Source organism: Blautia wexlerae DSM 19850, assembly GCF_025148125.1.
Classification (GTDB): Bacteria; Bacillota; Clostridia; order Lachnospirales; family Lachnospiraceae; genus Blautia_A; species Blautia_A wexlerae.
This window is the reverse complement of the sequence record NZ_CP102267.1, coordinates 302,843-360,513: the sequence shown is the minus strand read 5'-3', so window position 1 is coordinate 360,513 and position 57,671 is coordinate 302,843. Positions and strand designations below refer to the sequence as shown.

At 42.1% G+C, this 57,671-nt stretch carries 56 protein-coding genes and 1 riboswitch (2 of these 57 running past the window's edge); of the genes, 16 read left to right on the top strand and 40 right to left on the bottom strand.

Annotated elements, in window-relative coordinates; genetic code table 11:
• From NQ550_RS01600 to NQ550_RS01585, 4 genes are all read right to left on the bottom strand, one after another.
• Positions 1–350, bottom strand: partial view of a PcsB-like coiled-coil domain-containing protein gene (locus tag NQ550_RS01600; protein ID WP_008706937.1) — the 5' end (the start) only. The gene continues 973 nt to the left of window position 1, outside the view; 350 of the gene's 1,323 nt are visible here — the first part of the coding sequence; it begins with the start codon at positions 348–350; its stop codon lies off the left edge, out of view.
• Between the two features lie 192 nt (positions 351–542).
• Positions 543–830, bottom strand: a complete 288-nt coding sequence (gene spoVG / locus NQ550_RS01595) for a septation regulator SpoVG (protein WP_008706939.1) — start codon at positions 828–830, stop codon at positions 543–545.
• Between the two features lie 49 nt (positions 831–879).
• Positions 880–1,998, bottom strand: a complete 1,119-nt coding sequence (gene glgD, locus NQ550_RS01590) for a glucose-1-phosphate adenylyltransferase subunit GlgD (protein ID WP_008706942.1) — start codon at positions 1,996–1,998, stop codon at positions 880–882.
• Positions 1,998–3,272, bottom strand: a complete 1,275-nt coding sequence (locus tag NQ550_RS01585) for a glucose-1-phosphate adenylyltransferase (RefSeq protein ID WP_008706943.1) — start codon at positions 3,270–3,272, stop codon at positions 1,998–2,000. The genes glgD and NQ550_RS01585 overlap by 1 nt, the downstream gene beginning before the upstream one ends.
• A gap of 393 nt (positions 3,273–3,665) precedes the next feature.
• Between NQ550_RS01585 and murC the strand changes: the two genes are divergently transcribed.
• The 4 genes from murC to NQ550_RS01565 all read left to right on the top strand — a co-directional run bounded on the left by murC (position 3,666) and on the right by NQ550_RS01565 (position 9,012).
• The gene (gene murC, locus NQ550_RS01580) at positions 3,666–5,045 is read left to right on the top strand and encodes a UDP-N-acetylmuramate--L-alanine ligase (RefSeq protein ID WP_025578588.1); all 1,380 of its coding nucleotides are present in this window, start codon (positions 3,666–3,668) and stop codon (positions 5,043–5,045) included.
• A gap of 641 nt (positions 5,046–5,686) precedes the next feature.
• Positions 5,687–6,769, top strand: coding sequence for a DnaD domain protein (locus tag NQ550_RS01575; RefSeq protein WP_025578587.1), 1,083 nt, complete (start codon positions 5,687–5,689; stop codon positions 6,767–6,769).
• A 68-nt stretch (positions 6,770–6,837) separates the two neighbouring features.
• Positions 6,838–7,821, top strand: a complete 984-nt coding sequence (locus NQ550_RS01570) for an ATP-binding protein (RefSeq protein ID WP_025578586.1) — start codon at positions 6,838–6,840, stop codon at positions 7,819–7,821.
• Positions 7,822–7,824: 3 nt separating this feature from the next.
• Complete coding sequence (locus tag NQ550_RS01565; RefSeq protein ID WP_025578585.1) at positions 7,825–9,012, top strand: ribose-phosphate pyrophosphokinase; 1,188 nt, start codon at positions 7,825–7,827, stop codon at positions 9,010–9,012.
• 163 nt (positions 9,013–9,175) lie between these two features.
• Here NQ550_RS01565 and NQ550_RS01560 read toward each other — a convergent pair whose 3' ends face one another.
• The 9 genes from NQ550_RS01560 to NQ550_RS01520 all read right to left on the bottom strand — a co-directional run bounded on the left by NQ550_RS01560 (position 9,176) and on the right by NQ550_RS01520 (position 22,406).
• On the bottom strand, positions 9,176–10,546 hold the full coding sequence (locus NQ550_RS01560; protein WP_025578582.1) for an AAA family ATPase: 1,371 nt from the start codon (positions 10,544–10,546) through the stop codon (positions 9,176–9,178).
• Positions 10,512–11,564: a metallophosphoesterase family protein gene (locus NQ550_RS01555; protein WP_022380048.1), complete on the bottom strand. Its 1,053-nt coding sequence runs from the start codon at positions 11,562–11,564 to the stop codon at positions 10,512–10,514. Before NQ550_RS01555 ends, NQ550_RS01560 begins: the two co-directional genes overlap by 35 nt.
• A gap of 84 nt (positions 11,565–11,648) precedes the next feature.
• Entirely contained in the window at positions 11,649–13,040 is a 1,392-nt protein-coding gene (gene asnS, locus NQ550_RS01550) for an asparagine--tRNA ligase (protein WP_008706954.1), read from the bottom strand.
• Between the two features lie 185 nt (positions 13,041–13,225).
• On the bottom strand, positions 13,226–15,631 hold the full coding sequence (locus NQ550_RS01545) for an InlB B-repeat-containing protein (RefSeq protein WP_025578579.1): 2,406 nt from the start codon (positions 15,629–15,631) through the stop codon (positions 13,226–13,228).
• 193 nt (positions 15,632–15,824) lie between these two features.
• Entirely contained in the window at positions 15,825–17,315 is a 1,491-nt protein-coding gene (gene galT / locus NQ550_RS01540; protein WP_008706957.1) for a UDP-glucose--hexose-1-phosphate uridylyltransferase, read from the bottom strand.
• A 213-nt stretch (positions 17,316–17,528) separates the two neighbouring features.
• Entirely contained in the window at positions 17,529–19,982 is a 2,454-nt protein-coding gene (locus NQ550_RS01535) for a hypothetical protein (RefSeq protein WP_025578576.1), read from the bottom strand.
• Positions 19,979–21,142 (bottom strand): class I SAM-dependent methyltransferase, encoded by a 1,164-nt coding sequence (locus tag NQ550_RS01530; protein ID WP_025578574.1) that lies wholly within the window; start codon positions 21,140–21,142, stop codon positions 19,979–19,981. Before NQ550_RS01530 ends, NQ550_RS01535 begins: the two co-directional genes overlap by 4 nt.
• Before the next feature lie 87 nt (positions 21,143–21,229).
• Positions 21,230–21,613 carry a hypothetical protein gene (locus NQ550_RS01525; RefSeq protein ID WP_326929075.1) on the bottom strand — a complete coding sequence of 128 codons (384 nt, stop codon included), beginning with the start codon at positions 21,611–21,613 and terminating at the stop codon, positions 21,230–21,232.
• A 94-nt stretch (positions 21,614–21,707) separates the two neighbouring features.
• Complete coding sequence (locus NQ550_RS01520; protein WP_008706966.1) at positions 21,708–22,406, bottom strand: 5'-methylthioadenosine/adenosylhomocysteine nucleosidase; 699 nt, start codon at positions 22,404–22,406, stop codon at positions 21,708–21,710.
• A gap of 368 nt (positions 22,407–22,774) precedes the next feature.
• Here NQ550_RS01520 and NQ550_RS01515 point away from each other — a divergent pair, with 368 nt between their 5' ends.
• Positions 22,775–23,020: a TIGR03905 family TSCPD domain-containing protein gene (locus tag NQ550_RS01515; protein ID WP_008706968.1), complete on the top strand. Its 246-nt coding sequence runs from the start codon at positions 22,775–22,777 to the stop codon at positions 23,018–23,020.
• 149 nt (positions 23,021–23,169) lie between these two features.
• Here the strand turns inward: NQ550_RS01515 and NQ550_RS01510 are convergent, their stop codons facing one another.
• Together NQ550_RS01510 and NQ550_RS01505 are read right to left on the bottom strand one after the other, a co-directional pair.
• Entirely contained in the window at positions 23,170–24,786 is a 1,617-nt protein-coding gene (locus NQ550_RS01510; protein ID WP_025578573.1) for an MBL fold metallo-hydrolase RNA specificity domain-containing protein, read from the bottom strand.
• 425 nt (positions 24,787–25,211) lie between these two features.
• On the bottom strand, positions 25,212–25,652 hold the full coding sequence (locus tag NQ550_RS01505) for a hypothetical protein (protein WP_025578572.1): 441 nt from the start codon (positions 25,650–25,652) through the stop codon (positions 25,212–25,214).
• 176 nt (positions 25,653–25,828) lie between these two features.
• Between NQ550_RS01505 and NQ550_RS01500 the strand changes: the two genes are divergently transcribed.
• Complete coding sequence (locus NQ550_RS01500; protein ID WP_008706972.1) at positions 25,829–26,899, top strand: undecaprenyldiphospho-muramoylpentapeptide beta-N-acetylglucosaminyltransferase; 1,071 nt, start codon at positions 25,829–25,831, stop codon at positions 26,897–26,899.
• Here the strand turns inward: NQ550_RS01500 and NQ550_RS01495 are convergent, their stop codons facing one another.
• Both NQ550_RS01495 and NQ550_RS01490 read right to left on the bottom strand, forming a co-directional pair.
• Positions 26,900–27,433 (bottom strand): RNA polymerase sigma factor, encoded by a 534-nt coding sequence (locus NQ550_RS01495; protein WP_008706973.1) that lies wholly within the window; start codon positions 27,431–27,433, stop codon positions 26,900–26,902. It abuts the gene before it with no gap.
• A 26-nt stretch (positions 27,434–27,459) separates the two neighbouring features.
• Positions 27,460–27,873, bottom strand: a complete 414-nt coding sequence (locus NQ550_RS01490; RefSeq protein ID WP_025578568.1) for an HIT family protein — start codon at positions 27,871–27,873, stop codon at positions 27,460–27,462.
• Between the two features lie 139 nt (positions 27,874–28,012).
• On the opposite strand from NQ550_RS01490, the gene NQ550_RS01485 reads away from it, so the two are divergent.
• Complete coding sequence (locus tag NQ550_RS01485; protein ID WP_008706975.1) at positions 28,013–28,696, top strand: sensor histidine kinase; 684 nt, start codon at positions 28,013–28,015, stop codon at positions 28,694–28,696.
• Between the two features lie 7 nt (positions 28,697–28,703).
• On the opposite strand, the gene NQ550_RS01480 is transcribed toward NQ550_RS01485, so the two are convergent.
• From NQ550_RS01480 to NQ550_RS01425, 12 genes are all read right to left on the bottom strand, one after another.
• Entirely contained in the window at positions 28,704–29,294 is a 591-nt protein-coding gene (locus NQ550_RS01480) for a rhomboid family intramembrane serine protease (RefSeq protein ID WP_020993258.1), read from the bottom strand.
• A gap of 84 nt (positions 29,295–29,378) precedes the next feature.
• Positions 29,379–30,848, bottom strand: a complete 1,470-nt coding sequence (locus NQ550_RS01475; protein ID WP_172679291.1) for a DUF6382 domain-containing protein — start codon at positions 30,846–30,848, stop codon at positions 29,379–29,381.
• Between the two features lie 30 nt (positions 30,849–30,878).
• On the bottom strand, positions 30,879–31,340 hold the full coding sequence (locus NQ550_RS01470; RefSeq protein ID WP_025578565.1) for a TadE family protein: 462 nt from the start codon (positions 31,338–31,340) through the stop codon (positions 30,879–30,881).
• Positions 31,337–31,762, bottom strand: a complete 426-nt coding sequence (locus tag NQ550_RS01465) for a prepilin peptidase (protein ID WP_242833577.1) — start codon at positions 31,760–31,762, stop codon at positions 31,337–31,339. Before NQ550_RS01465 ends, NQ550_RS01470 begins: the two co-directional genes overlap by 4 nt.
• A 20-nt stretch (positions 31,763–31,782) precedes the next feature.
• The gene (locus tag NQ550_RS01460; protein ID WP_025578561.1) at positions 31,783–32,622 is read right to left on the bottom strand and encodes a TadE family protein; all 840 of its coding nucleotides are present in this window, start codon (positions 32,620–32,622) and stop codon (positions 31,783–31,785) included.
• 24 nt (positions 32,623–32,646) lie between these two features.
• On the bottom strand, positions 32,647–34,128 hold the full coding sequence (locus tag NQ550_RS01455; protein ID WP_022380465.1) for a DUF5702 domain-containing protein: 1,482 nt from the start codon (positions 34,126–34,128) through the stop codon (positions 32,647–32,649).
• A gap of 30 nt (positions 34,129–34,158) precedes the next feature.
• The gene (locus NQ550_RS01450; RefSeq protein ID WP_020993262.1) at positions 34,159–34,359 is read right to left on the bottom strand and encodes a Flp1 family type IVb pilin; all 201 of its coding nucleotides are present in this window, start codon (positions 34,357–34,359) and stop codon (positions 34,159–34,161) included.
• Between the two features lie 60 nt (positions 34,360–34,419).
• Entirely contained in the window at positions 34,420–35,454 is a 1,035-nt protein-coding gene (locus NQ550_RS01445; RefSeq protein ID WP_025578558.1) for a type II secretion system F family protein, read from the bottom strand.
• An 8-nt stretch (positions 35,455–35,462) separates the two neighbouring features.
• Positions 35,463–36,236: a type II secretion system F family protein gene (locus tag NQ550_RS01440; RefSeq protein ID WP_025578556.1), complete on the bottom strand. Its 774-nt coding sequence runs from the start codon at positions 36,234–36,236 to the stop codon at positions 35,463–35,465.
• Positions 36,233–37,423, bottom strand: a complete 1,191-nt coding sequence (locus tag NQ550_RS01435) for a CpaF family protein (RefSeq protein ID WP_008706987.1) — start codon at positions 37,421–37,423, stop codon at positions 36,233–36,235. Before NQ550_RS01435 ends, NQ550_RS01440 begins: the two co-directional genes overlap by 4 nt.
• Before the next feature lie 35 nt (positions 37,424–37,458).
• The gene (locus NQ550_RS01430; protein WP_025578554.1) at positions 37,459–38,484 is read right to left on the bottom strand and encodes a P-loop NTPase family protein; all 1,026 of its coding nucleotides are present in this window, start codon (positions 38,482–38,484) and stop codon (positions 37,459–37,461) included.
• Positions 38,481–39,041 (bottom strand): prepilin peptidase, encoded by a 561-nt coding sequence (locus NQ550_RS01425; RefSeq protein ID WP_025578553.1) that lies wholly within the window; start codon positions 39,039–39,041, stop codon positions 38,481–38,483. Before NQ550_RS01425 ends, NQ550_RS01430 begins: the two co-directional genes overlap by 4 nt.
• A gap of 350 nt (positions 39,042–39,391) precedes the next feature.
• Here NQ550_RS01425 and bsh point away from each other — a divergent pair, with 350 nt between their 5' ends.
• The gene (gene bsh / locus NQ550_RS01420; RefSeq protein ID WP_025578551.1) at positions 39,392–40,369 is read left to right on the top strand and encodes a choloylglycine hydrolase; all 978 of its coding nucleotides are present in this window, start codon (positions 39,392–39,394) and stop codon (positions 40,367–40,369) included.
• 122 nt (positions 40,370–40,491) lie between these two features.
• Positions 40,492–42,003 (top strand): ATP-binding protein, encoded by a 1,512-nt coding sequence (locus tag NQ550_RS01415; RefSeq protein ID WP_008706995.1) that lies wholly within the window; start codon positions 40,492–40,494, stop codon positions 42,001–42,003.
• A 111-nt stretch (positions 42,004–42,114) separates the two neighbouring features.
• Here the strand turns inward: NQ550_RS01415 and atpC are convergent, their stop codons facing one another.
• From atpC to NQ550_RS01375, 8 genes are all read right to left on the bottom strand, one after another.
• On the bottom strand, positions 42,115–42,528 hold the full coding sequence (gene atpC, locus NQ550_RS01410; protein ID WP_008706997.1) for an ATP synthase F1 subunit epsilon: 414 nt from the start codon (positions 42,526–42,528) through the stop codon (positions 42,115–42,117).
• 12 nt (positions 42,529–42,540) lie between these two features.
• A complete protein-coding gene (gene atpD, locus NQ550_RS01405; RefSeq protein WP_008706999.1) occupies positions 42,541–43,938 on the bottom strand; it encodes a F0F1 ATP synthase subunit beta in 1,398 nt (465 codons plus the stop codon).
• Positions 43,939–43,943: 5 nt separating this feature from the next.
• Positions 43,944–44,834: an ATP synthase F1 subunit gamma gene (gene atpG, locus NQ550_RS01400; RefSeq protein WP_025581050.1), complete on the bottom strand. Its 891-nt coding sequence runs from the start codon at positions 44,832–44,834 to the stop codon at positions 43,944–43,946.
• A gap of 8 nt (positions 44,835–44,842) precedes the next feature.
• Positions 44,843–46,342: a F0F1 ATP synthase subunit alpha gene (atpA, locus tag NQ550_RS01395; protein ID WP_044996912.1), complete on the bottom strand. Its 1,500-nt coding sequence runs from the start codon at positions 46,340–46,342 to the stop codon at positions 44,843–44,845.
• 16 nt (positions 46,343–46,358) lie between these two features.
• Positions 46,359–46,862, bottom strand: a complete 504-nt coding sequence (gene atpH, locus NQ550_RS01390) for an ATP synthase F1 subunit delta (RefSeq protein ID WP_022380458.1) — start codon at positions 46,860–46,862, stop codon at positions 46,359–46,361.
• Entirely contained in the window at positions 46,843–47,343 is a 501-nt protein-coding gene (gene atpF / locus NQ550_RS01385; RefSeq protein ID WP_025581051.1) for a F0F1 ATP synthase subunit B, read from the bottom strand. Before atpF ends, atpH begins: the two co-directional genes overlap by 20 nt.
• Before the next feature lie 40 nt (positions 47,344–47,383).
• Complete coding sequence (gene atpE / locus NQ550_RS01380) at positions 47,384–47,602, bottom strand: ATP synthase F0 subunit C (protein ID WP_008707007.1); 219 nt, start codon at positions 47,600–47,602, stop codon at positions 47,384–47,386.
• A 261-nt stretch (positions 47,603–47,863) separates the two neighbouring features.
• Positions 47,864–48,526 (bottom strand): F0F1 ATP synthase subunit A, encoded by a 663-nt coding sequence (locus NQ550_RS01375; protein WP_008707008.1) that lies wholly within the window; start codon positions 48,524–48,526, stop codon positions 47,864–47,866.
• 431 nt (positions 48,527–48,957) lie between these two features.
• On the opposite strand from NQ550_RS01375, the gene NQ550_RS01370 reads away from it, so the two are divergent.
• Both NQ550_RS01370 and NQ550_RS01365 read left to right on the top strand, forming a co-directional pair.
• Complete coding sequence (locus NQ550_RS01370) at positions 48,958–49,656, top strand: SGNH/GDSL hydrolase family protein (protein WP_025581052.1); 699 nt, start codon at positions 48,958–48,960, stop codon at positions 49,654–49,656.
• A gap of 100 nt (positions 49,657–49,756) precedes the next feature.
• Positions 49,757–50,533, top strand: coding sequence for a GNAT family N-acetyltransferase (locus NQ550_RS01365; protein ID WP_025581053.1), 777 nt, complete (start codon positions 49,757–49,759; stop codon positions 50,531–50,533).
• A 335-nt stretch (positions 50,534–50,868) separates the two neighbouring features.
• Here NQ550_RS01365 and NQ550_RS01360 read toward each other — a convergent pair whose 3' ends face one another.
• On the bottom strand, positions 50,869–51,429 hold the full coding sequence (locus tag NQ550_RS01360) for a folate family ECF transporter S component (RefSeq protein ID WP_008707011.1): 561 nt from the start codon (positions 51,427–51,429) through the stop codon (positions 50,869–50,871).
• A gap of 86 nt (positions 51,430–51,515) precedes the next feature.
• A riboswitch (THF riboswitch) is annotated at positions 51,516–51,621 on the bottom strand.
• A gap of 278 nt (positions 51,622–51,899) precedes the next feature.
• Here NQ550_RS01360 and NQ550_RS01355 point away from each other — a divergent pair.
• Together NQ550_RS01355 and NQ550_RS01350 are read left to right on the top strand one after the other, a co-directional pair.
• Positions 51,900–52,097 (top strand): hypothetical protein, encoded by a 198-nt coding sequence (locus NQ550_RS01355; protein ID WP_025579893.1) that lies wholly within the window; start codon positions 51,900–51,902, stop codon positions 52,095–52,097.
• A gap of 61 nt (positions 52,098–52,158) precedes the next feature.
• Positions 52,159–53,337, top strand: coding sequence for a hypothetical protein (locus NQ550_RS01350; RefSeq protein ID WP_008707014.1), 1,179 nt, complete (start codon positions 52,159–52,161; stop codon positions 53,335–53,337).
• Here NQ550_RS01350 and NQ550_RS01345 read toward each other — a convergent pair.
• Together NQ550_RS01345 and NQ550_RS01340 are read right to left on the bottom strand one after the other, a co-directional pair.
• Positions 53,318–54,193, bottom strand: a complete 876-nt coding sequence (locus tag NQ550_RS01345; RefSeq protein WP_025579890.1) for an amidohydrolase family protein — start codon at positions 54,191–54,193, stop codon at positions 53,318–53,320. The two genes, NQ550_RS01350 and NQ550_RS01345, sit on opposite strands and share 20 nt — an antisense overlap.
• A 153-nt stretch (positions 54,194–54,346) precedes the next feature.
• Complete coding sequence (locus NQ550_RS01340; RefSeq protein WP_025579889.1) at positions 54,347–55,498, bottom strand: alanyl-tRNA editing protein; 1,152 nt, start codon at positions 55,496–55,498, stop codon at positions 54,347–54,349.
• A 476-nt stretch (positions 55,499–55,974) separates the two neighbouring features.
• Here NQ550_RS01340 and NQ550_RS01335 point away from each other — a divergent pair, with 476 nt between their 5' ends.
• The 3 genes in view from NQ550_RS01335 to NQ550_RS01325 are tightly spaced (at most 4 nt apart) and all read left to right on the top strand, a layout consistent with a single transcriptional unit that may run on beyond the window.
• On the top strand, positions 55,975–56,481 hold the full coding sequence (locus tag NQ550_RS01335) for an RNA polymerase sigma factor (protein WP_029677080.1): 507 nt from the start codon (positions 55,975–55,977) through the stop codon (positions 56,479–56,481).
• A complete protein-coding gene (locus tag NQ550_RS01330) occupies positions 56,482–56,976 on the top strand; it encodes a hypothetical protein (protein ID WP_025579886.1) in 495 nt (164 codons plus the stop codon).
• Between the two features lie 4 nt (positions 56,977–56,980).
• On the top strand, positions 56,981–57,671 hold the 5' portion of the coding sequence (locus NQ550_RS01325; RefSeq protein WP_025579884.1) for a hypothetical protein. 74 nt of this gene lie beyond the right edge of the window; the window shows 691 of its 765 coding nt (coding positions 1–691); it begins with the start codon at positions 56,981–56,983; the stop codon falls past the right edge of the window.

The window sequence follows — 57,671 nt, the reverse complement described above, 5'->3', positions numbered from 1 at the left end:
ATGCGGAGCTTCATATCATCATATTGTTTATTTAATGCCTTCTTGGCTTTCTTTAATTCTGTGTGAAGCTGTTTCAGCTCATTCTCTTTCTCTCCGGCCTGTATGCTGAGTTCAGAAATTGCATTAGTCAGGTCTTCATACTGTGTATTCAAATCAGACAGATAGTTCTCCAGCTCCTGCTTCTTGCTCTGAAGGCTGTCAATATTCGCCTGTGTCTGGGCAAGTCCGGCTTCTGCCTGCTGTTTCTGAGCCTGCATATCAGCAATCGCATCTTCTGTTGCATATGCAGTTGTTCCCATGGAAAAAGTAAGCATTCCGGCCAGCAGTAATGAAAAAACTTTTTTCTTCATAAATTAATCACCTTTCTCGTTAATCTGAAACCCAGTATATCATATTTCGTAAAAAAATCAACACTTTTTATTAATTTATGTAATAATTATGTAACATTTTATCTTCACTAATGTTCAGCAAAAACAGGCACTGCCCCTTTTTCAGAGACAGTGCCTGTGCTTCTTATCTGTTTACAGTTCTTTATTCACCGGTTATTCCGCAGCTGCAGCTTCTTCCGGTTCCGCATCCATAACTTCCTGGAACTTGTCCAGAATGATCGTCTGGATCCTGTCACGTGTTGCAGAATTGATCGGATGTGCAATATCACGATATTCTCCGTCTGTTGCCTTACGGCTTGGCATAGCGATAAATAACCCTTTTTCTCCTTCAATCACCTTGATATCATGTACTACAAATTCATCATCGATCGTTATGGAAACAACCGCTTTCATCTTTCCTTCTTTTGCTACCTTCCTCACACGCACGTCAGTAATATTCATGATACAAATTTACTCCTTTCGATTTACCGAATCTATCCGGCTGTTTTATTTACAGTATATATCTGTCATTTTTCTCCACGACGATCTTCACTTCACCGTCGCCGCAGTAATACGAATTTGCACGAATAGTATCCCGGCTTTCAACAATGCAGTTCTCAATATGAGTATTATCTCCCAGATATACATTGTTTAAAATCACAGAGTTCTTGATCACGCAGTTATTTCCTACAAATACGTCTTTAAAAAGAACGGAATTCTCCACCGTACCATTGATAATACATCCGCTGGCAACCAGGCTGTTCTTCACCTGTGCTCCCGGATTGTATTTTGCAGGAGGCAGATCATCAATCTTTGTCTTAATTGTCGGTTCCTGTTTGAAGAAATAGTTTCTGATCTCCGGTTTCAGGAAATCCATATTTGTCTTATAATATGCTTCTGCTGTGGAGATATTGCTCCAGTATGTGTCAATCTTATATCCATAGATTCTCTTAAGATTCTTGTAGCGGATCAGAATATCCTTTACAAAATCATGTCTGCCTTCCAGCGCAGCTCTCTCGATCAGCTCGATCAGCTGTCTTCTTCGGATAACATAGATACCTGTTGAAATTGTATTATAAGAAGAAACCATTGGCTTCTCTTCAAATTCCTCAATCCTGCAGTCCTCATTCATACGGAGAACACCAAATCTCTCAATCTCACTGGGATTATCGCAGGTAGTGCATACTACCGTAACATCTGCACGTTTCGCAATATGATATTCAAGAACCTTGTTGTAATCCATCTTATAAACGCAGTCGCCGGATGCGATCACTACATATGGTTCATGACTGCTTTTAAGGAATTCCAGATTCTGATAAATAGCATCTGCTGTTCCCTGATACCACAGACTGTTCTCTTTTGTGATCGTAGGTGTAAATACAAAGAGACCACCCTGTTTTCTTCCGAAATCCCACCATTTGGAAGAGCTTAAATGTTCATTCAGAGAACGGGCATTGTACTGTGTCAGAACAGCAACTCTCTGAATATGAGAACTCGCCATGTTGCTCAGTGCGAAGTCGATACTTCTGTAGCTTCCGGCAATCGGCATTGCTGCGATTGCCCTCTTATTTGATAATTCTCTCATGCGGTTATTATTACCGCCAGCCAAAATAATACCTATCGCTCTCATTATTCGTCACCGTCCTTTGCTGTAATTACCTGTCCGCCGGCCAGCTCACCATCAGGATAATCCTCAGGAACAGTTATACCTGAGATTGCTGTATTCTTTCCGATCCTTACATTATCCGGGATCACGCTGCGTTCACCAACCGTAGCAATTCCAAATGCATAAACTGCAGGTTTCAGCACATTCGGTGCTTCCTCACCACATCCCAGTACAACATTGTTTCCAATAGTAACATCCTCGGCAATAATAGCCTTATCCATCTGTACGCCCTCACCAATGGTAGAATTGCGCATGATAATGGAATCACGGATCACGCTGCCTTTTCCGATCACAACATTTGGTCCGATCACAGAATTATGTATTTCCCCGTAAATTTCTGCACCCTCACCGATCAGACATCTGTCTGTAACCGCATCTGCCGAAATATACTGAGGCGGGATAATATCTCCCTTTGTGTAAATCTTCCAGAATTCTTCATAGAGATTAAATTCCGGAATAATATCGATCAGTTCCATATTGGCCTCCCAATAAGAACCCAGTGTTCCTACATCCTTCCAGTATCCATTGTATTCGTAGGCGAAAAGTCTTTCACCTTTCTCCTTGCAGTATGGAAGAACATGTTTGCCAAAATCACAGCTGTTCTGATCCTTCAGAGACATCAGTGCTTCCTTTAAAGCAGGCCAGCTGAAAATATAAATTCCCATGGACGCCAGATTGCTGCTTGGATGCTCCGGTTTCTCCTCAAACTCCGTAATGCGTCCTATGTCATCTGTTACCATGATACCAAAACGGCTTGCTTCCTCAATAGGTACCGGCATACAGGCAATCGTCACATCCGCTTTATTCGCTTTATGGAAATCAAGCATTACTTCATAATCCATCTTATAGATATGGTCACCGGATAAGATCAGGACATAATCCGGATTATACTGTTCCATGTAATCCATATTCTGGAAGATTGCATTGGCTGTTCCTGTGTACCACTCACTGCTGGTACTCTTCTCGTAAGGCGGCAGTACTGTTACACCACCTTCGTTTCTGTCAAGATCCCATGGAATACCAATTCCGATATGTGTATTAAGTCGCAATGGCTGATACTGTGTCAATACACCTACTGTATCAATGCCTGAATTAATACAGTTACTTAAAGGAAAATCTATGATACGATATTTCCCGCCAAAAGCAACTGCAGGTTTCGCTACTTTTTCTGTCAGTACACCCAGTCTGCTGCCCTGACCGCCGGCCAGAAGCATAGCTATCATTTCTTTCTTAATCATGCAATCACCTCTTGTTGTAGTTATGGTAACTATTCGTCAGTCTGCTGTTTCGCGAGGCACTGAACAGTTACAGGTTATGATTATTTAATTATAACACACTTTTATCTGTTAGTGAACATTATTTACAATTTTTGTTTCTCATTTTTTGTTTTTTTATGATTTTTGCACACGTTTTTTATTGAGTCTGTATTTCCACCGATATATTATTAGGCATTTTTCATATATCCAATGTCGTTTTTTGTAATTTTTTATCAACCAAAAGAAGTCCTTTTCATTTTAAGGCACAGGGAGTATAATAAACAGACAGATAAAACAGTTCCAGTAACTATGCGAATATGTTACAGTTACCGGATTTATAAAGATTTGTAAATAATTAATCAAGGAGAACATACTATGTATCAGATAGATTTTCACAAACCACTTCATATACATTTTATCGGTATCGGCGGCATCAGCATGAGCGGACTGGCCGAGATTCTTCTCGGCGAGGATTTTGTCATTTCCGGTTCCGATTCCAAATCCAGTCCTCTTACGCAGGCACTGGAGAAAAAGGGAGCCACCATCTATTACGGACAGCGTGCCACAAACATTACCGATGACGTAGATGTTGTGGTATATACCGCAGCTATCCATCCTGACAACCCGGAATTTGCCTGTGCAAAGGAAAAAGGACTTCCAATGCTCACACGTGCAGAGCTTCTCGGACAGATTATGAGGAATTATGACACTCCTGTTGCCATTTCCGGAACTCATGGAAAAACAACCACAACATCTATGGTATCTCACATTCTTCTTGCAGGAGACTGTGACCCGACCATCAGTGTGGGAGGTATTCTTCCTGCTATCGGCGGAAACATCCGCGTAGGCAATTCTGAGACTTTTGTCACAGAAGCCTGCGAATACACAAACAGCTTTCTGAGCTTTTTCCCGAAGATCAGTATTATCCTGAATATGGATGCAGACCATCTGGATTTCTTTAAGGATATTGACGATATCCGTCATTCCTTCCGCCGCTTTGCAGAGCTTCTTCCTGCTGACGGTACACTGATCATCAATGCAGATACTCCGAAATATGAAGATATCATCCGGGATCTTCCATGTAATGTGATCACTTATGGTCTGGAACATGATGCAGATTATCAGGCAGCAGATATCACTTATGACAAATATGGACATGCTTCCTTCTCTGTTCTGCGCAATGGCGTTAAGGTTGGCAGCTATTATCTGAAAGTGCCGGGCATCCACAATGTTTCCAATGCACTGGCAGCAATTGCCCTCGGTCATCTTCTTGGTCTTTCCGAAGAAGTGATCATCAAGGGACTTGGAAGCTTCACAGGTACAGACCGCCGTTTCCAGTATAAAGGAGAGGTTGCAGGGGTTACGATCGTAGACGATTATGCACATCATCCTACAGAGATTGAAGCAACTCTTCATGCCGCACACAATTATCCCCATAAGAAATTATGGTGTGTATTCCAGCCACATACATATACCCGTACCAAAGCTCTGCTTCCGGAGTTTGCCAAAGCACTCAGCCTGGCAGATCATGTGGTAGTTGCGGATATTTATGCAGCAAGAGAAACCGATACTCTGGGAATTTCTTCTGAAGATCTGCAGAAGCGTATTCAGGAACTGGGAACTCCCTGCGAGTATTTCCCTACCTTTGATGAGATTGAGAGTTATCTGCTCTCCAACTGCCAGGAGGGTGATCTGCTCATCACCATGGGAGCCGGAGATGTTGTAAATATCGGGGAGCATCTGCTGGGTAAATAATGTTTCTGCCTGACATAAATATCAGCAATTTACACAGGACAATTCGGAAAATAATTTTTCAGAATTGTCCTGTTTTTTACAACCGCCCAACTTATAGCACTTATAGCAATAGAAGATACTGAACACTTGTGTCTCTGTCGACAATTTCCATTAAAAAGTTATAAACATTTTATCCCCCTCAGTTCTTCCTTTATTTATAACAGTTCAGATCACTTATCCACATTTTCCACATCGTTATACACATTTTCATCTGCCTGCATATGTGGATGTATATGTGCATAAATCACTTAACATAATTCGACATTATTCGTCCCCGTAATACTCCGTTTTTCCCTGAAATTCAACATTTTTCAGGTTTCCAATAATATATACCATATTTCACCTTTCCACATTATCCACATTATCCACATTCAAATGTGGATGAAATCTTCGACAAAAATCCCCTATTCTCTTTTAAAAAATGTTGTGCTATAATTCATAGATATCAAGTCAGAGGAAAAATATCTTTTTTTACTCTGACATCTTATTATTATGAGAATTGTGGGAGCTGCTTTGCAGCGGAGCAATTCGTGGATATCAGGTTAGGGGCAAAATACCTTTTGACCCTAACATCTTATTATTATGAAAGAGAGTGGAAATTCATGGCTATGATCACTTTACAGAATTCCCGCAATGCGGAAGTAACTGTATTAACCAACAATTTCATAGACAACTATATGCCTGGGGCCAATGGAGAATTTGTGAAAGTATATATCTATCTTCTGAGGCTTCTTTCTGACACCTCTGTACCCTTCAGTCTGGAGCAGATGGCTGATCATTTCTTCTGTACAGAACGTGACATTATCCGCGCTCTGAAATACTGGGAGAAAGAAAAACTCCTTACTTTAACCTACAGAAATAACGAAGATATAGCAGATATCATATTGAATGTACCACCTGTAAAATCTGCTGCTTCCGACACAACTGTTTCGGCAGCCCCTGTTACAAAAACAGAACCCCAGACTTCTTCTGCGCCGGCACAGCCTGTGAAGCAGACCACCAGATCAGCCACTGCACTGTCTCCTGACCGTGTAAAAGAATTAAAGCAAAATGATGAGATCGTACAGCTCCTCTATATCGCAGAACAGTATCTCGGCAAAACGCTCACTCCTACCGAGATGAAAAAGATCCTGTTTTTCTATGATGAGCTGAAATTCTCGCCTGATCTGATCGAGTACCTGATCGAATACAGTGTCAGCCGCGGGCATAAGAGTATGCGTTACATAGAAACCGTTGCTCTTGCCTGGGCAGATGAGGGAATCACCACTGTCACCATGGCAAAAGAGGCAAATTCCCGTTATGCCAAAGAATACTTTACTATTTTTAAATCAATGGGAATCAGCGGACGAAATCCGGTAGATACAGAGATTTCTCTTATGAACACCTGGCTGAATGATTATGGTTTTACCATGGATATCATCCAGGAAGCCTGCAGCCGTACAGTTCTCTCTACCGGACAGCCAAGTTTCCAGTATGCAGATAAAATCCTTTCCGGATGGAAAGATAAAAATGTCCGTACACTTGCAGATGTCCGGCTCCTCGATGCTCAGCATCAGCGCCAGAAGCTGGAAAAGAATACCCAGCGAAAAGCAGCTTCCAAACCGGCTACATCAAACCGGTTTAACAATTTCCATCAGCGACAGTACGACTTTAACGAATATGAAAAGAAATTACTGAATCAGTAACGGCAGTGACATAATCGTCTGAAAGTCACTGAACAGCTACAAAAAAACAAACGAAAGGGTGTGAAGTCATGCCTTTACAGAATTATCAGTATGATACGATCATGCGGGAATACAGCAAGACCCAGTCTCAGAACAGACGTATTCTGGAGGAGCGTACTCAGGAGATTTATAAAAAAATCCCGCGCATCCACGAAATAGATGAAGAGGTTGCCACCTTAAGCGCCAAAAAAGCAAGAGCACTCTTAAGCGGAGAATCATCAGGTCTTGAGGACCTTAAAGCTGCAATCTCTCTTCTGTCCCAGGAGCGCAATGCCCTGCTGGTATGTAACTCATATCCGGAGAATTATCTGGAACTTCCATATAAGTGTCCGGTCTGTCAGGATACCGGTTACGTCGGAAGCCAAAAATGTACCTGTTTTAAGAAAGCAGAGATAGAACTGCTCTATACGCAGTCCAATTTAAAAGAAATTCTCAAAAAAGAAAACTTTGACCACTTTTCTTTTGATTATTATTCTGATACAATGAAGAACGAAGCTACCGGACTGACAGAAAGAGAGACGGCCCGGAGAGCTTATGATATTGCCAGAGGTTTTGTGAGAAATTTTGACAGTTCCTTTGAGAATCTGTTTCTTTACGGTGATACCGGTGTGGGTAAGACTTTTCTTTCTCACTGTATTGCTCATGATCTTCTGGAATCAGCACATTGCGTTATGTACTTTTCCGCATTTGATCTGTTTGAACTGCTGGCAGACTCCAAATTCTCCAGAGATAAAACAGAAGGACAGGAATTTGTATTTGACAGCGATCTGCTGATCATCGACGACCTGGGAACTGAACTTACAAACAGCTTTGTCTCTTCCCAGTTGTTTTTGTGCATAAATGAACGCATCATGCGCAGGAAGTCTACGATCATATCAACAAATCTGAAACTGGAAAATTTCTCGGATACTTATTCCGAACGAACCTTTTCGAGAATCGCCAGCAACTACCGTATGGTGAAGCTGGAAGGAAAGGATATCCGTATACAGAAAATTTTTTTAGGAGGAAAATAAAACATGGCACAGGCAACAACTAAAGATTTAACTACACTTCCGGTGGGCAGACTTGGTCTGATCCCTCTGATCAGCTGTAAGGATCTGGGTGAAAAAGTAAATGAATGGCTGATACAGTGGCGTAAAGAGCGCAGCCACGAAGAGCTTGATTCTTTTGCATTTGAGGGTTATCAGAGAGAGTCCTATCTGATACCGGTCCAGACAGCACGTTTCGGTTCCGGTGAGGCGAAATGTACGATCATGGAATCTGTACGTGGTGACGATATCTATCTGATGGTTGATGTATGTAACTACAGTCTTACCTACAGCATCGGACCATACGAGAATCTTATGTCTCCTGATGACCATTTTCAGGATCTGAAACGTGTGATCGGCGCAATCGGCGGCAAAGCCCGCAGAGTAAACGTGATCATGCCTTATCTGTACGAAAGCCGCCAGAATATCCGCAGCGGCAGAGAATCCCTGGACTGTGCAACAGCACTTCAGGAGCTTGTAAGTATGGGTGTGGAAAACATCATCACTTTTGACGCACATGACGCGCGCGTGCAGAATGCAACACCTCTGCATGGATTTGAGACTGTACAGCCATCCTATCAGTTTATCAAAGCTCTTCTCAACCATGAGAAAGGACTTCACATCGACAACGATCATTTCATGATCATCAGCCCTGATGAGGGAAGCATGAACCGCGCAATCTATCTTGCCAATATCCTTGGTGTTGATATGGGTATGTATTACAAACGTCTGGATTACTCCAAGAGAATCAACGGACGTCACCCGATCGCAGCTTACGAATTCCTCGGTCCAAACCTTAAGGGCAAAGATATGATCCTGATCGATGATATGATTTCTTCCGGTGATACAGTTCTTAAGATTTCTTCTCTCCTCAAGGAAAGAGGAGCAGGCAGAATTTATATCTGCTCTACTTTCGGACTGTTTACAAACGGACTCGAGAAATTTGATGAGGCTCATAAGGCAGGAGTGTTTGACAAACTGCTCACTACAAACCTGATCTATCAGTCTCCTGAGCTTCTTGCAAAAGATTACTACATCTCCTGTGATATGAGTAAATATATCGCCCTGATCATTGATACTCTTAATCATGATCAGTCCGTAAGCTATCTGCTCAACCCGGTTGACAGGATCAACCGCTGCGTAAGCAATTATATGGCTCAGTATGATGAGAAATAAATAACTTCTGTAAAATTTATAAAAAGAGATTTCATGTTCTGTTCCGGCTGTTTCATCCGAAATTCCTGCAGTACATGAAATCTCTCTTTTTGTTATATATAATGCAATCTACTCTTCTATACGGCCCTACACTGAATAACTGCTTCGCAGTCTGGTTAAAAATTCAGGAAATAATTTGCTTCCCATAAGGGATTCCCTCTCTGTCCAGAAGTTCCATCTCGCGTTTACTGCAGGTACTGATGATAACCTGCTTTTTCTCCTTATACATCCATCCAAGAACTGCCTCAAGATCTTCTTCCTCATACATCCCAAAGATATCATCCAGTATCACCGGCAGACTTTCTTCCTGACACAGAAGCTCTCCTGCAGCCATGCGCATGGCAAAATAAATCAGCTCCAGAGTGCCGCGGCTGAGACATTCCAGTGCTTCCACTCCGTTCCCGGTAGTTACTGTCATGTGGGATGCCGCATCCATCTGTACGTCCTGATATTCACCATCTGTAATCTCACTCAAAATCTGAGAAGTACGTATCTGCAGCTTTCGTCCCACCTGAAGATGAATATTTCCTGACATTCTCTCTATGGTTTCCATCGCCATATTCAGAGCCTGTACCTCCCGCTCTTCCGATGTAAGCAGAAAAGAATTTTCTTCGTATTCCCGGTATTCTTCCTTAAGGTTACAAAGTTCTGTTTCTTTCTCATCATAGTCCTGTCTGAGATTTTCTTTACTGCATCTGAGTTTCTCCTGCCTGGATACCCAGCGTTTCTTCATCCGTATTCTCTTCTGAAATTCCCTTGCATACTTCAGCTGCTGTTTTCCACAAAATCCCACCAACGCAGCTGCAATAACCGCTACGATCAGACTTACCGAAACACTGTCCGCTATAATCGCAGTCAGAATCAATCCAAAGATGCCGGCAGCGGCCGATATCAGCATTCCCATTGCAAAGCTGTTTCTTTTTGCCTTTGCCTGTGCCATTCTCTCATCCAGAATAACCGCACCATTTTCATCTCCGGGATGCATCCGTAACGACTCCTCTTTCTCATTAATCTGATCCAGCTTTCCATTCAGATTATTCAGATCACTTATGATATCATCCATCCTGGTCAGAAGTTTCTGCCTCTCCTGTTCTGTCTCTTTCTGTTTTCTGTCTGCCTGGACCAGATAACCCTTTCTGGACATCTTGAGCATCTGCATGGCCCGTCCCAGATCCATGGAGCTGTCTGCAGTTCCCTGATAGCCGGTCATAAATTTTTGCAGCTCCCGAGCCAGATCCTGTTCTGTCGGACTCTTTAACTTCGCAGCAAAAACTGCATTATCGTAGATTGCTTCACTGATATCTCCGAGAAACATATTTTTAATATACGTATGTACTATCGCTCTTTCGCTTTCATTCTCTCCATACAGAACGTTAATTCCCGGAGAAAACTCTAAAGTTTTATCATGGATTTCTCCAGAGTTTTTAATATTTAACTGTCTGATAATCATATTCTGTCTGTCACCTGCTTGTTTCCAGTAAAGCCTGAAGACCATAATATAATGCCTTCTCCTCCACTGCATTTCTGTCTTTTTCAAGAAAATAACTGATATAGTCACCGATCAGTGTTCCACTATATTTTTTTTGAAGTGCTTCCAGATCATAGGAAGGCTTTGATTCATCCAGAACCTCTGTTACGTAGCCAAAAGACTTCAGTCTCTCGGGAAGCAGCAGAAGCTCTGGTGCCCTGGTTCCTTGGATCACGATCCTGTAGATATTCATGCGTCCTTTATTCGCCAGATCCGCCTTCAGCATATCTTCCAGAGATGCCTGTGTAGAATCTTCACGCAGCATCAGAAGAATCTGCTCATAGGAACGGCAGGCAAAAGGAACAAAATTTGTCTTAAGCCTTCCGTTTTCCAGATGTCCTTCTATGTATCCATGATCACCCAGATCATTTCTGTCAACAGGCTCCAACGCACCTGCATAAGCTGCATTATCCCGGATCAGAATCTGGGGTTTATGAATATGTCCTAATGCAATATAATCAAATCCTGACGCAGCAATTGATTTGATATTCATGGGGATATGCTTCGCATCTCCACCATGAGCCAGTAAAATGTGAACCCCCTCTCCCTCTGCAGGATGTATAGAATCATACAGAGGATTCTCTATTTCCTGATGTTCATAGCTCAGTCCATATACATAAACATCCAGTTTCTCATCTTTCACACAGGTAAGCTGTTCATTCTTAAAAAATGTCACATTCTTTTCCCACTGAAAATCCCGGTAAAAAGAATCAGCCTTAATATAGTCATGATTTCCTGCCATCAGATAAACCCGGGTATCCGGGATGGTGGAAAACAGGTTATTTACTTCTTTCAGTTCCCGTAGAAGAGGCTGGCGGTGGAACAAATCTCCTGCTATAAATAACAAATCCACCGGATTCTCGCGGATACCCGCAATAACCCGGCGGAAAGTTTCCCAGATTTCTTCCTCCCGCCTGCTGCTCCATGGACAGCCCCTGTCAGGAACTGCACCAAGGTGTACATCTGCAAGATGAATAAATCTCATGCCAATCTCTCTTTCTATAACATTTTTGATATCTGCGGATTGCTCTGCAGCTTCAATGCTCCCACAATACTGATATCAGTCAAATTATAAATCACAGTTTTTAACAGTTCTTGGGAATGGAATTACGTCGCGGATGTTGCCCATGCCGGTAAGGTACATTACGCAACGTTCAAATCCAAGACCAAATCCTGAATGGCGTGTGGAACCATATTTACGAAGATCAAGATAGAAGTCATAATCCTCTTTCTTAAGTCCCAGCTCGTCCATACGTTTCTCAAGTTTCTCAATGTCATCCTCTCTCTGGCTTCCACCGATGATCTCACCGATTCCAGGCACCAGACAGTCCATAGCTGCAACAGTCTTGTTATCCTCATTCATCTTCATGTAGAAAGCTTTGATCTCTTTCGGATAATCTGTTACAAATACAGGTTTCTTAAAGATTTCTTCTGTAAGATAACGTTCATGCTCTGTCTGCAGATCGCATCCCCAGAATACTTTGTAGTCAAATTTATCGTTGTTCTTCTCCAGAAGCTCTACTGCTTCTGTGTAAGTAACATGACCAAACTCAGAATTGATCACATGGTTCAGTCTGTCCAGAAGTCCCTTATCAACAAAAGAATTGAAGAAATTCATCTCTTCCGGTGCATTCTCCAGTACATAACGGATCACATATTTCAGCATTGCCTCTGCAAGATCCATGTTGTCATTTAAATCTGCAAATGCGCATTCCGGCTCGATCATCCAGAACTCTGCCGCATGGCGGGTTGTGTTTGAATTCTCAGCGCGGAAGGTTGGTCCGAAAGTATAAACATTGCGGAATGCCTGTGCAAAAGTCTCGCAGTTTAACTGTCCGCTTACTGTCAGATTAGTTTCTTTTCCGAAGAAATCCTGAGAGTAATCTACAGCACCCTTGTCATCTGTCGGAACGTTGTTCATATCCAGAGTAGTTACCTGGAACATCTCACCTGCACCTTCACAGTCGCTTCCTGTGATCAGCGGAGTATGCACATAAACAAATCCCTGCTCCTGGAAGAAACGGTGAATCGCATAGGCACACAGAGAACGTACACGAAATACTGCCTGGAATGTGTTTGTTCTCGGACGGAGATGTGTGATGGTTCTTAAGTATTCAAGACTGTGGCGTTTCTTCTGAAGCGGATAATCAGGTGCAGAATTACCCTCTACTGTAACTTCTGCTGCCTGGATCTCAAATGGCTGTTTTGCCTGTGGAGTTGCTACCAGTGTACCTTTGACAATGATCGCTGCACCTACGTTTAATTTGCTGATCTCAGCAAAGTTCTCCATTGTATCGTGATAAACTACCTGAAGAGTCTCAAAGAAGCTTCCGTCGTGAAGCACGATAAATCCAAATGTCTTGGAATCACGTACGCTTCGTACCCATCCACCTACTGTAACCTCTTTATCCAGGTATTTTTCTCTCTCTTTGTAAATCTCTTTTACTGTTGTTAACTTCATATCTATGTTTCCTCTTTCTCCTCATCGTTCTGGTCTTACACAAAAAGACGAAACGCTGTTTCAGATAACAGCCGTCTCGCCTTTTAGTATAGACTATTCCCTGTTTTCACGCAAGGAGTAATCTGGTATTTAACTATGTTTTTTCTTTTGTCAGGTATAGCAAAATCATGCTCTCTGCCATTTGGTCAGGCAGGCACTCTCAATGAATCCATACATTTTGCAAAAATACGCTTATATGTCCTTGTAGTATAGTGAAGCCCGTCATCTACCGTACCAGTTCCGTAATGATCACTGGCAAAGCTGTATCCTGTTGATTTCAGATAAGAATACATATCAATATAAGTATAAGCAGAAGACAGATTTGCTTTCATATACTGATTGAATGATCTGACTGCCGCCTCACTTCTGTCCGCTCTTCCCGCATTGGGAAGCATCAGACGATTCACCGGATTTACAGACATGAAGTACAGTTCACATCCTTTGCTTTTAAGCTGTGGTGCAATCCAGTTATAATACTCCGCATAATCTGCAGATTTTGACAAGTCGTTTACTCCAAAATTAAAGATCACTGCGGTTTTCTTTGAAAGAATACTGTTGGAATCGTGCTGTACTATGGAATAAAGCTGAGCCCATCCTGTAGTGGTAAACCAGTCCAGTCCCTTTCCTGCCGAGCAGACAAACTTCACATTCTTAGTCGCAGATTCTCCCATTCCTGTCAGAACATTTTCCATAAATTCCGTACGGGAATCACCTACAAAAATCACCTGTTTATATTTATAGATATCTACCTGCGGAAGCTGATCCTCTGTAAGGTCTGTTTCCGTTGTTCTGTTAAATACCACTGCATAGAGATCCATATTTCCATTTACCGTGATTTTTTCTTCTGCCTCATACTGTGGAGAGACACTCTGCATCGGTTTTGTGGACCACCCCATAAAAGTATACCCTTCTGCATCCCTTACGCCCGGAAGAGAATAAGAACTTCCTTTTGCCAGAGTCGTTTTCTGCCAGGTGCTGCCGTCACATCTGTGGAAAGTCAGCTGTACTGCCTTCTTCTGTACCGCATAAAGAGTGATATTTTTATTAACTGTACATTTCGCCTTCGCTGTTGCTTTCTCGGAATTTTTCTTACTTGACCAGCCCTGATTAACATAACCGGTTCTTGCCGGTACTTTTGCAAAGGTAACAACAGTTCCCTCTTCTACTGTCTGAGTAAGTTTTTGATAAGCTGCATTAGTGCTTCCATTTCCCAGATAGTAGCTGACCGTATAATAATTACTCTTTCTGCACACTGCATAGAACTGAGTTGCCTTTGTAATCTTTACTGTATCACCGGCTGAATATTCCGGTTCTGTTTCTCCCTTTACAGTTGTCCAGCCCAAGTTTGTATAGCCCTTTACTTTCGGCACATCAGGCAGTGTCACTTTCTGATTTTTTGACGCATACATGGTGAGAGAGGTATAAATTTTACTGGTACTTGTTCCATTATTGTTATTGAAAGTAACTGTGTAAGGCAATTTCTTATATACAGCATAGAGAGTCAGTGTTTTTGATATAGTCACATTCTGGCCTGCTTTATAGTCAGCTTTGGAGGCTTTTTTATTCTTTGACCATCCCAGAGACTGATATCCTGTCTTGACAGGTACCTGCGGCATTGTAACTGTAAGTCCTTTTCCGACTTTCTGATTCAGTCTGGTAAATTTACTGTTGCTTGCCCCTGTATTGGTCTTAAAATTCACCTGAAGTGCTGTACGGCGCACAATGTAAAAATCTGTGTCACCGGTCACTGTAAATTCTGAATTCAGTTCATATTTTACAGCAGAACTTCCCTTTGTATCTGTCCATCCATAATTAATGTATTTAGATGATGGCATATCCGGAAGTATGACGTTTTTTGTCTCATATGCCTGCAGAATTCCATTGGAAAACACACTGGTTCCTGAATTATTATAAAGGGAAACCGTACATTTCTTTGGCATATAGAAGTTCAGGATGCCTTTTTCGAGAAACAGATTCCAGCTCTCGCCTTTCTTCAGAGTAAGAATATCTCCACCCTTCAGAGTGATCGCATCTCCAAGTTTTTCATTTTTTTCCAGTTTCCACATATCCGGTGCACCTGTATCCGGTACATTGGGAAGGATCAAAGATTCACCCCAGGACATCACTGTTCGCAGCTGTTCACATTCATTTCCTTCTCCGTCTATAAACCGGAGCATTACCTCTTTCTCCGGATTAATCGTCGGCGTGGGAGATGGTGATGGTGTGACTGAAGGAGTCGGTGTTGAAGACGGCATCGGTGTGACCGAAGGAGTCGGTGTTTCTGTCAGTGCAGGTGTACCCTCCGGTGTCGAAGTCACTGTTGGTGTTGGTGACAGTTCCGATGCCATTACTTTCTCCGAATCAGAAGCTGCCGGCAAAGTATTTTCTGTATCAGTTATGCACGAATCTTCTTCCCCTGAACTGAAAATCTCTTCAAAACTGTCCGGAGTGCCGAACTCTGCTGCCTGTACGGGAACTGTTGCAGTGATCAGTGCCACAGTCAGAAACACACTTGCCAGACGCTTTCCTCTTTTGTGTCTTTTTCTGTACATATTTACCTCCATTTTGCAAAAACGTCCCAACATAAAATATGCGGGACGTTCTCTATGCATTCCCAATCATTCAAAAACATCTTCAGACTGCCCGGCTTTTGATCAGAACCGCCACAACCTGCTCATATGTAAATAATACCAGATTTGTCATCCTGCTATGTAAACACTGTTTTCTTATGGTTGAAAATATTCCTTATAATTTATTGATAAACCTCATAAATGCTTCTCTGCCTTCAGCAGTACATTTATATACGCCGGCATCCTCAAGTACATGAACGAATACATTACCGACTTCTTTTCTGAGAACATCCTGAATGTTGTCTTTATCAAGGTTGTCATATTTCGGAAGGAATTCTGCAACCCACGCTGCATGTTTCTCAATCTTCTCATTGGAAGAAATGTCTTTTCCCTCCAGAATATATTCTGCCAGAAGTTCCAATTCTTCTTTTAATCTTGCCGGAAGTACAGCAAGTCCCATTACTTCGATCAGACCAATATTCTCTTTCTTGATATGGTGATACTCTGCATGCGGATGGTATACACCAAGAGGATGCTCATCAGTAGTAATGTTATTTCTAAGTGTGAGATCCAGTTCAAACATATCTCCGGATCTGCGGGCGATCGGTGTGATCGTATTGTGCGGTTCTCCATCAGTTTCAGCAAAGATAAACGCACTTTCGTCTGTATAACCTCTCCACGCTTCCAGAACATGTGTAGCAAGCTCTATCAATCTCTTCTCATCCTTATGACGGATCCTTAAAACTGAAAGAGGCCATTTAACAATACCTGCTTCTACATCCTCATATCCCGGAATAGTCACATGTTTCTCAATCGGTGCTTTTGCCATTGCGAAAGTATAATGTCCGCCCTGGAAATGATCGTGACTTAAAATAGAACCGCCTACGATAGGCAGGTCTGCATTGGATCCCAGGAAGTAATGCGGGAAAAGTTTTACAAAATCAAAAAGTTTGATAAATGTATTCTTCTCAATCTTCATCGGAACATGCTGACTGTTAAAGACGATGCAATGCTCATTGTAATACACATATGGGGAATACTGAAATCCCCAGGGACTGTCATTTACAGTGATAGGAATGATTCTGTGATTCTCTCTGGCAGGATGATTAACTCTTCCTGCATATCCTTCGTTCTCCGGGCAAAGAAGACATTTCGGATAGCTGCTGGATTTTACAAGCTTGGCAGCAGCGATTGCCTTCGGATCTTTTTCCGGTTTGGAAAGATTGATGGTGATATCGATTTTACCATATTCACTGTCTACTGTCCATTTCTGATCTTTCTTTACACGATAACGACGAATATAATCGCTGTCCTGACTGAGTTTATAGAAGTAATCGGTTGCTTCCTGTGGATCTTTCTCATATCTGCTCCAGAACTCATTCTGTACCTGCGCCGGACGCGGCATCAGACAGTTCATAAGTCTGGTATCAAAAAGATCTCTGTACACAACACTGTCTTCTATGAGATTTCTCTTCACAGCCTCATCCAGAAGTGCATTTAATACCTCTTCAAGATCGATATCCCTGTACTCTTCCTCAGGTTCCACATATTCGTCTTCTTTAAAGACATCCAGAAGAAGATTTATTGTATAATTCTTCTCGCAGGCCGGTGTAAGTCCTGTTTCTACTCCGTACTGTACTAATTTTTTAATGTTCTCATATAACATCTGTACGTTCCTCCGTTTCGCTGTTACTGTTTCACTCTTACAGTAACGTGTTTAAACAATAAATTTCTCTGCCACTGTTTGTCCTTTTTAGAATACTCAAATATCAGTGAAATGTAAAGAAGCATTTTTACAATTTTTTGGATGAATAACCGGCAGGTTGCTGTCGCGTTACTGTTCGCTCCGTTCTCAGCTGCCTGCCGGTTATGTTTTTCATCAGTAATTTACTGTTTCTATATAGGTGATAAACACATTTCCGGCTTTCTGGAAAAGATCCGTACTGTCATTCATTCCATACGGATAGGTCTCTTTTTTAACCGGATCATACAGCCAGGTATTATATTCATCATATCCTACGATCACCACGCTTGTATCTGCTCCCGTTTTGGCAATTACCGGACGCTGTGCACTTATCTCGTACAGCACACTGTCCAGACTGCAGCCGGAAAGATCGATCACAGTTCCGGTCTTTTTGAGGCTCTTTTTCAGGGTTTTAATATCATAGGTTCCCTGAAGCACACTCTCCGGAATCCCTTCTGTATCTATCTGCATTTTTGTCTTTTTATTTCCACGTTCCCATACATACTGCTGTGTACGGTTCAGCACTACACCTCCCAGCGTATCTGCACGCAATACAGCCTTCGCCGGATCTGTATAGATACCGTCCAGTCCGCCCTGTCCGTAAACATAATATGCTGTTTCCTGAGGAATCTGAGTGTCCAGAACAATGTCTTTCCGGTCGGAACTGCTTACCTTTGCATACATAGTCAGCGGAGAATCTGTCTGTTTGGTTGTGTTAAATACCAGTTTCACACGAACACCTGTCCTGGATGCAGAAATAAGTTCGATTTTTACTGTATTTGCCGCTGCCTTTTTATTATTCATGATCGTATCTTTCTTCTGGGCAACATAAGAGGTTTCTCCGGATTTTGCAGAAAGTTCAAACTCGATCAGAGTATTTCCTACTGAAATATCAGTGATATAAAGTCCGTCTTTCCGGTATTCTTTTTTTACATTTCCTTCAAAATCTTCAATGCGCAGAATGCGGATCCCAACAGATTTATGTCCCTCCTCATCTGTAAGAATATCTTCTTTATTCAGCATTCCATAAATCAGATCTTCATTCATAAATCCAACTGTACGAAGTCTCTGGCCTTTCTGCGGTGCGATCAGTCGGGTTTTACAGGTATCAAAATCAATTTCCTTGATATTTCCCTTTTCATCCCCCTCTGAAACCAGCCAGGCTGCATGGTCATTATTATCGGAAGATACAAAATTCGCATTTTTTATTCCTTTTTCAAGAATTTCACTGGAGTTCTCTTCGATATTGATCCTGTAAAGATTCTTCGCCAGAATCAGAAACAGCTCATTCTTTTCATTGACATAGGACAGTTTTTCAAGATCTTTTTTCAGAAATTCAAATGATTCCGAAACAGGGATAAAGGCTCTTTCTTCTGCCACGTTTTTATCACGATTGTAATGGTAAACTGCAATTCCTTCATATCCTTCATGGCTTCCTCTGTTCATATATCCATAAAGTACGAAATCAATATCTCCTTCATCAGTTACTCTGACGATCTTGATGTCATGCTGAGTTCTGGAATCGCGGAAATCTCCGTCCTTCAATTTTCTGAAACTGAAAACCTGATTTACCTTTTCATTGCCCGGTGAATAGGACCACAGATCTCCCTCCTGCACAAAAGCTATCACAGTAGCAGCATCATTCATCATATATTCTACATTCTTATCGCGCACTCCAAGGATAATCCCATCATCCTCATAAACAGGCAGTGTACCATCAAAGACCTGATTTGCAGAACGCTGGAAATCCAGCAGATAAATCCTGGTATCCTGATATTTCATTCTGTAAAATTCTTTTACGTCATATAATTCCGTTTCCTCATCCTCATTCTGCGAAGTCAGCTGATATTCCAGCACAACGCTGGCAGTTGTCTCATTGATCTCTTTGATCACAGGAATTCCCTCCTGACACAGCTGCGGAGCAAGATTCCCCCAACTGATCTCACTCAGGGAAGAATTAATATTAATTCCCGAGTAATTCGTTGCTGCTCCTGTTGTCTGTGGTTCCAGATAACTTCCCAGTGCATCTGCTGACTCTTTGTCAAGACACGCTTCATAAAAATATTTTACAAAAGCTGCATAATCTGATGCATGTACCTGTGACCTGGAAACAACTCTCGTATAATAATATGCTGTACCCTCATCCAGTTCCAGGGCAATCTGCATGGAATATTCCTGATTCATGCGCAGATCACTGCCAATCTCCACGTCTACGGACAAATACTGATCTTCTTTTACAAGATTCTTAATCTTCTTATTTTCAAGGACTTTACTTCCATCAGATGTACGGATCTCATAAGAAAAACTCTTTACTTCCGAATCATAGGGATTCACTTTAAATGTCAGTTTTTTTGATGTATCCAGAGGAGTCACACTGTCTCTGGTAAAATCCGCCTGCATAGGCTGCGCATATCCATACATCCGGTTTATCAGCGTATCATTCATATCCACCATGACTTCCGGAAACACTGCGTCATTAAAATCAGAACGGTTATCTGTGGATTCACTGTTAAGAAGCAATGCAGTACCTGCTGTACCAAGCAGAAATACCAGAAGAAGAATACCTGCTTTTTTCAGTATCCTTTTCATCGCACACTCCCTTCCTGTTCTTTTTCATTCAGAAGCCTGTCCAGTGTGGGATGGATATTCAGGGCTGCAAGCATTTTCTCCACCTTACCCTGGTCTGATCTTTTCCCTGTTCTGACTGCTCTGATCAGGAGATTCTTAGGTGTATGTTCCATATCAATAAACTCCAGGATCTGGGTATCATAACCTTTGCTCTCCAGAAGATCTGCACGCACAGCATCTGTGATCAGCGCAGACATCCTTTCTTTCAGGATTCCATAGCGCAGAACCGGCTCCAGCATTTCATTTTTGATCTGTTTATTAACTTCATGCTGACAGTAGGGTACGGAAAGAATGACTTCAGCTCCCCATTCCACTGCCTTGGCAAGTGCATAATCGGTAGCTGTGTCACAGGCATGAAGCGTTACCACCATATCCACACAGGATACACCTTCATAATCTGCAATATCACCATGATAGAAATGCAGCTTCTCATATCCGTATCTGAGTGCCAGAGAATTACATTTCTCAATTACATCTGTTTTCAGGTCAAGACCTATGATATTTACATCATATCCTTTTAGTTCTCTTAAATAATAATACATGGCAAAGGTAAGATAACTCTTTCCACAGCCAAAATCCAGAATCGTTATTTCTCTGTCTCTGGAAAGTCTGGGAAGTATATCTTCAATAAATTCAAGGAAACGATTGATCTGTCTGAATTTGTCATATCTGGCATGGATAATCTTTCCCTGTTCATTCATAACTCCCAGATCGATCAAAAACGGAACCGGAACGCCTTCTTTAAGAATATATTGTTTCACCCGGTTATGTGCCTGGATCTGAACTTTTTCTTTCTGTTCATGGTGTTTCTGTTTAATAGTCATTTTCCCCTTTTTACTGACAAGAACAACCCCGTCTGTTACTGCACCCTGTGCCTGAAACTGTCTGAAATTCTCTGCAAGTTCTTTTTCCACATATTCAATCAGTTCCGTACGCCCGTAGTTTTTATGCAGAACTTTCTGTCCTTCTGTGGCAGATGCCTGATAACAGATCTGTCCTTTCAGCCGGATCGGACGAATCTTTATTTTTGATATGCCATCTTTATTTCTGCCGGCACTCAGAACAGCCTGTATCAGATTTTCATTTATCTGTTCTTCTAAATATTCTCTTAAATTTTTCATTGCTCTTTCTGTCTGTTAATGTTATATAATCTGTTGTAACTGTCCGGTGTACCAGCAAACCGATTTCCCGAGCAATTACAATCTGTTTTAAAAGTATCTCCTGCAGCGATATCTGCGGCATCTTCTTCTGGATATTTCCTGACAAAGCATTACCTGTATCAGTTCATCCAGAAAATCCTCCCTGATAGCCTGAGTGCTTATTTCCGGTTCCATACTCTCCCTGATCTTGCAGCTTAAATGATAAATCATATATTTATCCGGATATTCATCATAAAGGCGGCTTCCCTCATAATCCATGAGATCACATTCCTCTTCTATTTTCTCCTGAATATGCTGTACAGTCCCCGGATAATAGGATTTCATCAGGTTAAATTCTTTATCCTGCATCCGTTCTCCTTCATACAGAAGAGGATTTGCATATGTGGTATAAAACGGAAAATATTCTTTCAGATACATCGTACGATCCTGCATTCTTTTCGATTGTCTATTTCAGTATATGCAAAGTTCTGCAGACTGTGCCGAAATACAGTTCACGTGCCGCTTTATTTCATCTGCTTCTTGCAGATTACAGTTCCTGGATCATTCTTACAGTTAATTTGACACTGTGTTCAATTGCCGCCATCTCAAACTCAGCGTAATCCATGTGAGCACTTCCGTCTGCCTTATCAGAGATTGCTCTTACTACAAGGAATGGAATATGGTTCAGATAAGCAGCCTGACCGATAGCAGCACCTTCCATCTCTACTGCAAATCCACCAAATTCTGAAATGATGGCATCTTTAACGCTCTTATCTGAGATAAACTGATCTCCGGAACAGATTCTCCCTTCAAATACACTGATCTCAGGATTTACTTCTTTACATACTTTTGCAGCCAGTTTACGAAGTTTTTCATCAGCAGGGAAGGAAAATTCATCCATCTGCGGAATCTGACCTTTCTTATATCCGAAGCCGATCGCATCCATATCATGATGCAAAACATCTGTAGAAAGAACAATATCCCCAATATTTACATCATTATTCAGACTTCCTGCAATTCCTGTATTGATCACCGCTTCCACACCAAATACATCTGCAAGGATCTGTGTGCACATACCTGCGTTTACTTTTCCGATTCCTGAGCGTACAACAACTACTTTCTTTCCTTCCAGAGTTCCCTCATAGAAATCCATACGGGCTCTGGATGTAATTGTGACATCCTGCATTTTTTCCTTGATTTTTGCAACTTCCTGTTCCATTGCTCCGATAATTCCGATACATTTCATTATTAAAACACCTCTTCTTTGTATATTGTAATTTTTCATTTTCATGGTATCAGGTTCAGATGTGTAAACAGTGACAAATGTTCCTGACATTTCTTTATTATAGCAAAACTTTATTTATATGGAAACTTTTTTTATCCTCTGTTATAATACAATTGCTATTTTATGTTACTGTTCACATATCACTATTCCGCGAGGTGTTTTGGCATGAATATGCCAAAATCCCGAGACATACAAGCCAAAATTCCATTGCCGCAGGCAATCTGGAATAAATTTTGGCTACGTTACTGAGAACGAAGTAAACAGTAACGTAGTGGTATATGAACAGCAGCATTTATAGTTACATTTTTTCACACAGGAGGAAACATATCATGACGTATAAAACAAAAGGTGTCTGCGCCAGCCATATTGAATTTGAAGTAGATGACAATAAGAAAGTCCACAATGTCCGTTTCATCGGCGGATGCAGCGGAAATACCCAGGGTGTAGCCAGTCTTGTAGAGGGAATGGATGCAGAGGAAGTGATCAGCAGATTAAAAGGAATCAAATGCGGATTTAAGAATACCTCATGTCCGGATCAGCTTTCCACTGCACTGGAGGAAGTTCTGAACAAATAAATAACTGTGGAAATACTGAACAGTTACGCAGGTGACCGTATAAAATATCCCACGAAAACTATGGCAAGCCTCTTAAATAATGTAAATTGAATCAATATATTATTTACAAAGATTGCTATAGATAAAGTTTCGTGGGATATTTTTTTAATTTACATATCTGTCCTGTCCCATTTATCACACAGGGACTGAACATCTCTTGAAAATCTTTCCAGATCTTTATTCGGCGTTCCTTCATTTTTCCTGATAACCGTAATAAGCCTGTAACCAAGTGCCAGAAGTTTCTCGAAAGCTCTGGCTGCTCTTGTTGCCTTCGGTGATACAGATGCTTTCTGGATTTTCACACCCTTTGCCTCATACAGACATACATCGTCTGCCAGATCATAAACCGTACCGCTGAACGGAGCCATTGTATCATACCCCAGTTCATCTGTCAGACGTTTTGCAAAAATCTCTGTAACTGTATCATCTCCATGAGTAACAAAGACTTTCTGCGGTTTCTCCTCAAATGCCTTCGCCCAGTCTAAAAGGCCATTCACATCCGCATGACCGCTGATTCCCGGCATCTGGCAGATATGCGCTGCCACATGAACAGGTTCACCAAACAGTTTCACATCTGCAGCCCCCTCGATCAGTGCTCTTCCAAGAGTACCGACCGCCTGATATCCTACAAAAAGAATCGTATTCTTCTCATTCCACAGATTATGTTTCAGATGGTGCTTGATACGGCCTGCATCACACATACCACTGGCTGAAATGATTACCTTGGGCTCCTCATCATAATTGATCGACTTCGAATCATCACTGGTGACGGAAATCTTCAATCCAGGGAAACTGATTGGATTAATTCCCTTTTTGATCAGTTCCATCGCTTCTTCATCAAAACAGTCATACTGATGCTCCGAGAAAATCGTGGTAGCTTCATTTGCAAGAGGACTGTCCACATATACTTTAAATCCGTCATGTCCATACACCAGTCCGTCTGCCTTGATCTGTCTGATAAAGTACAGCATTTCCTGCGTACGTCCCACTGCAAAAGAAGGAATCACAAGATTTCCTCCTCTGTCAAAGGTTTCCTGGATGATTTCTGACAACAGTTTCACATAATCAGGCTTTTCTCCATGACTGCGGTCACCGTAAGTGGATTCCATAACTATATAATCTGCATGGTGCAGATACTCAGGATCCTTAATCAAGGGCTGGCAGGTATTTCCAATATCTCCGGAGAATACAATCTTTTTCTCTGTATCCTCCTCCCTGATCGTCAGCTCAATACTTGCAGAGCCCAGCAAATGGCCTGCATCAATAAACCGGGCTGAGATTCCCTCTGCAGGAGTGATCATCTTATTGTACGGGCATCCCACAAAGTTTCTGATCACTCCCATGGCATCTTCCATTGTATAAGCCGGAACAAATTCCGGTTTGCCCTGTCGTCTGCCTTTACGGTTTCTCCATTCTGCTTCAAACATCTGAATGTGCGCACTGTCTCTGAGCATAATATCGCATAAATGGCTGGTGGCATCTGTGGCATATACCGGTCCCCTGAACCCCTTTGCATAAATAGCCGGAAGATTACCTGAGTGATCTATATGTGCATGTGTCAGAAGAACAAATTCTATCTCTCCCAAAGCCACTGGTATTTCTGCATTTTCATAATAATCCGGTCCCTGCTCCATTCCGCAGTCTACAAGAAACTTGTGACCTGCTGCCTCCAGATAATAACAGGATCCCGTAACCTCATGAGTTGCCCCGATAAATGTAATCTTCATATAAAAACCTCCCTTCAGATTTTGATGTACTCTCGGAATCTTTTTGATATCCCCAATTGTTTTGCTGCATTTTGCCTGTTTAACCCGGCAACTTTTTACTGCTTTTATGATCCTTCTATATTGTATTAATTATACACTACAATGAAACAAATTAACAATATCTTTTCTGAAAACAAAAAGCAGAAACAGTTTTTTTTCGACTGTTCCTGCCTTTCTTTGCATCTGCCACGTAAGAATTTTAAAAATTTGCCGATATTTTAATGATTCTCTGTCGGTCAGTGCATAAATATATAACGTTTTGTTCCGAGCCTTTGATCCGCACACTTATCCGAAGAATAAAATGCCGGATTTCTGCTTCGCAAACTTTCATTACATATACTATGCGAATCAAATCGGCAAATATCACACAAAAAAATAAAATTTTTTTATTTTTTTTCAAAAACGGATGTCTTCTGATATGTCTGCGTATTTTTATCCGGATATCGACAGTCAGCTATAGCAGTCATTCCCACCAGCGCAGTCAACATAACTACTGCCACTGCGGCAGCTGCAGATTTCAGGATTCTGTGAGTCCTGTTCCAGTCATACTCAAGACTTTCAAGTTTTTCCTTTGCCGCCCTGGTGCTTCCTGTCTTTTCAGCCCTGGCTGCTTCATTGAAATCCCCTGTTTCTCTCAGTCGGGTGATCAGCCGATCATACCCCGCCCGGATCTTCTCCTCAGATTCTTCCGGAAATTCATCCCATGAGGTTTTGCCTGCTACGTTCAGCAATGCGGATTCAAGTATTTTGGTTTCAGCATCATACTGCTCTTGAAGTATTTTGTCTATCTGCTGATTTTTTGTCTGTATATCTGTTTTGTTCTTCATAATATTTAACTTTCCTTGACAATTTCTCCCCCTGGGTTCATATTAAATAGTAACGTATAGCAATTCCATAAAATAATGAATCCGGACATTTTCGCAGGATTTCACATATTCCCGGATTCCCTGCAATCTTTTATAGAATTGTTGTAACTATTCAGAATAAAACAGGAGGAATCTCTATGAAACATATTGTGCTCACCGGCGGCGGCACAGCCGGACATGTGACTCCGAATATTGCTCTGATCCCACGCCTTAAGGAGCTTGGATACGAAATTTCCTATATCGGATCCTACGATGGAATCGAAAAAAAGCTTATTGAAGAAATGAATATTCCTTATTACGGAATCTCATCCGGAAAGCTGAGACGTTATTTTGATCTGAAAAACTTCACAGATCCATTTCGTGTACTGAAAGGATTCGGTGAGGCCAAAAAATTATTGAAACAATTAAAACCAGATGTGGTTTTCTCCAAGGGTGGCTTCGTGACTGTCCCGGTTGTAATCGCTGCCGGTCGACGTAAAATTCCTACCATCATTCATGAATCAGATATGACTCCCGGACTTGCAAATAAGATCTGCATTCCATCTGCCACAAAAGTATGCTGTAACTTCCCTGAGACTGTAAAAAGTCTTCCTGCTGACAAAGCAGTACTTACAGGTACTCCTATCCGTCAGGAATTATTAAACGGAAGTAAAGAGGCAGCCCGCGAATTCTGTGGTTTCACAGATGACAAACCGGTTCTTATGGTGATCGGTGGAAGTCTTGGTGCTGCATCTGTCAATGAAAATATCCGCAAAATCCTTCCGGAACTTTTAAAAGAGTTTCAGGTTATCCACCTGTGTGGTAAGGGAAAAATGGATGAAAGTCTCAAAGACACAAAAGGATATGTACAGTATGAATATATTAAACAGGAGCTTGCCGATCTGTTTGCTCTGTCTGATATCGTTATCTCCCGCGCAGGTGCCAATGCAATCTGTGAACTGAATGCTTTAAAAAAACCCAATCTTCTGATCCCGCTTTCTGCAAATGCCAGCCGCGGTGACCAGATCCTCAATGCACGTTCATTTGAACGTCAGGGATTCAGCATGGTACTTGAGGAAGAAGAGATTACAGAAAGCACACTTTTAAACGCAATCCGCGAACTGTACCAGAACAGAGAGTCCTATGTTCATGCCATGTCAGAAAGCAGTCATATGAATTCTATTGAAAAAATCACCGGACTGATCGAAGACTGCGTAAATAAACAGTAATCACCGGGTTATTTTCTTATATTCCCTGGCAAGCCAGCGTCTCGTCCTCATGACTCTGTTATTCACATTATTTTCTGTGATATGATAATGTCTGGCAACGAGACGCGTTGGTATGTCATATAACGTTACACTGACATAGATTTCATAATTTGTCCTGTTCTTTTCTCTCAGTTTTTCAAATATCGACTGCAGGTATCCTGCTGCCTCCAGATTCAGAACAATCTCATCTACACGATTACCTTTTCTTACCCGCATATCTGTCATTTCCAGAATCGCATCTGAGTTCGCATATTCATATTTCCTGAAGGCCTTTTTGCGATGATCGGATGCCTTATGGTAGCTGATTCTGACAATCAGATTCTCCAGTTTCTTTTCATCTGAAAAATCCACACTCCGGCCCATATGAAACAAAGTCTCAAATACATCCTGACAGACATCTTCTGCTTCATCTTCATCGCCAAGGATAAATTTTCCAATATTGAACGCCCGAGAGCGGTATTTCCTGTAGATACTTACAAAATCTATATTCTCCATCTTTTGCAATGTGCTGTATCAGAATATCAGGACAGCTGCTCCTTTACTTTTAACAGGATTTCTTCTTTATCTGCATCACTGAGTTCACCCGGGTGCCATGTGATTCCCACCTGATCTCCTTTATATCTCGGAATCAGATGCATATGAAAATGAAACACTGTCTGCCCTGCACACTCGCCATTATTCTGTACAATATTAAATCCGTCACATTTCAGTGCTGCTGTCATTGCTGTCGCCATTTTCTTTGCAAGAATCATTGCCTTTGCAGCCATTTCATCCGATAATTCATAAATATTGGCAGCATGCGATTTCGGAAGGATCAGCGCATGTCCCTTACTCGCCGGGCCCAGGTCAAGAATTACCCTGAAATTCTCATCCTCATAAAGTGTTGCAGCAGGAATCTCTCCATTAGCGATTTTACAAAAAATACAATTTTCCATCTTTAAATCCTTCTTTCTTAAAATTCAAGATTTTGATTTGCAATAATCAGTAATACTTGTCGTTTTATTGCGAATTTTTCAGGACGAAATCAGTTGCGGCTGAAAGTTCACAATGATACACTTTTCCTGAGGTGATAATATGCAGATTGAAATAACAAAACAATCAGAAAAAGATTTTCGTTTTCTTTTATCCAGACTTTCACATGAAATCCGTAATCCGGTCACGCTGATCAACAGTGAACTTCAGTTGATGGCTTCCTCTCACCCGGAACTGTGCAGTTACAGACAATGGGACAGTCTTATGGATAACCTTGAATATGTAAAAGAACTGCTGAAAGAACTCTCTGACTTCAGCCATGCGCAGACAGTTACTCTTGTTCCCGTAAATCCCGCGGAATTTCTGACCACTGTTTTATCCTGTCAGAAAAACACTCTGGACTATCTGGGAATCCGGCTGGAAATACATGTGGAACATACTTCTTCACCTGTTTTTCTTGACCGGATAAAAATGCGTCAGGTCATATTTAACCTGATCAAAAATTCCTGTGAAGCCATCGATCAGCCAGGCGGAAAGATTATTGTAAATCTCACCCCTGCAGATTCCGGCATCTGCATCTGTATTAAAGATAACGGATGTGGTATGACGCATAAGCAGACTGAGAATATCTTTCATCCCTTCATTACATATAAACCGGAAGGAACCGGTCTCGGGCTTGCAGTAACAGCAGAAATCATCTCTGCACACCATGGTCAGATCAGGGTTTCCAGCACTCCCGGTCAGGGTTCTGCCTTTTATATTTATCTGCCGGCATCCCCTGAATAAAGGTCGGTTATCCTGCACGCTGCGAAGGGTGATAAAGCAGAACTGCAAGCAGGAATCCACAGATAAGACCGCCTACATGTGCCGCATTGTCCACCCCTTCGCTTGTAAAACCAAAATAAAGCGAAAAAGCAGCCATGATCACTACCTGTCTGGCAGAAAGATCTTCAATATGACCTCTGCCCCTGATCACAGCATAGATCATTGCACCCATCACAGCAAACACTGCACCGGATGCACCTGCCGAAACTGCAAAATCCGCACTGTCCAGTTCCAGGAACAGACACAGCAGATTTCCACCCATTCCTCCCAGAAGATAGATCAGCAGATATTTCAGTTTTCCAACTGTACGCTCCAGTCTGCCTCCAAGCACAAACAGTACCAGCATGTTATTTCCAAGATGCTGCGGTCCAAAATGAAGGAACATACTTGTAAAGATCCTATAGTATTCTCCCTGCATAATGGCGGGAGTATATGCCGCTCCGCACTGAAGCATATGCATGGTATCCTCTGATCCTCCGGTAAATTCCACTGCAGTAAAAACAAGAATATTCGCCAGAATGAGAAGCACTGTAACCGGTGCCTTTTTCAGTTCTTCCAAGTTTTACCTCTTTTCTGTTTCTTTATCTCAAAAACAATGTACCATTACTAATTGTAGCAGACCTCCTGTATTTTGTAAAAACATTTATTCCAGAAATATATATCTTGCCTGTGCAAAATCCACTTCATCTTCCGGTTCAAGCTGATATTCCTCATCCGGACGAAGTAATCTTCCATTTACAGACGTTCCGTTTCTGGAATTCATATCACTAAGGAAATAGTTTTCTTCTTTTTTTCGTATTTTTGCATGGATACGGCTTACGGTAGGCAGGCTGATCACCGCATCACAGGCAGTTTCCAACTTTCCGATCACAGTCAGATCTTCATTGAGATAAATGGTCGCCAGTTCTCCCGGTTCTTTGCTCACCAGACTTGCAGGTCCGCTTACTGTTCCGGCAGATAGTACTACTGTTTCACCATAGTCCATATGTATCCGGGATGATTCGGAAGTTTTTTGTCCACAGTCTGACATTTTCTGCCCATTCACCGGCTGACTCTGATTTGTTTGCTGATTTCTCTCCACTGTCTGGGACAGGTTTTCATATAATCTGTCCTCCCATTTCTGCTCTGACGCTTTTCCTTCTGCTTCTTTCCATCCTGATTTTTTCCCTGATGTTTTCTTTTCTGTTTTATTCCATGATGGCATATTTCTTATTTTTTCTATGTGTCTCACTGTTTCTCCTGATGCATACGTCTGTTCCGGGAGATGCAAAACTTTTTTTGTCTTTATAATACGCAGGCCCAGCATGATACCCGCTATAGCTATAACAATTACACCAAGTATGGTTTCCATTTCCACATGTGGCAGATATCCCTTCAGGATAGCAGCTGCCAGTCCACAGATCAGAACAGCAGCCGGCACAATAACACCGACCGGGTTCAGTCGGCCGGGTTCTTTTGAATCTTCTCCTTCTCTTACAAATTCATTCCGGTTTTCATTATCTTCCGGGAAAGTCTCTTCTTCTGCAAACTCCATCTCCTGCTCTGTCTTTTTTGCATTTATTTTTTCTTTCTTCTCCCCATTTACATCTGAACTCTGAGTTTTATATAATTCTTCTTTAATATGCTCCAGATGAAAACTGTCTTCCATTGCTCTTTTATATACTCCATATCCAAGGATTACCGCATCCTGATCCTGATGGTCTATTTTCGGCAGAATATATTCTGTCAGAAGCTGAAACTGTTCTTTAATATCCTTCTCATATCCGGGCATCATACAGAAATAAATCTGTCTTTTTTCAATATCTGTATAAATATATTCCGGCGACATTATAAACTGTCCGGGATTGATCAGATATTCCGCCGCATCTTCCATAGCCTTTACAAAACCACCGAAAATAAGCCTGAGATCTTCAACTCCCATCTTCTTTTCTTCATACAGCACATTCACCGCCTGTTTCGAAGTAATATCAAAATAGATAAGAAATCTGCCATCCATCCCCTGTATCCTGCACTTCAGAAGAGAGGGAATCACATTTCCCGCAAGCATCCTTACCTGATAGGAATCTGTATTGATCTCATTCTCACCATAGACAATGAGATAATTATGATTCATATCCCTCTTATATTCTGTCCGCATACTATTCTATTCCCCCATTTCTCTCAGTACCGCCTGCGCCGCCCGCAGTCTGCGGATATGTTTCACCGGATTTATCACTGCGGATTTCCCTTCTGTCCTCAAATGCCAGCTCAGATTGCCATACGACGAGATCGTGTCCAGGTCATAGGTTACCTGCACTTCTTTTCCCACATTTGTCTGGGTACCTAAATTCTCCGCCCCGAAAAAGCCAATACTCCCCAGCTCCTCACTGCGCATCCTTGCAGTATCATATATTTCTCCGTTTTTCTTAATCCCTTCCATGCTCCCGCTTACTGCCGATTCATAAGCTGCCGCTGTCAGCCATGCCCTGTTATGTACAAAAAAGCTCAGATAGATAAGTCCCATCAACACCAGCAGAATCAACGGCATGACACAGGCAGTCTCGATTGTAAAACTTCCCTTACGAATTATACTGTATTCATTTGTTATACAAAAATTATCTTTCATATCAAAAATCCTCCCAGATATCCTGCCAGCAGAAATGGCACAAACGGTATTTCCGTACTTCCCTTTCTGCAAAATCCCATCATCATGATGCCGGACCATACTGCACTGCAGATCATTCCTATAAAAAGTGTTGAAAAAAATTCTTCCGGGTACAGCACTGTCCCCAGTGCCATAAGCAGCCAGCCATCGCCCATTCCCATAGTACCTTCTGTAAGGATGCTGATCAGCACAAAGAGAAAACCTGTCCCCACGCACATAAGAACCTCCGGAACATTTCTTCTGCTATATATTGTCCACACAGTTCCGCAGACTGCAAATATTATGATCAGCAGAAGAGAAACCTGCTTTTTTCTGATATCTATCCATGAATTTATTCCCAGAAATCCAAGTATACATATTTCTTTTACGCCATTCATCTCCATATACATCTCTCCGGCAAAATTCAGCCACACCTGCTACATGCTCCCATTTCCGAAACAGAGGAAGCTTTTACCAGTCTTACCGAACGTTTCAGCCCACTGCAGGACTCCAGATTATGGTATCTGTTTCCCTGTTCCGTAACATATACCACTCCTGCCGGATTCTGATTCCTGCTGCAGATTTCACAGGCTGAATAATGCTCCCCGTACTTATTGGATGCAGATTTTGCGGAACTTCCGGGAATTTGTTTTAATGAAACATTCAGATAGCTGCAGCCCGGATTTTTATGGTACACACTGCCCGAGGCAGTTACATAAACCATCGGTTCTGTTTCTCCCTGCTCTCCTCCATTGTCAGGAAATTCGGTTCCTGTCCATGCATGGACTTTTACATGGTTATAAACTCCAACATCCGGAAGAGGTATCAGTCCACCAAAGGGTTTATACGTGTAGATATCCGGCAGCGTAATATCATCAACACTGTCCCCACCCGGAAGATACGCATACATTCCCGCCTGTTTTGCCTTCGTACACAATGCAGTCAGATGTTCCGTCTGCAGTTTATATATATCCATAAACGAAATCAGCGTAACCATTCCCAGGAAGAACAGCGGCAGTACAAGTGCTGTTTCTACTGCCAGACTTCCCTTCTTAATCTTTCCCCGAAAAGAGGTGCAGAAAGATACTTTTACAGAAGAAACTTCTCCAATATGTTCTTTTGCATTTGTCCGAAAATATTTTCGACTCTTTTGGGGGAATAAAAGATCGTAAATATTGCTTAGAGAGACTTTTCTCCTTTCATAAATTTTTTTATCTTTTTTTCCGATTTCTTCAATACTTTGTTTTTCTTTCTGTAAAAGCATCTTTTCACACCTCTTTTCAGCAATTCATTCATAACAATACTGACGTATCACCTGAAATTCCTTTTTCCTGTTTGCTTTTACCTCCGCAAATGCCTCCAGAGCTACAACACAGGAATCCATATAAAAATTTGCCCTGCCTTTCTTTCTTATCGCATCTTCGATCATATCCATAGCTCTCATCACTTTCTTTTCCTTTGAAACAGGCAATATCAGAACCTGAAGGTAATCCTCATAGGACAATCCATGTTCATTGTTTTTCCGCATGGAATCCAGTCCTTCCATCAGACTTGAAAGATTAGACAGCGAAATCTGCCAGTCTGCGGAAGTTTTTACAAGGGGAATCTTCCCTCCTGCAAAAAGTTCTCTCACATCCAGTACGCTCTCCGCAAATGCCCAGCATAAAAGCAATGCAGACTCTATCACTACTGCTGCCGGAGGAACCAGAAATCCCGACGCAATGGCTGCAGCGAGTGCCTGTGCCTCTGTTCTTTTTACATTATCTGCCATCAAACATGCAAAGTTTACGCCTTCTCTGATGAACAAGAGCTTTGATGCCACAGATTTAAGGTTATCTATATCATTGTCTCTTCCTCCAAAAACATATTCCATCTGATATGCAAGACTTTCTTTTGACGGATCTGTGTAATTTCCCAGATGATTCATCAGATACTGCTGAAACAAAACCCCGGAAGTATAACTGCTATCTGCTGTCACTCCGTCCGGCATCTCCATTCCCTGTTGCAGCTGTCTTCCCGAAACCATTGTGTCTTTGCTGACTGTCCGGGTGGAAATTTCCCGTCCGGGTGGCAAAACCAGCTCCAGTATTCCCATTTTCATAATTCTTTTTATAATACTGATGGGATTGTCAGCCTGTGGCTGCGTCGGTGCTGGCTGGGTTGATATTTGTCCTTCCTGTTGCTGCCTGTTTTCAGCTTCCTGTGCTGCCTGCCGGCTTTTCTGAGAAGCCTGATTCATTTCTGAATCATATCTGTCGATGGAGCCTCCTGTCTCCGCCTGTTTCGCTTTCAGATCCGCCTCTTCTGTTTTTCTCTCTCGATCAGACATTTTGTTGAGAAGGAGCTGTACCCCCTGACTTCCAAGAGTTTCCTGCATATACTGCACAATCTGCTGATAAAAAACCTCTCCGCACTCATCTGTCAGAAGCCGGTAACCGGTAAGTCCGCTCTGATGCAGTTCAAGTTTCTGACTGTTCTGCTTTAACACCGGTTTCATATAGGATTCCAGATTATCGCAGATCTTTGCGAGATTAAGCTGCCCGCCTCCCATGGAACCATCCAGCGCAAACAGATCATATTCCTCAAGAAGTTTCCTGTCATACTGTCCAAATACAGAATAAAGTCCGATATCCATACTGTTGAGTATTTGGGTTCTGGCCGATGCCATACGTACAGATTCTATACTTGTACATACAAGAGACAAAAGCAGACTGAGTATTAATGCAAGAAATAATGTAATGCTTCCTCTTTCCTTTCCGCAATATTTCATACAGGAAGTACACCTCCTTCTCTTTTCATCTTAAATAGAATTACTCTGTTTGGCGATCTTTGAAAGAATGCTCTGCACCAGTTCGGTCAGCTGCTCTTTGAAAATAATGACAAGCCCGATCAGGACTACAAGAATCAGAATGATCTCCACAACACCTACAGCGTCTTCTTCCTCTGCGAATCTTCGTATCAGTCCGTTTTTCTTTTTTATCTGTCTTATCAATTGTCCCATTTTTTCCCTCCATATCCAAAAGCACCCTTTACGCTGCACAGAATTTACTGCAGCACCTTATCATGTTTCTCCGTAGAAAGACATAAAAGCAGGAATCATGACAATTGCCATAACGACAATAAGCATCATGATCATCGGCACCAGAAGTTTTGTGGCTGCAGCCTCTCCAAGAACACGTGCTTTTCTCTTTCGTTCTTCCCATGCTTCGGTTGATTCTCTTTCAAGCATATCAGCCATCTGTCTGCTGCCCTTCTGGAGATTCTGGATAAGAAGCGTGGCAAATGTTTTATACTTTGCCTGACCACATCTTTCTCCAAATCTTCTGTATGCTTCACTTTCAGAAACTCCGCTTTCCATCTCATAGCAGACAATCCGTATCTCTTCATACGCAGGTCTTGGATTCCGCTTTCTCTTTCTTCCATAATCCAGAGAAATTTTCTGGAATGCCTTTCTTACAGTCATCCCGGCCTGAACCAGAAGTGTAAATTTCATGATCAGTCCCGGATAATCCATAAGAAGTTCTTCATACCGTTTCTGAAGCTGAACCTGTTCTTCTCTCCCTTTCATCACAAGAATTGCCATTGCCGCAATAAGAAACAGTCCTGTCAGAAGCATTCCGGAAGTGTCTGCCGGACTTTCCCATTTTACCTTTTTTCCATTCAGCTTATCCGGAAGATAATAATAATCCGGATCACTGCGCTGCTCGTTATACCGGGATACTGCCTCTGCAATACTTTTTTGTGCCTGTTCTTTTCTGGTCAGCTTCTTATTCTGTTTCGGTTCTTCCTCCTGCTCTTCCAGTTCCTTCTCCGGTACCTGAATGTACATGGAGACCGGTTCTTCTCCGTCAACGGATACCATAAATTCCTTCTCATATGATCCTGTATCCTCCTTTTCCAGACGGTATCCCTGAGGATACACCTGTCCACCGTTTTGCAAAGTAAGGATCATGCCCAGCAGATTTCCGGCTATCGCTACTACCGCAAAAAGTCTGATACCATCCTTCCCTCCGATTCCGGAAGATGGAATCCATCCTTTTTTCCAGCCGGTCAGTGCACACAGGATCATAACAAAAATGACAACATGTATCCACATTTGTACTGTCACACCTCAATATCTACAATCCTTCTGCCAAGCCAGTATGCCGCAGCATAAATGACAAGACAGATACTCATTGCTGCAATTCCAAAGGGATTTCCATAAAGAACACTTAAGAAGCCCGGTGAAGTCATCTGCAAGTACAGGATAATTCCCACAGGCATAAGACTCATGATCATCTGTTCTGACTTCTTTGCTGCCAGTGTAGCCTCTATCTCTTTTTTAACGTCAATCTTATCTCCAAGCATACGAGACACCTTCTGAATTACCCGGTTCATATCACCACCTGTACGCTTGGCTGTATAAAATACAGAGGCAAAATTTTCGATATCTTCTATCTGACTTCTTTCTCCAAGATCCAGAAACAGCTCTTCCAGCGGAACACTGATATGCTGCTGGCTTTCAATATAGCGAAATTCCTCCACAATATCCGTTCCCTTTCCGTAGAGTCTCTCCAAATCTCTGACACAGGTTTTTACCGCGCTTTCCACCGAATATCCGGCCTGAACCGCAACACTCAGCGAAGTAAGTGCATCCTTAAACTGATAATTCAGATTCTTCCGTCTTTCCCTGATCATACGATTTTTCTGCCATTTCAGATAAAACACAGGAACGGGAAGCATAAGAAGCAACACCCATTTACTTTTGTAAAAAAGATAATCTGCCATTATGCACAACGCCAGTGCCTGTACCATATATTTCAGAAGTTCTTTCATAGAAAAACGATAATGATCATAATTACGTTTCTGATAAAGCTGTTCTTTTTCTTTCCCTTTCATAGTTCAATCCCCGCTCTTTCCAGTTTTTCCACATGAAGGAGGGATGCTGTCTTTACAAGACCTTTCCCTTCCTGCCATTGATACAGCGGCCGGATACGGATTTCTCCATTTTCAAAGCCGCACACCTCAGTTACTTCCAGCAATTTCCTTGATTTATCCCTCATTCTTCCCAGATGTACCAGAATATCCACTCCGGAAGCAATCTGTCTTCTGATTGCTTCCAATGGAAGATCAACGCCCATCAGAACCATTGTTTCCAGTCTGGATAACATATCCCTGGCAGAATTGGCATGGGCAGTAGACAGCGACCCTTCATGCCCTGTATTCAATGCCTGAAGCATATCCATTGCCTCTCCGCCGCGGACTTCTCCCACTATGATTCTGTCCGGACGCATTCGTAATGCAGATTTGATCAGATCTCTGATCGTAACGGAAACTGCTCCTTCCATGTTTGCCATCTTTGCTTCCAGCCGGACCAGATTGTCAATTCCCCTGATGCGAAGTTCTGCATTATCTTCTATTGTGATCAGTCTTTCGTCCCTGGGGATATATTCCGACATTGCTGCAAGAAATGTAGTCTTTCCGCTTCCGGTTCCGCCTCCTATGACCATGGAATATCTGGCCTTCACAAGCTTCTCCAGAAATTCTGCACATTCCTGTGTGATACTTCCCAGTGCGATCAACTTTTCCATTGTAATGGGGTGTTCAGGAAAACGCCTTATAGTGAGAATCGGACCATTTAATGCAACCGGATAAATTACAGCATTTACCCTGGAACCATTTTCCAGCCTTGCATCCACGATCGGCATGGATTCATTGATCACACGATTACATTTTCCAACAATCTGCTGGATCACATCCTCCAGTTTCTCAGCAGAAGTAAAACTTTTATGCCATTTCATAAGCTTGCCGGCCCGTTCTACAAAAATGGTATCCGGCCCGTTTACCATGATCTCAGTCACTGTCTCATCATCCACCAGTTCCTGAAGCACATCCAGTTTGCGGACAGAATAAAACAGTTCCTGACGAAGCTGTACCTTTTCTTTCAGCGCAAGACGGACATCTTTTATCTGGTTCAGAATCAGCTCATCAATTACATCAAGGATTTCTTTATCCGATAATTCTCTGGACAGATCCAGTTCTTCCATCAGCATCTGCCGCAGCTTTCTAAATACATCTTTGTTCATCCTTTTTCCCTTTACAGCATCTTTCCGGAACTTTTTTAATTTTCTTTTTTCTGGCTTTCTTTCCTCAGAAGGTTCCGCACATAATCTCCCAGTTCACTCCACATCAGCTGTTCAACATACGCAGATGACAGACAGGTTGCCATATGAAACGGTGGATTTATCTTTTCCGTCTTTTCCAGAATCTGAGGATAATCCCAGATTCGGACCAGATTCTCAAACTGCGCAATCTTACACTGTGAAACAGCATCAGACAATACAGGCATATAAATCTTCTTACACATATCCAGCAGCTGGAAATTTTCATCAATCCCACATCCAATATCCAGCACAATCACTTCATAAGAACTGTCAAGTATAAGCATCTGAAAAAGCCGTTCCCAGTCCTGCCAGGCTGTTGTACGGATATCTGCCGGCATCTGCACAGGTGGAACATAATCCAGATTATTGATCGTCTGTATCATACTGTTCATCTTATAGAGAAGATTCTGGTTATCCTGTCTCACATAATAAAGAAGATCACTCAGATTGTGGGCAAAACCTTTTCCCATCAATTCTTCAAATCCGGAATATTCTTCCATATTCAGATAAAGAACGGCTCGTTCTTTGGCAAGTATCTGTCCAAGTGTCAATGCAAAAGAGGTTTTCAGACAACGTCCCAGAGGTGAAAATATTCCAATAATTTCTGTTGTCTTTTTTAATACAGCAATCTGATCTGCCACTGTCTTTTTTTCGGCGCCATAACATGCCATCACTTCCCGGAGAACATCAGAAGAAGACTGATATTTATACACACTTGGATACTGGTCAAGTTCCGGAGGGTGTACCCCTTCCGACAAAATGATGATCTTCCCGATATCCAGATCCCGGACTTCCCGGCACATAGCCCGCCCGGAGATCAACAGCAACTCTATATGTGTTTGTTTCCCATAGGCAATCAGGTTCTCTACAGATGTAAATGCCTGTATCTCAAAGGGAATATTCTTCTTCCGGTTCATATAGTCCATAAAGTTCAGCGCATAATCCACTTCCAGATCGCATACTGCAAAAATATTTCTTTTCAATAGATACCTCCTGCATATAACAACACACTTATAAAAACAGGAATCGTAAAATGGAAGTTTTCAGGAGCAGCAATATTTTTTCTCCGATAGGAACTAATCTTTCCCGTACTGACTGTACATTTCACATATTCAATAAAATAAAGGATACGTTCACAGAAATTGTGGTTAAAGATCAGAAGTGCGGCCGAAATGCCTGCACCTGTCAGAAAAGAAATAAAGATGCATTTTATGATAGATTCACAGCCCATTATCCCTCCCAGTGCGCAGAATAGTTTAATATCTCCGGCACCTATCATCCCAAAAGCAAAGAGGATCATAAGAAATAACGGCATTACGCTTCCCATTATAAAAAATCCAATTCCCGTAGTATTCTTTTGCCATATACAGACAAACAGTCCCACAGACATGGAAAAAATAATCCATCCGTTATCAACTTTTGCTGTACGGATATCCATGATCATGGCAGTCCCGGCAACCGTTACAGGAAAAAGGTGAAAAAATGCATATTGCATCACCTCCAGTCTTATATTTTTCGCAACTGTTTCGATACTGTTCATACAATAGGAAACAGTCAGTCTCTTCTTTGGTATTTTAAAAAAATAAAAGTGGAATTAACCGCCGAACTGACGGGATTGAATCACCAGAAGAACTCTGGTGAGTATTATTATAGGACCGGACAATCCATTTGTCCAGTCCTATTTTTTGTCGAATTTCTAAAATATTTATAAACTGTAACTATGCAAAAAGCAAAATCTGTATATTGCATAAAAACAAAAGATTGTGGTAATATTCTCCAAAATAAAGGAACATATAACTGTGCTATACTTACAGCAAACAATCTACTAATAAACAGTTATAAATATATATGTTTTACAGGTGTATATTCTTTACAGCAGGAGGTATAACTATGTGCACAGCAGCAACTTATAAAACAAAAGATTTCTATTTCGGCAGAACCCTTGATTATGAATTTTCCTACGGAGACGAAATCACCATCACTCCAAGAAACTACCCATTTCATTTCCGCCATTCTGACAAAATTCTGAACTCTCACTATGCCATCATTGGCATGGCTCATGTAGCCGGAGACTATCCGCTTTACTATGATGCCATTAACGAAAAAGGTCTCGGCATGGCAGGTCTGAATTTCGTAGGAAATGCAGTCTATGCAGAACCAGTATCGGACAAAGAAAACGTAGCCCAGTTCGAATTCATCCCATGGATTCTCAGCCAGTGTGCCACCTTAAAAGAAGCCCGCCAGAGACTCTCAACTATGAATCTCACCAACACACAGTTCAGTGAGAACTTCCCATGTGCTCAGCTCCACTGGATCCTCGCAGATGCTTCCGGCTGCCTCGTTATCGAATCCATGCAGGACGGCCTCCATATCTACGAAAATCCTGTAGGGGTACTAACCAATAACCCACCCTTCCCACAGCAGATGTTCCAGCTTAACAACTACCAGTCTCTCTCCCCTCGCCAACCAGAGAACACCTTCGCTCCAGGATTAGAACTCCAATCCTACAGCCGCGGTATGGGCGCCCTCGGCCTCCCGGGAGACCTTTCCTCCGCCTCCCGCTTTGCCAAAGTTGCCTTCACAAAAATGAACTCCAGATCCGGCGACTCCGAACTCGAAAGCGTCAGCCAGTTCTTCCACATCCTCGGCTCCGTAGATCAGCAGCGTGGTTGCTGCGAAGTAGCAAAAGGCAAATATGAGATCACTCTCTACACTTCCTGCTGCAACACAACAAAGGGAATTTATTATTATACCACCTATGAAAATCATCAGATCAATGCTGTCGATATGCATCGTGAAAATCTGGATACAACAGTCCTAATCCGATATCCTGTACTCGCAAAACAGAATATCTGTTTCCAGAATTAATGTGAAGCACTCTATACCTGTGGCAATTTCGACAAATATTCTTTAATTATAGCCATTGCCATTTTTCAGTTCTGTACGGTATAATAAAGACAAATTATTGGTTTCAAAAAGAGGTAATAACAATGGTACATTTTTTTGATATTACAAAGTTCAACTTATATAAAGAAGATAACCGGCGCGAAGTAAAAAAAGCAAATGGCGGCCTTCCTTCTTCTTTATGGGAGACTTACTCTGCTTTTGCAAATTGTTATGGCGGCGTAATTATTCTGGGAGTTGCCGAAAACAAAGATGGAACCTGGAGAACTACAGGTTTAAAAAGTACAGACAGGGACAAGCTGTTAAAACATTTCTGGGATACAATCAATAATCGAAAAAAGGTCAACGTAAATCTTCTATCTGATCAGGATGTAGAGATATATGAGAAGGATGAAGATACTATCATCGTGATTTATGTTCCTATGGCAAACAGAGAACAAAAACCTGTGTATATTAATGATGATATATTTGGCGGAACATTTCGAAGAAATCACGAAGGAGACTATCATTGTACCAAACTTCAGGTGAAAGCCATGCTCCGCGACCAGACAGACAACACTATGGATATGGATGTACTGGATGATGTTCCAATAAGCGACCTAAATTATGAAACCATTCAGGGATATCGCAACAGACATCGAGCCCTTAAACCTGCACATCCATTTGGCCGTTTAAATGATTCTGAATATTTACGCAGCATAGGAGCTGCTGCCATTTCCAATATTGATAAATGCCTTCATCCAACAGCTGCAGGAATGCTAATGTTTGGAGATGAATATAACATTGTACGACATTTCCCTGAATATTTTTTAGATTATCGTGAAATTCTGGATCCAACTATACGCTGGACCGATCGCTTACAGTCAAGTTCCGGTGAATGGTCCGGTAATATATGTGATTTTTACTTCCGAGTATATAATAAACTTGTTAAAGATATCAAGGTACCTTTTAAAACAATCGATGGAAACCGTATTGATGATACTCCCGTACATGAAGCATTGAGGGAAGCCCTCGCAAACTGTTTGATAAATGCAGACTTTTATGGTGTTCGAGGCATTGTAGTCCGAAAAGAAGCTGACAGAATAGTATTTGAAAATCCAGGATATTCCAGAACAGGAAAACAACAAATGAAAAAAGGGGGAATTTCTGATCCTCGCAACAAAGTACTCATGAAAATGTTTAATCTGATCAATATCGGCGAGCGTGCCGGCAGCGGAGTACCCAACATTTTTAACACATGGGAGGATCAAGGCTGGGTTGAACCAGTTATAGAAGAACAATTTGATCCAGATAGAACTCTTCTGATTCTTAGCTTCGATAAAAAACAAGCGATAAAAACAAGCGATAAAAAACAAGCGATAAAAACAAGCGATAAAAAACAAGCGAATAAATCCTGTCATAAAAAACAAAACCAAAAAACTTTGGAAAATATAGAAAAAATCAGAGAGTATTTATCTAAAAACAATATCTCAAAAACCAGTGATATTGCTGAATATATTGGATTAAGTCTTCCGCGAACCCGGGCTATTTTAAAAGAAATACCTGATGTATCTCCAATTGGAAATAATTCAAACAGAAAATGGACTCTGCAAAAATAATTTTCACCAGCTAAGAAACAAGTCAGAACATGGTACAAAGCAATAAAAGCATCTACGGAAAGCCTTCATCAGACCATCCAAAGATGCTTTTTATTGATATATTTTGTTTCTTTAAATTTCTTTATGACTCGTAACCCTAAGTCGTGCCATAGCTCTGGACAGAGCCAGCTGATTCATATGATACTCCTGAATACTCTGCTTCTGTCTCATCTGCTCTTCTGCTCTCTCCTTCGCTTCCTGCGCCCTGCGGATATCAATCTCCTCAGGACTCTCTGCCGTCAGACAGAACAGCTTCACACGGTTATTGATCATCTCCACAAACCCACTGCTCACAGCCAGAACATGCTTTGTGCCATCAGCTTCCTCGAAACGCATTTCTCCCGGAATGATAGCAGCAACAATATTCTCATGCTGTGCCAGAAAGGCCTGCTCACCGTCAACAGCCGGGATTGTCAGGGTTTTGGCACGTCCTGCAAACGCCAGCTTATTACTGGCATAAATCTCAAGACCAAATGTATCTGCCATAAAATCCGCTCCTTATTCCTGACCCATCTCAGTCTTTGCTTTCTCGATGACATCCTCAATTGTACCAACATTGAAGAAAGCATTTTCCGGATACTGATCCATCTCACCATCAACGATTGCCTTGAATCCACGGATGGTTTCTTTCAGAGGAACATATTTACCCTTGATACCTGTGAAGTTCTCAGCTACATGGAACGGCTGAGAAAGGAACTTCTGGATCTTTCTTGCACGGAATACAGTGCTCTTATCCTCTTCAGAAAGCTCTTCCATACCAAGAATAGCAATGATGTCCTGAAGTTCTTTATATTTCTGAAGGATTTCCTGTACTTTACGTGCTACTTCATAATGTTCTTCACCTACAACATCCGGCTCCAGGATACGGGAAGTAGATTCCAACGGGTCAACGGCCGGATAAATACCCTGCTCTACGATCTTTCTGGAAAGAACGGTTGTTGCATCCAGATGAGCAAATGTAGTTGCAGGAGCCGGGTCAGTCAGGTCATCGGCAGGTACATAGACAGCCTGTACAGATGTTACAGAACCATCCTTAGTAGAAGCGATACGTTCCTGAAGTTCACCCATCTCAGTAGCCAGTGTTGGCTGATAACCTACGGCTGAAGGCATACGTCCAAGAAGGGCGGAAACCTCGGAACCAGCCTGTACAAAACGGAAAATATTATCAATGAAAAGAAGCACATCTCTGTGTTCCTCATCTCTGAAGTACTCAGCCATTGTCAGTCCGGTTTCAGCAACACGCATACGGGATCCCGGTGGCTCGTTCATCTGTCCGAACACTAAGGCTGTTTTTTCAAGAACACCGGACTCTTTCATTTCTGACCATAAGTCGTTACCTTCACGGGAACGCTCTCCAACACCTGTGAAAATGGAATATCCGCCATGCTCTGTGGCAATGTTCTGGATCAGCTCCTGAATCAGGACTGTCTTACCAACACCGGCACCACCGAACAGACCGATCTTACCACCTTTTGCATATGGTGCAAGAAGGTCGATAACCTTAATACCTGTTTCCAGGATTTCTACAGCCGGTTTCTGATGTTCGAAATCCGGCGGATCTCTGTGGATGACCCATTTCTGTTCTCCCTCAAGGGAAGGACCGTCATCTACTGTATCACCAAGTACGTTAAATAAACGTCCCAGTGTCTTATCACCTACAGGAACCTTAATGCCGCTTCCTGTGGCGATGACTTCTCTGTCACGCTGTAAGCCTTCGCTTGCGCTCAGCATAATGCAGCGTACCATATTGTTTCCCAGATGATGGGAAACTTCCATTACACATCTTTTACCGTTGTTCTCTACCTCAAGGGCATCCTTGATCTCAGGAAGATTTCCATCTTCAAAAACAACGTCTACAACAGGTCCCATAACCTGTACAATTTTACCTTTGTTCATCGTCGTCACTTCCTTTTTTGTGCTTTTGCACCGCTGACAATCTCAGTGATTTCCTGTGTGATGGCAGCCTGACGCGCACGGTTATACTCAATGGATAACTCCCTGAGCATCTTCTTTGCACTGTCCGTAGAGGACTGCATTGCCATCATTCTGGCATTATTTTCACTGGCATACGCTTCTACAAGACATCCATAGATCAGACCAGTCAGGTAATTGGGGATCATGGTATTCAGAAGTACATCGGCTGATGGTGACAGCACAATTTCCTCCTGCGGCATGTCCGCAAGCATTGCCTGATTTGGCAGGAACTCTGCTTTCTTCAATGGAAGAAGCTGCATATTCACCGGCTCCATTGCAACTGCACTCTGCATCTCCGTATAGAAAATACGGACTTCATCCAGTTCTCTGTCCAGGAACGCTCTGGTAATCTCCTCTGAGATCAGACGCGCTCTGTGCATGGTCGGTTTCTGTACTGTATATGGAAAGTTCTCTGCGATATCCATATGTTTCTTCGTGAAATACTGACGGCCTACCATACCCAGCACATAGAGCTTGCAATGCTCATGCTCTGCCATAAACTGTTCTGTCATTTTCTGGATATTATGGTTATAGGCACCTGCCATACCTTTATCACCGGTAACTACGATACAGCCGATCTTACGGTCTTCCTCTGCGATCTTATGACGGATACTGAAAAAAGGATGCTCTGTATCCGGCATATGACGCAGGATTCTGGAAATTGCTGCCTGCATATTATAGTAATACGGCTCTGTATCGGACAGGATTCTCTTGGCCTTCTGCATCTTGGATGAAGAAATCATATACATGGCATTGGTGATCTTCATGGTGTCCTGAATGCTTTTCATTCGAGTCTGAATCTCTTTCGTACTGCCCATATCAACACCTACCTGCTCTTATCTGCAAATTCTTCTGCCACTTTCACGATCTTTTCTGCCAGTTCATCCGGAAGCTGTCTCTTCTCCTCGATCTCTCTTCCGATTTCCGGATAAGCACTGTCAAAGTAGTCCAGCATATCTCTCTGATACTTCTTCATCTTCTTAGTTTCCACATCCATCATTGCCTTGTGTGTTGCCGCACAAAGAGTGATGACCTGCTCATGAAGACTTAATGGGCTTGAAAGCGGCTGTTTCAGAAGCTCCATAAGTCCGCTTCCGTATTTCAGCTGCTGAGTTGTAGCCTCGTCCAGATCAGAACTGAACTGTGTAAAGATTTCCATCTCACGATACTGAGCCAGATCGATACGGACACTTCCTGCTGCTTTCTTCATGGCTTTTGCCTGTGCAGCACCACCAACTCGGGATACGGAAAGACCTACGTTAACCGCCGGACGCATACCGGAGTTAAACAGATCACTCTCCAGGAAGATCTGACCATCTGTGATGGAAATAACGTTTGTAGGAATATAAGCGGAAAGGTCACCTGCCTGTGTCTCAATGATAGGAAGTGCAGTGATAGAACCACCGCCGGCCTTTTCATTCAGACGGCTGGAACGCTCCAGTAATCTGGAATGGAGATAGAATACATCTCCAGGATAAGCCTCACGTCCCGGTGAACGTTCCAGAAGCAGTGACAGTGCACGATATGCAACCGCATGCTTGGATAAATCATCATAAACCATTAATACATCTTTTCCCTTATACATAAAGTACTCAGCAAGTGCAGTACCTGCATAAGGAACAATATACTGAAGCGGTGCACAGTCACTGGCTGTAGAGGAGAATACTGTTGTATAGTCCATAGCACCATGTTTCTCCAGAGTAGATACGATCTTAGCTACTGTGGAAGCTTTCTGTCCGATTGCAACATAGATACAGATTACATCTTTGCCTTTCTGGTTCAGAATGGTATCCAGTGCAACGGAAGTCTTACCTGTCTGTCTGTCACCGATGATCAGCTCACGCTGGCCACGGCCGATGGGGAACATGGAGTCAATAGAAAGAATACCTGTTTCCAGAGGAACTGTTACAGATTTTCTGTCAATAATTCCAGGTGCCGGATTCTCTACCGGACGATACCCGTCTGCCTTGATCTCACCTTTACCATCGATCGGCGCTCCCAGAGCGTTTACGATCCTTCCGATAAAAGCGTCACCTACAGGCACACCTGCCTGCTTCTGGGTTCTTGCTACCTTTGTTCCTTCTTTAATCCCTGTATCTTTACCGAACAGAATACATCCGATGCTGTTTGCACGGATATCCTGAACCATACCTTTCAGACCATTCTCAAAGGTTACAACCTCGCCATACATAGCATGATCAATACCATGTACCGTGGCGATACCATCTCCGACGGAGATGACTGTTCCTACTTCCTGGTCCTTGCTGATTTCGTCATAATTCTTAATTTCTTCTTTCAGAATCGAAATGATTTCATCTGGATTCATTGCAGCCAACTTTTATTCACCTCCGTGTCAATTTCTGTCTTAAATTGTTATAACGTCCGCGGAGACTCCAGTCGAACTCTTTGTCTCCGGCAGAAAGAATGAAGCCTCCGATCAAAGATTTGTCTTCTCTGAGAGTAAGGATTACTTCCTTTGCTCCAAATTCCCTGCGAAGGAAATCTTCCATCTTCTCTTTCTGGGCTTCTTCCGGTTTTGTTACATATGTGAGAACAGCTTTCAGGATTCCTTTCTGCTTGCGGCTGTAATTGCCATATGCTTCCAGGATATCATAAATGCTGCTGATTTTCTGATATTTACAGGTCACCTTCAGGAAATTTTTCATCTCCTGTGGGAATACCCTGTCAATTACATGTTCTTTTTCTTTTAAAGAAACCAGCGGATTCTCAAGAGCACCCTTTAACTGCGGGGTACTCCTGAAAATCTTTTCTGTCTCCAAAACAGCTTCTTCCGGGACAGAAAGCTCATATAATGCTTTTGCATAATTAATGCTTGTTTCCGTCATTGGAATCACCTGCCTCTTTTATAAACTGGTCATAAAGGGACAAATCCTGCTGACTGCTGTTTTTCTCTCCCATGATCTTTGAGGCTGCATCCAGCGCGATCTCTGCCACTCTGCTTTCCATAGCCTTCATAGCATTTTCCTGCTCTGTCCTGATATCTGCCTTTGCTTTGTCAAGCATTGTACCAGCCTGTGTGTTTGCATCTTTTACAATACGCTCAGCCTGTACTTTTGCCTCATCCTTCGCCTGGTTTACAATACGCATGGATTCGTCTTTCGCAGATTTCAGTGCATCTTCATATTTGCCTTTCAGTTCATATGCCTGTTCTTCTGTATCTTTGGCACTTGCGAACTGCTGGTCGATCATGTTTTTTCTCTGCTCCATCACATTGAGGATCGGACCAAATAAGAACTTTTTCATTAAAAGATAAAGAACAATCAGGTTAATAATTGTAAAGACCAGGTTGATGTTAATCTCGATCACCTGTCCCACCTGCCTTTCTTAGTTATTCTTTATCCATCAATTAGCCAAGCATGATAACGATCAGAAGACCGATAACGAAACCGTAAATAGCTGTTGCCTCGGCAAGGGCACATCCTAAAAGAAGGGATTTGCTGATCTTGCTTTCTGCTTCCGGCTGTCTTGCGATTGCTTCTACTGCTTTGGATGTTGCCATACCAATACCGATACCAGCGCCAATACCTGTTAAAACTGCGATTCCTGCTCCAATAGCTACTAACATAACTTTTTCCTCCTGTTGTTTAACTGAAATAAACTAAATATTACAAATCTTTCTTCACAATATGCTATCCTGTCGATATTCCGATGAAATCATTTGATGCCTGTGCAACAGATGTCTGTACCAACGGTTGTTTATGACCGTTATGACCCACCGAATATCCGGACAGCATTTAAGTGCTGTTCATAACTGCTGTCTTATCCCTTATGTCCCGCGTCTCAGGTCTTATATAGGTGTCATATTCCTGTATGAACAGTAATCTTTTTATTCAATAGCTTCTTTGATAAATAAAGAAGTTAAGAATACAAATACATACGCCTGAATGAATCCGTCAAAGAAATCAAAATACAGACTGAATGGAATAGGAAGAACTGCCGGGCATATAAACTCAAGAAGTTTCATAACCACATAGCTTCCTAACACATTACCAAAAAGTCGCATACAAAGTGATGTAGGTCGAATAACGACCTCCAGAATATTAATCGGCAGCATGATCGGTGCCGGCTCTGCGAAGCTTTTAAGAAAGCCTTTCAGACCTTTCTTATGGAATCCTGCATACTCGATCAGAAAAATACTTGTGATCGCAAGACCGATCGTACAGTTTAAATCCTTTGTAGGCGGTACAAATCCAAACACACCGAAAATGTTTGCAATTCCAATGTAAATGACAACTGTCATCAGATAGGGAATATACATTTTTCCCTCTTCTCCAAGGATATCCTTAAAGAAGTTATGAAGAAAACTGACACCGGTTTCCAGCAAAAGCTGTTTCTTACCGGGGTTTTCCACACTCAGGTTTCTTACGAGCACCAATGACAAAATTAAAAGCACTGCCATGATCACCCATGTCACTGCTACTGACTCTGCAACTGGTATTCCTCCAAACACCGGTATGGTAAAAACTGTCTTACATTGAAGTTCTTCCATTAACGTGTCTGCTAAATTACCCGTTTCTTTTCCCTCCTTTTTCTATTTAAATCTCCGGAAGATATTCTGGCTTTTTATGCTGTCTGCCTCAGATGCCTCAGCCAGGATTCCTAAACTTATGTCTGTAAAATATTTCATAAGCTTTCCATCGATTCAAGATTTTGAGATTATTATATTAAAATCCGTTAAAAAGTCAACAATTATTTTGACTATTTCTGGCAAAAATAGATTTTCTTTTTGTGCATTTCATCCAGATATTTTGATTGAAAAATAGATTTTCATAATTTTTTTAATGCATTTTCACGAAAAAAAGGCAATTTTCATTGACCGAACTGTAAGCAGATGATATTATTTTATATGGTTTTTATATAAATTTTATATCTCTGCACTTACCAATCCTTATATTGGTAATACCAAACAGGAGGTTTTTTATGCAAATCATTTGTCTGGGAGACAGCATTACGGACTGTAATCATTTATTTGAAGATTTTCCTCTGGGAAATGGGTATGTACAGATACTCTCAGAAATGTTCCGTAATCAGACTCCTTCTTTCTCCATATCCGCAGATACCGTCGGACGCTCATCAAGCGCTGTACAGTTAACAGATAAATCAACAGGCGCCATACATTTCAGGAACTGTGGCATAGATGGCTTCACTGTGACAAGAGTCCTTGAAAATATCCACCAACACCGTATTTCTTTGCATCACTCTCCTGTTGTAACTCTGCTGATCGGCATCAATGATATCGGTCTGATAATGAACACAGACCGGACGGATTCTCAGAAAGAACAGATGATGAGAGAGTTTGCCACTCATTACAATGAATTATTGGATCTGCTCACTGCAGATGCCAGGCAGGTAATCCTTATGGAACCCTTTATCTTTCCACATCCGGAAGAATATGAGACATGGATTCCCTATGTCCATACCATGTCTGATATTATCCGACAGCTCTCTGTCAGATTCAGACTTCCATTTCTGCCTCTGCATAACTATTTTAATAAGGAAGCAACTCAATCGGGATTTGATACCATAACAACAGACGGGATTCATCTTACCTTGTATGGACATAAGCTTCTGGCCGAGAAACTGTTCCCTCTCCTTCAAAGCATTGATAACAATCCCTGAACAGATAAGCTATTGCGCATTTTCCCGGAACTTTGTATAATAAATCACTGTCCTCGCTCATATCTGCGGACTTATTATGGAAAGGAGTCTTCCTTATATTATGGAAACTACAATTAAACAGATTGAAGATATGTCTCTGAATGCCTGGCCATCTCACAAGATGGAATTATACGACGGCTGGATCCTGAGATTTTCTTATTTTTATACACACAGAACCAACAGCGTAGAACAGTTCGGCAATTCCACCCTCACCTGGCGGGAAAAAATCCCATATTGTGAAAGCGTATATAAGCGTCTGGGAACCCCCGCTGTATTTAAGATCAGTCCTCTTGTCTCTCCTGACTTTGATTATGTTCTGGAGAATCGGGGATATGCCATCCAGCATACCACCAATGTCATGGCAATGAGCATGAACGCCGCACATCTGGATACTCCATATCCTGATGTAACCTTCTGTGACAATATTCCCTCCGAATGGATTGAAAGTCTGTTCCGTTTAAAAAACACCACCAATCCCATCCACCGGAAGGTTGTTCCATCTATGTATCAGGCAATCCTCAAGGAAACCATCTGTGCTTCCATCCGCATGGACAACCAGATCATCGCAACCGGACTTGGTATTCTGGACAGAGATTATATCGGCATCTATGCCATCCATGTCAAAGAAGAATACCGCAAACATGGCTATGCCCGTCAGATCTGCACCGGACTTCTGAAAGAAGGAATGAAAAAAGGTGCACAGAATGCATATCTTCAGGTTGTAGAAGGAAATGACAATGCCCGCGCTCTTTATAAATCGCTGGGGTTTCATCAGCTATACACCTACTGGTTCCGCGTGCAGCCGGATGAGAACGGAAATTTCCCGCCTGAGAAATAAAAAAGAACTATCTGTAAAGCATTTTCATTTTCTGCTTTTACAGATAGTTCTTAATTTTTATAGATTTTAACTTTTCTTTTTCGGGGAATCAGTTGATTCATTTAACATAGTTCGCGCCAACTATGTTGTATATCATTTTAATTTTAATATTCAAGTCTTATTCTGTATTTTATCTCTGACTTAATTATGTTACTGTTCACTCCGTTCACAGTAACGTAGCCAAAATTCATTCCAGATTGCCTGCGGCAATGGAATTTTGGCTTGTATGTCTCGGGATTTTGGCATATTCATGCCAAAACACCTCGCGGAATAGTGGTGTGTGAACAGTAACTCAATTATACTGTTTTGTTTTTCAGCACTGCAGGTGATGTATTACCTACAACCATCGCTGTCAGCGGGCTGAAATACAGCAGACATGTTAATACACAGTAAATCGGGATCATAATTGCAAACTGTACCAGTCTTCCGGGCATGATCGCATAGAAATTATATCCAAGCATGATCACAAGTCCTGCTGTTGTAAGCACCAGAGAGCTGAGAACTGCAGTTACCACGATAGATACGCAGATACCAACTGTCTTTCCTGTTTTCTTTCTGTTTGCAAATAATGGTTTTGCAAGGGCAGGAAGCACACCCCAGAGGATTGCTGCAACTGTGATAAACGGATTTACAGCATAGCCTTTCATAAAGCACCCGATAATATCCGCACATAATCCACAGACACCACCAGCTACCGGGCCAAGCCACAGACCTGCAAGGATTGTACATACACTTCCCACAGAAATACGGTACGCACCAAGATCAATGACCAGAACTCGTGTGAGTACCAGATGCATGGCGATCAGAAGAGCCATGAACACCAATGTTTTTACGTTCCAATATTGTTTTTTCTGCATAATAAAAACACCTCCATAATGTGTTTAAAAAATAGAGTAGTTACATAAATAATAATCCCTCCACATTATGAGATGTCCTCACATGTAGCAACGGGTGCGGAAATTATATCGTAAGCAGCTCGCTTTTCTGCTTTTCGTTTCACGGCGACTCCCCAGCCTGTGAACACTTGACGCATAAAATCCTACTTCGCTATTATTTATTTATCGAAATTATAACACAATCCATAAAAATTACAATATATTTTCCGTTATTATTTTCACAAATTTGAATGCTGCTTTTTGTTCATTCTATACGAATAATCTGCTTTTTTACTTGAGAGTATTGCTGCAAACACTCATAAGTCTATGAATAAAACAGCCGCATATACTAATACTATAACATTATGCAGCAGTCCGGCATCTTCAGCAATGAGAAATTACATGAATACAGATATTCCGTCCCGGTCTGCTATAATCATGGAGGTAAAAAAATGTCAGAAATATGCAAAAATAACTGCCAAAATCCTTATAATATATGTTATGATAATTACCTGAATACCAACGCCTGTACGGAATGTACCGGCCTGATATGCACTCCTGCCAAAGACAATGACGAGTGGGAAAGCTACCGGAAAATTTTTGATTTTATCCCTGAACCGCCGGAAGACGGTATCCCTCTCTGTAAATAATTATTGCATACGGCAGGAATCATGTTCAAACGAATGATTTATCGGAGGTCCTGTCTATATTATGAAAAAACTGCTTGCTGCATGTGTCTGTGCCGGCCTTAGCTTTTCTTTTGCCGGATGCAGCCCTGAAACCATACTGGAACAATTCACATCCACCGGAGACACATCCGTCCGGGAACTTACTTCTTCATCTGACACCACAACTGAAACCGAAACAAAAGACCGTATCTATATGGATGAACTTTCCGGTACCCTGCAGGATTTTTCAGGAAGCCAGCTTATTCTGAACACGGACAGTGCCTCCTATGTATTTAATGTTTCCAATGCCACCCTGGAATGTAAAGGCGGCATGATCACCGGCGATGAGATCAGTATCATTTACGAAGGTCAGCTTTCCGGTACTGACACAGGCAGTGTACATGTTCTGAAGGTTGTAGATGAATTTCATAAAAAAAATAAGCTGAAAAAGCGCACTGCGCATGGGCAGGTCATTTCCCTGACTTCCAATACCATCACAATAAAATCAAAGAAAGGAAAAACAGCCACCTATCCGATCACAGGAACAAAACAATATTATCAGAATGGAATCAAAGCCGGTGACTGGGTTTACCTTACATTCAAGGGGAAATTCCCGGATACCTCCAATGATTCTTCCGTATCCTTAAATGCCAGTCACCTGAAAGTACTGAGTATTTCTGATCTGAAAGATCTGGAAATACCGGATCCTACCCCAACTCCGGATCCAAAACTCACACAGACACCGGAGCAGATAGAAAATAAAGAAAAACAGCTGCTGGCAACTGTACAGGGAGTAAATCTGAATATCCTCCGGATTCTTCCTGCCGGAAGTGACACCTCCTTTAATCTGGATATGTCAGCAATCCCCGCTTACTTCAAGGGAGGAATTGCCCCGGGATCTCATGTTAATGTTACTTATATCGGAGATCTGGAAACAACATCCCTGGAAGAAGTCCGTATTATTGCTGTGACAGGTGAGGATCCTGATACCATTAATGACAAACATATTTCCTTTACAGTAACCGGCACGATCATTGGAAGTACTGCCAACACCATCACTGTACAGACAGATGACGGTGCCATAGATACCTTCCGTACAGAAAACGCGCAGGATCTCACTGCAGGCGGCATGGAATACGGCGACTATGTGTGTGTTACCTTCCATCCATCCAAATCAAAATCTTCTAATATTTATACAGCAATTAAGGTACAGGATGCGTAAATTTCTTCTTGATTTCCGCTTCACCTTCCGCAAGCCAGCGGTATGCAGCATCCTGATCTCCCAGGATTTCTGCAAAAGACTGAACTTCATCCCGAATTCCTTTTCCATGAAGAACTCTGTAAGCCCCCGCATCACTTCCGGGGGCTGTTTTTATTCCCAGCCGGAATGCTTTTCTGATATTCTCTTCTGCAGATTCTATGATTGGTTTCAGAGTCTCATCATCATAACGTCCGTCTCCCAGAAGATTTCTCACTGTAACCAGAGTCGGAACCCAGACTGTATCACTCTCCGCCAGCATGGTAAGGCTTTCTTCATTCATATAGTTTCCATGCTCCAGACTATCCACTCCGGCAGCCACCGCTGCCTGTACTCCGCAATCTCCGTTGGTATGGGACATGACAGCCATACCTTCCTCATGTGCAATATGTACCATTTCCTTTACCTCTGACCCATCCAGAGGTGTTCCGGTAATCGCTCCATGTTCATTAAAATCCAGAATCCCGGTAGTCATGATCTTAATAAAATCTGCCCCTGCCTGTTTCGCCTCCAGAACACGCTTATGAAATTCCACCATTGTGGCAAAACCTTTTCCCACAATCGAGCCATAATGCCCTTCTTTATGAATGGCAAATATCGGAGTTCTGTAATCTATCCCATACTCTGGTGCAAGCTCTTTCGCTCTTGCAGAAACACCCAGCGCATCACCGCCATCACGTACAAAAACAATTCCCCGTTCCTGGTATGCTTTCAGATGCTCTCTTATGATCTTGTCGTCCGGTCCATTTTTATGCATATCAACTGCATGGCGGTAATTCACGCCATCCATAATGATATGCGCATGACATTCTCCAAACATTTCCTGTTTCTCTTCCTTTTCTCTGCTACTTTCCTAACTCAAAACACACAGTCAGACGGATAAACCCATCCGCTCCGCTATGCAACTCTATGCTCAATAACCACTCCGCAGTTTTACTTAATCTTTTATCTATAATCTTTTATCTACAATTTTTTATTTTTCAAAAAAATTTCGGATTTCGTCTTCTGCTGCCCGCACAGAGCCCTGGACAAAGAATGGCTTTCCGCCGCCTCTTCCGTTTAATGCAGCATTCATTTCCTTTGTATACTGCCGTAAATCCCCGTCAATCTCGCCCATGGCATACTTATAGCTTCCATCTTCATTTCTGGAAAATACTGCACAGCAGCCCTCACAGGTATTCATCACTGCATCCGCAAGTTTACGTACAGAATCTGCTTCCAGACCTTCTTTAAAGATCAGGACACTTCCTGCACCTTCCCATTTCTTAGCTTCTGCCCTAAACATCTCTTCTTCCATACGGGCAACCTGGCCTTTCATACGGAAATTCTCATCCTGCAAACGCTGTACTGCATCTGCTGTTCTGTCCATCTTTGCAGAAAGCTTCATAGAAATCTGATGATTCTGCTCATTCACCATATTCAGATAATCCAGAACACGTTTACCGCAGATCATCTCCATACGGATACCATCATGGAATTTCACTACAGAAAGAAGCTTCACCATTCCAATCTCACCTGTATGTGTCACATGGGTTCCACAGCAGGCGCATACGTCTACTCCCGGAAACGTTACGATACGAACCTGTCCTGTCAATTCTTTCTTACTTCTGTAATCAATAGTCTTCAGTTCCTCAGCATCAGGATAAGTGATCACAACTTCCCTATCCTCCCACACTCTCTCATTTACTTCCCGCTCAATTTCTGCAAGCTGCGAGTCATCCAGCATACCATTCAGATCTACAGTAATCACATCGCTTCCCATATGGAAACCCACATTATCATAACCATACTTCTCATGGATAATACCGCTGACCATATGCTCACCGGAATGCTGCTGCATCAGGTCAAAACGCCGCGCCCAGTCAATCTTTCCCTCAACCTTCGCACCCACTTCCAGAGTCTTATCAGTATAATGAAGTAATTCTCCATCTTTCTCATGAACCTCTGTCACCTTTGCATCCCCCAGTGTTCCCACATCACTTGGCTGACCGCCGCCCTCCGGATAAAAAGCACTCTCATCCAGAATGATAGCATAACCTTTCTTTTGCTCTCTGCACTCTACTACGGTTGCGGTGAATTCTTTTTTATATACATCTTCATAGTATAAACGTCTTGTTTCTGTCATGATCTGTCTCTCCTTGTTAATCTGTCATATTGCCCCGCATTATCTTCTATAATAAATATAAATGCCATATTTTATTTCATTGCAATCAAGTATAGACCAAATCAAAAGGCTTCGCAAGACCGTCACTCAGAGATATTTTCTATAAAAAAATCCGTTAATCAAAACAGCCAATAACCAGCGCAGAAAAATAGTTTGTTTTGTGTGCATTTGCAGGATACTTAGATATTCTTAGCTGGCAAAAATCTGCGTTATGAGAAAAATGACACACTGTCTGAGCCGCCATGCGGCGAGTTTGTGGCATTTTTCTCATGCCTTTAGCAGATTTTTGCCAGCTTAGAATATCTTAGTGTCCGAAACCGCACACAAAACAAACTATTTTTCTGCGCGTCCCCTTTTTCTCAAAATTCCTCCAATATCTGAATCCATTCCCCCACCTCCTGCGTTATAATTAAATGAACAGGGAAAAGGAGACAGTAATGATCACAGAAAAGCACTATCTGGAATATCTGATTAAGCAATACCAGAACTTAATATATTCGATCTGCCTGAAATCTGTCGGCAATCCATTTGATGCCGAAGATCTCACTCAGGAAGTCTTTCTGTCTGCCTATAAGAACCTTTCCCGTTTTGATGGTAATTATGAGAAAGCCTGGTTAAGTAAGATCGCTGTCCGAAAGTGTCTGGATTATCTGAAAGCAGCCGGGCGGCGAAGTATTCCAACAGAAGACACCTACTTTTCCCAGATTCCGGACAGGCAATCCTCTCCCGAAGATGAATATATGAAAACTGCAGCCAATACTCACGTAGAAGCATTGTGTATGCAGTTGAAAAGTCCTTACAAAGAAGTCGCTTACGCGCATTTCTGTAAAGAATTATCAGTACCTGAGATTGCACAGCAGACAGGAAAAAATCCGAAAACAGTTCAGACACAGCTCTATCGAGCAAGGGCAATGCTGAAAAAAATGCTTGAAAGGGGTGATTAGATGCATATTAATAAGAAGTATTTAATAGAATTTGACAACGGAAATATGAACACACAGGAAGTCATTGAGTTTCTGTCACATCTTGATCACTGCGATTTCTGTCTGGATCAGATGATGGAACAGGAAAACAACAGTACGGATACTGCTCCCTCCTATCTGATGGAACAGATTTTGGACAAAGCAGGCTCCGGTGAAGTGCAGCTTGCCCGGGCAGCAAATAAAGCATCCCGCAAAATCCAGCTGCTCCATTACAGTCTTCAGACTGCTGCCGGTGTGATGGTTGCCCTGTTGCTTTTATTCAGTATCCCGAACCTGGATTTCACTTCCTTACATCAGGATACTTCCTCTCAGACAGACAGAATATTACCCGAACATGAAAACGGCAGACTCTACCAGTTCACCAGAGAACTCGGACAGAACATTGGTGATGGCACCAGCTCTTTTATAAAATATGTCAGTGATTTTTCCAGCAAATTAATGAATGGAGGCAAATAAAAGTATGCAAAAACAAAAACATGGATTCTGGCTTTTTATCTTCTCCCTGATTCCAGGCGCAGGAGAAATGTACATGGGGTTCAAAAAACAGGGAATCAGTATTATGTTCTTATTCTGGAGTATCTTTGCCATCGGAGCATGTACCGGAATGGACTGGCTTGTGTTTCTGATCCCGATCATCTGGTTCTACAGTTTCTTTAATGTGCACAATCTGAAGTCTCTTTCTGAGGAAGAATTTTACTCCATAGAAGATTCCTATGTCCTTCATATGGATGAACTGGCAGGAGACATCAGTTCTCTGCTCAAACATCACGGAAAGATAACTGCGATTCTGCTGATTTTCCTTGGTGCTTCTATTCTGTGGAACACTCTGGTAGATTTCCTCTATATGATCTTACCCGGATATCTGGCTGATATGATCGGCAGATTCACATATCATCTGCCGCAGCTTGTGATTGCAGCTGCTATCATTTTTGCAGGAATTTATATTCTCACCCGCAAGAAGGATGCACTGGATGAAGAACAGCCTGACAGCTTCACTGAGGAAGAACATTACTGGACACCTTATCGTCCGTATCAGCAGAATGTTCCGAATATGGAAACTGACGCGGTTAAAAATACCACAGACACAGTAAATCCTGATTGCTGTACAGATATCGATGTCACGGACACCGCAAACAACAAAAGCCCGGTAT

Coding starts and splice junctions, on each gene's coding strand:
- NQ550_RS01440 (WP_025578556.1), bottom strand. CDS start 36,236: ATGAAAGGGAAAGAAAAAGAACAGCTTTATCAGAAACGTAATTATGAT.
- NQ550_RS01530 (WP_025578574.1), bottom strand. CDS start 21,142: ATGAAAAATTTAAGAGAATATTTAGAAGAACAGATAAATGAAAATCTG.
- NQ550_RS01365 (WP_025581053.1), top strand. CDS start 49,757: ATGGAAACTACAATTAAACAGATTGAAGATATGTCTCTGAATGCCTGG.
- atpC (WP_008706997.1), bottom strand. CDS start 42,528: ATGGCAGATACATTTGGTCTTGAGATTTATGCCAGTAATAAGCTGGCG.
- asnS (WP_008706954.1), bottom strand. CDS start 13,040: ATGAAGTTAACAACAGTAAAAGAGATTTACAAAGAGAGAGAAAAATAC.
- NQ550_RS01520 (WP_008706966.1), bottom strand. CDS start 22,406: ATGAAATGTATCGGAATTATCGGAGCAATGGAACAGGAAGTTGCAAAA.
- NQ550_RS01500 (WP_008706972.1), top strand. CDS start 25,829: ATGAAACATATTGTGCTCACCGGCGGCGGCACAGCCGGACATGTGACT.
- NQ550_RS01510 (WP_025578573.1), bottom strand. CDS start 24,786: ATGAAGATTACATTTATCGGGGCAACTCATGAGGTTACGGGATCCTGT.
- atpH (WP_022380458.1), bottom strand. CDS start 46,862: ATGACGGAAACAAGCATTAATTATGCAAAAGCATTATATGAGCTTTCT.
- NQ550_RS01505 (WP_025578572.1), bottom strand. CDS start 25,652: ATGAAGAACAAAACAGATATACAGACAAAAAATCAGCAGATAGACAAA.
- atpD (WP_008706999.1), bottom strand. CDS start 43,938: ATGAACAAAGGTAAAATTGTACAGGTTATGGGACCTGTTGTAGACGTT.
- NQ550_RS01470 (WP_025578565.1), bottom strand. CDS start 31,340: ATGAAAGATAATTTTTGTATAACAAATGAATACAGTATAATTCGTAAG.
- NQ550_RS01465 (WP_242833577.1), bottom strand. CDS start 31,762: ATGGAGATGAATGGCGTAAAAGAAATATGTATACTTGGATTTCTGGGA.
- atpA (WP_044996912.1), bottom strand. CDS start 46,342: ATGAATCCAGATGAAATCATTTCGATTCTGAAAGAAGAAATTAAGAAT.
- NQ550_RS01350 (WP_008707014.1), top strand. CDS start 52,159: ATGAAAAAACTGCTTGCTGCATGTGTCTGTGCCGGCCTTAGCTTTTCT.
- NQ550_RS01490 (WP_025578568.1), bottom strand. CDS start 27,873: ATGGAAAATTGTATTTTTTGTAAAATCGCTAATGGAGAGATTCCTGCT.
- NQ550_RS01450 (WP_020993262.1), bottom strand. CDS start 34,359: ATGGGACAATTGATAAGACAGATAAAAAAGAAAAACGGACTGATACGA.
- murC (WP_025578588.1), top strand. CDS start 3,666: ATGTATCAGATAGATTTTCACAAACCACTTCATATACATTTTATCGGT.
- NQ550_RS01330 (WP_025579886.1), top strand. CDS start 56,482: ATGCATATTAATAAGAAGTATTTAATAGAATTTGACAACGGAAATATG.
- NQ550_RS01360 (WP_008707011.1), bottom strand. CDS start 51,429: ATGCAGAAAAAACAATATTGGAACGTAAAAACATTGGTGTTCATGGCT.
- NQ550_RS01340 (WP_025579889.1), bottom strand. CDS start 55,498: ATGACAGAAACAAGACGTTTATACTATGAAGATGTATATAAAAAAGAA.
- NQ550_RS01460 (WP_025578561.1), bottom strand. CDS start 32,622: ATGCTTTTACAGAAAGAAAAACAAAGTATTGAAGAAATCGGAAAAAAA.
- NQ550_RS01555 (WP_022380048.1), bottom strand. CDS start 11,564: ATGAGATTTATTCATCTTGCAGATGTACACCTTGGTGCAGTTCCTGAC.
- NQ550_RS01445 (WP_025578558.1), bottom strand. CDS start 35,454: ATGTGGATACATGTTGTCATTTTTGTTATGATCCTGTGTGCACTGACC.
- galT (WP_008706957.1), bottom strand. CDS start 17,315: ATGTTATATGAGAACATTAAAAAATTAGTACAGTACGGAGTAGAAACA.
- glgD (WP_008706942.1), bottom strand. CDS start 1,998: ATGAGAGCGATAGGTATTATTTTGGCTGGCGGTAATAATAACCGCATG.
- NQ550_RS01545 (WP_025578579.1), bottom strand. CDS start 15,631: ATGTACAGAAAAAGACACAAAAGAGGAAAGCGTCTGGCAAGTGTGTTT.
- NQ550_RS01570 (WP_025578586.1), top strand. CDS start 6,838: ATGCCTTTACAGAATTATCAGTATGATACGATCATGCGGGAATACAGC.
- NQ550_RS01435 (WP_008706987.1), bottom strand. CDS start 37,423: ATGAACAAAGATGTATTTAGAAAGCTGCGGCAGATGCTGATGGAAGAA.
- NQ550_RS01455 (WP_022380465.1), bottom strand. CDS start 34,128: ATGAAATATTGCGGAAAGGAAAGAGGAAGCATTACATTATTTCTTGCA.
- NQ550_RS01425 (WP_025578553.1), bottom strand. CDS start 39,041: ATGAACAGTATCGAAACAGTTGCGAAAAATATAAGACTGGAGGTGATG.
- NQ550_RS01560 (WP_025578582.1), bottom strand. CDS start 10,546: ATGGTCTTCAGGCTTTACTGGAAACAAGCAGGTGACAGACAGAATATG.
- NQ550_RS01485 (WP_008706975.1), top strand. CDS start 28,013: ATGCAGATTGAAATAACAAAACAATCAGAAAAAGATTTTCGTTTTCTT.
- NQ550_RS01415 (WP_008706995.1), top strand. CDS start 40,492: ATGGTACATTTTTTTGATATTACAAAGTTCAACTTATATAAAGAAGAT.
- spoVG (WP_008706939.1), bottom strand. CDS start 830: ATGAATATTACTGACGTGCGTGTGAGGAAGGTAGCAAAAGAAGGAAAG.
- NQ550_RS01585 (WP_008706943.1), bottom strand. CDS start 3,272: ATGATTAAGAAAGAAATGATAGCTATGCTTCTGGCCGGCGGTCAGGGC.
- NQ550_RS01345 (WP_025579890.1), bottom strand. CDS start 54,193: ATGTTTGGAGAATGTCATGCGCATATCATTATGGATGGCGTGAATTAC.
- NQ550_RS01335 (WP_029677080.1), top strand. CDS start 55,975: ATGATCACAGAAAAGCACTATCTGGAATATCTGATTAAGCAATACCAG.
- NQ550_RS01495 (WP_008706973.1), bottom strand. CDS start 27,433: ATGGAGAATATAGATTTTGTAAGTATCTACAGGAAATACCGCTCTCGG.
- atpE (WP_008707007.1), bottom strand. CDS start 47,602: ATGTTAGTAGCTATTGGAGCAGGAATCGCAGTTTTAACAGGTATTGGC.
- NQ550_RS01370 (WP_025581052.1), top strand. CDS start 48,958: ATGCAAATCATTTGTCTGGGAGACAGCATTACGGACTGTAATCATTTA.
- bsh (WP_025578551.1), top strand. CDS start 39,392: ATGTGCACAGCAGCAACTTATAAAACAAAAGATTTCTATTTCGGCAGA.
- NQ550_RS01565 (WP_025578585.1), top strand. CDS start 7,825: ATGGCACAGGCAACAACTAAAGATTTAACTACACTTCCGGTGGGCAGA.
- atpG (WP_025581050.1), bottom strand. CDS start 44,834: ATGGGCAGTACGAAAGAGATTCAGACTCGAATGAAAAGCATTCAGGAC.
- NQ550_RS01475 (WP_172679291.1), bottom strand. CDS start 30,848: ATGAATCATAATTATCTCATTGTCTATGGTGAGAATGAGATCAATACA.
- NQ550_RS01515 (WP_008706968.1), top strand. CDS start 22,775: ATGACGTATAAAACAAAAGGTGTCTGCGCCAGCCATATTGAATTTGAA.
- NQ550_RS01355 (WP_025579893.1), top strand. CDS start 51,900: ATGTCAGAAATATGCAAAAATAACTGCCAAAATCCTTATAATATATGT.
- NQ550_RS01375 (WP_008707008.1), bottom strand. CDS start 48,526: ATGGAAGAACTTCAATGTAAGACAGTTTTTACCATACCGGTGTTTGGA.
- NQ550_RS01525 (WP_326929075.1), bottom strand. CDS start 21,613: ATGCAGGATCGTACGATGTATCTGAAAGAATATTTTCCGTTTTATACC.
- NQ550_RS01535 (WP_025578576.1), bottom strand. CDS start 19,982: ATGAAAAGGATACTGAAAAAAGCAGGTATTCTTCTTCTGGTATTTCTG.
- NQ550_RS01575 (WP_025578587.1), top strand. CDS start 5,687: ATGGCTATGATCACTTTACAGAATTCCCGCAATGCGGAAGTAACTGTA.